The sequence below is a fragment of the Microbacterium sp. genome, from assembly GCF_011620715.1.
In the GTDB taxonomy this organism is placed as follows: domain Bacteria; phylum Actinomycetota; class Actinomycetes; order Actinomycetales; family Microbacteriaceae; genus Microbacterium.
Map to the genome: position 1 here is coordinate 1 of NZ_WOYP01000074.1, position 44578 is coordinate 44578.

General features: G+C 69.1%; 41 protein-coding genes and 1 rRNA gene. 7 read left to right on the forward strand and 35 right to left on the reverse strand.

Translation table 11 applies throughout. From position 1 onward, the window contains the following. Window positions 1–584 (reverse strand): 16S ribosomal RNA (locus tag QZV84_RS07135); the annotation flags it as partial. 737 nt (window positions 585–1321) lie between these two features. On the opposite strand from QZV84_RS07135, the gene QZV84_RS07140 reads away from it, so the two are divergent. Beyond that, window positions 1322–2686: a CoA transferase gene (locus QZV84_RS07140; RefSeq protein WP_292827465.1), complete on the forward strand. Its 1365-nt coding sequence runs from the start codon at window positions 1322–1324 to the stop codon at window positions 2684–2686. Here QZV84_RS07140 and QZV84_RS07145 read toward each other — a convergent pair. The 3 genes from QZV84_RS07145 to QZV84_RS07155 form a co-directional block, all read right to left on the reverse strand. Continuing rightward, window positions 2640–3500, reverse strand: a complete 861-nt coding sequence (locus QZV84_RS07145) for a DUF4184 family protein (protein ID WP_292827468.1) — start codon at window positions 3498–3500, stop codon at window positions 2640–2642. The genes QZV84_RS07140 and QZV84_RS07145 overlap by 47 nt on opposite strands. 11 nt (window positions 3501–3511) lie before the next feature. Beyond that, window positions 3512–4816: a tyrosine--tRNA ligase gene (tyrS, locus tag QZV84_RS07150; RefSeq protein WP_292827471.1), complete on the reverse strand. Its 1305-nt coding sequence runs from the start codon at window positions 4814–4816 to the stop codon at window positions 3512–3514. 154 nt (window positions 4817–4970) lie between these two features. Further along, window positions 4971–5246 (reverse strand): hypothetical protein, encoded by a 276-nt coding sequence (locus tag QZV84_RS07155; RefSeq protein WP_292827474.1) that lies wholly within the window; start codon window positions 5244–5246, stop codon window positions 4971–4973. Window positions 5247–5412: 166 nt separating this feature from the next. On the opposite strand from QZV84_RS07155, the gene QZV84_RS07160 reads away from it, so the two are divergent. Next, the gene (locus QZV84_RS07160) at window positions 5413–6285 is read left to right on the forward strand and encodes a CHAD domain-containing protein (RefSeq protein ID WP_292827477.1); all 873 of its coding nucleotides are present in this window, start codon (window positions 5413–5415) and stop codon (window positions 6283–6285) included. Window positions 6286–6288: 3 nt separating this feature from the next. Here QZV84_RS07160 and argH read toward each other — a convergent pair whose 3' ends face one another. From argH to infC, 17 genes are all read right to left on the reverse strand, one after another. Then, window positions 6289–7719 (reverse strand): argininosuccinate lyase, encoded by a 1431-nt coding sequence (argH, locus tag QZV84_RS07165; RefSeq protein ID WP_292827481.1) that lies wholly within the window; start codon window positions 7717–7719, stop codon window positions 6289–6291. Window positions 7720–7728: 9 nt separating this feature from the next. Beyond that, window positions 7729–8838 (reverse strand): heparan-alpha-glucosaminide N-acetyltransferase domain-containing protein, encoded by a 1110-nt coding sequence (locus QZV84_RS07170; protein ID WP_292827484.1) that lies wholly within the window; start codon window positions 8836–8838, stop codon window positions 7729–7731. Window positions 8839–8854: 16 nt separating this feature from the next. Next, window positions 8855–9778, reverse strand: coding sequence for an ornithine carbamoyltransferase (argF, locus tag QZV84_RS07175; RefSeq protein WP_292827487.1), 924 nt, complete (start codon window positions 9776–9778; stop codon window positions 8855–8857). Continuing rightward, on the reverse strand, window positions 9775–10992 hold the full coding sequence (locus QZV84_RS07180) for an acetylornithine transaminase (RefSeq protein WP_292827490.1): 1218 nt from the start codon (window positions 10990–10992) through the stop codon (window positions 9775–9777). The genes argF and QZV84_RS07180 overlap by 4 nt, the downstream gene beginning before the upstream one ends. Continuing rightward, window positions 10989–11894 carry an acetylglutamate kinase gene (gene argB, locus QZV84_RS07185; protein WP_292827493.1) on the reverse strand — a complete coding sequence of 302 codons (906 nt, stop codon included), beginning with the start codon at window positions 11892–11894 and terminating at the stop codon, window positions 10989–10991. Before argB ends, QZV84_RS07180 begins: the two co-directional genes overlap by 4 nt. Beyond that, a complete protein-coding gene (argJ, locus tag QZV84_RS07190) occupies window positions 11891–13048 on the reverse strand; it encodes a bifunctional glutamate N-acetyltransferase/amino-acid acetyltransferase ArgJ (protein ID WP_292827496.1) in 1158 nt (385 codons plus the stop codon). The genes argB and argJ overlap by 4 nt, the downstream gene beginning before the upstream one ends. A 55-nt stretch (window positions 13049–13103) precedes the next feature. Beyond that, entirely contained in the window at window positions 13104–14228 is a 1125-nt protein-coding gene (locus QZV84_RS07195; protein WP_292827499.1) for an NAGSA dehydrogenase family protein, read from the reverse strand. 218 nt (window positions 14229–14446) lie between these two features. Next, window positions 14447–16975 (reverse strand): phenylalanine--tRNA ligase subunit beta, encoded by a 2529-nt coding sequence (gene pheT, locus QZV84_RS07200; RefSeq protein WP_292827502.1) that lies wholly within the window; start codon window positions 16973–16975, stop codon window positions 14447–14449. Next, window positions 16975–18030 carry a phenylalanine--tRNA ligase subunit alpha gene (gene pheS, locus QZV84_RS07205; RefSeq protein WP_292827505.1) on the reverse strand — a complete coding sequence of 352 codons (1056 nt, stop codon included), beginning with the start codon at window positions 18028–18030 and terminating at the stop codon, window positions 16975–16977. The genes pheT and pheS overlap by 1 nt, the downstream gene beginning before the upstream one ends. Before the next feature lie 41 nt (window positions 18031–18071). Next, complete coding sequence (locus QZV84_RS07210; protein WP_292827508.1) at window positions 18072–19058, reverse strand: amino acid ABC transporter permease; 987 nt, start codon at window positions 19056–19058, stop codon at window positions 18072–18074. Continuing rightward, the gene (locus QZV84_RS07215; protein ID WP_292827511.1) at window positions 19055–19702 is read right to left on the reverse strand and encodes an amino acid ABC transporter permease; all 648 of its coding nucleotides are present in this window, start codon (window positions 19700–19702) and stop codon (window positions 19055–19057) included. Before QZV84_RS07215 ends, QZV84_RS07210 begins: the two co-directional genes overlap by 4 nt. 80 nt (window positions 19703–19782) lie before the next feature. After that, entirely contained in the window at window positions 19783–20652 is an 870-nt protein-coding gene (locus QZV84_RS07220; protein ID WP_292827514.1) for a glutamate ABC transporter substrate-binding protein, read from the reverse strand. Window positions 20653–20730: 78 nt separating this feature from the next. Next, window positions 20731–21528, reverse strand: coding sequence for an amino acid ABC transporter ATP-binding protein (locus QZV84_RS07225; RefSeq protein WP_292827517.1), 798 nt, complete (start codon window positions 21526–21528; stop codon window positions 20731–20733). A gap of 54 nt (window positions 21529–21582) precedes the next feature. Continuing rightward, window positions 21583–22395: an RNA methyltransferase gene (locus QZV84_RS07230; RefSeq protein ID WP_292827520.1), complete on the reverse strand. Its 813-nt coding sequence runs from the start codon at window positions 22393–22395 to the stop codon at window positions 21583–21585. 98 nt (window positions 22396–22493) lie between these two features. Beyond that, window positions 22494–22877, reverse strand: coding sequence for a 50S ribosomal protein L20 (rplT, locus tag QZV84_RS07235; protein WP_292827523.1), 384 nt, complete (start codon window positions 22875–22877; stop codon window positions 22494–22496). 33 nt (window positions 22878–22910) lie between these two features. Beyond that, on the reverse strand, window positions 22911–23105 hold the full coding sequence (rpmI, locus tag QZV84_RS07240) for a 50S ribosomal protein L35 (protein WP_091491544.1): 195 nt from the start codon (window positions 23103–23105) through the stop codon (window positions 22911–22913). A gap of 69 nt (window positions 23106–23174) precedes the next feature. Further along, the gene (gene infC, locus QZV84_RS07245; RefSeq protein ID WP_292827672.1) at window positions 23175–23795 is read right to left on the reverse strand and encodes a translation initiation factor IF-3; all 621 of its coding nucleotides are present in this window, start codon (window positions 23793–23795) and stop codon (window positions 23175–23177) included. Window positions 23796–24081: 286 nt separating this feature from the next. Between infC and QZV84_RS07250 the strand changes: the two genes are divergently transcribed. Continuing rightward, window positions 24082–24501: a DUF1844 domain-containing protein gene (locus QZV84_RS07250; RefSeq protein WP_292827536.1), complete on the forward strand. Its 420-nt coding sequence runs from the start codon at window positions 24082–24084 to the stop codon at window positions 24499–24501. 105 nt (window positions 24502–24606) lie between these two features. Here QZV84_RS07250 and QZV84_RS07255 read toward each other — a convergent pair whose 3' ends face one another. The 6 genes from QZV84_RS07255 to QZV84_RS07280 are packed head-to-tail and all read right to left on the reverse strand — an operon-like array spanning window position 24607 to window position 28948. Beyond that, window positions 24607–25389: an SseB family protein gene (locus tag QZV84_RS07255; RefSeq protein WP_292827539.1), complete on the reverse strand. Its 783-nt coding sequence runs from the start codon at window positions 25387–25389 to the stop codon at window positions 24607–24609. Next, window positions 25373–26119 carry a bifunctional 1-(5-phosphoribosyl)-5-((5-phosphoribosylamino)methylideneamino)imidazole-4-carboxamide isomerase/phosphoribosylanthranilate isomerase PriA gene (gene priA, locus QZV84_RS07260; RefSeq protein WP_292827542.1) on the reverse strand — a complete coding sequence of 249 codons (747 nt, stop codon included), beginning with the start codon at window positions 26117–26119 and terminating at the stop codon, window positions 25373–25375. Before priA ends, QZV84_RS07255 begins: the two co-directional genes overlap by 17 nt. A gap of 55 nt (window positions 26120–26174) precedes the next feature. Continuing rightward, entirely contained in the window at window positions 26175–26825 is a 651-nt protein-coding gene (gene hisH, locus QZV84_RS07265; RefSeq protein WP_292827545.1) for an imidazole glycerol phosphate synthase subunit HisH, read from the reverse strand. 23 nt (window positions 26826–26848) lie between these two features. Then, on the reverse strand, window positions 26849–27463 hold the full coding sequence (hisB, locus tag QZV84_RS07270) for an imidazoleglycerol-phosphate dehydratase HisB (RefSeq protein ID WP_292827548.1): 615 nt from the start codon (window positions 27461–27463) through the stop codon (window positions 26849–26851). After that, window positions 27460–28551, reverse strand: coding sequence for a histidinol-phosphate transaminase (locus tag QZV84_RS07275; protein ID WP_292827551.1), 1092 nt, complete (start codon window positions 28549–28551; stop codon window positions 27460–27462). Before QZV84_RS07275 ends, hisB begins: the two co-directional genes overlap by 4 nt. Window positions 28552–28600: 49 nt before the next feature. Continuing rightward, window positions 28601–28948: a LysM peptidoglycan-binding domain-containing protein gene (locus QZV84_RS07280; protein WP_292827554.1), complete on the reverse strand. Its 348-nt coding sequence runs from the start codon at window positions 28946–28948 to the stop codon at window positions 28601–28603. Window positions 28949–29209: 261 nt separating this feature from the next. On the opposite strand from QZV84_RS07280, the gene lexA reads away from it, so the two are divergent. Together lexA and QZV84_RS07290 are read left to right on the forward strand one after the other, a co-directional pair. After that, a complete protein-coding gene (gene lexA / locus QZV84_RS07285; RefSeq protein ID WP_292827557.1) occupies window positions 29210–29890 on the forward strand; it encodes a transcriptional repressor LexA in 681 nt (226 codons plus the stop codon). Window positions 29891–29987: 97 nt separating this feature from the next. Next, window positions 29988–31421 carry a hypothetical protein gene (locus QZV84_RS07290; protein WP_292827560.1) on the forward strand — a complete coding sequence of 478 codons (1434 nt, stop codon included), beginning with the start codon at window positions 29988–29990 and terminating at the stop codon, window positions 31419–31421. Here the strand turns inward: QZV84_RS07290 and metE are convergent. Together metE and QZV84_RS07300 are read right to left on the reverse strand one after the other, a co-directional pair. Further along, window positions 31411–33747: a 5-methyltetrahydropteroyltriglutamate--homocysteine S-methyltransferase gene (metE, locus tag QZV84_RS07295; protein ID WP_292827563.1), complete on the reverse strand. Its 2337-nt coding sequence runs from the start codon at window positions 33745–33747 to the stop codon at window positions 31411–31413. The genes QZV84_RS07290 and metE overlap by 11 nt on opposite strands. After that, entirely contained in the window at window positions 33744–34676 is a 933-nt protein-coding gene (locus QZV84_RS07300) for a methylenetetrahydrofolate reductase (RefSeq protein ID WP_292827566.1), read from the reverse strand. Before QZV84_RS07300 ends, metE begins: the two co-directional genes overlap by 4 nt. 326 nt (window positions 34677–35002) lie before the next feature. Between QZV84_RS07300 and QZV84_RS07305 the strand changes: the two genes are divergently transcribed. Next, window positions 35003–36910, forward strand: a complete 1908-nt coding sequence (locus QZV84_RS07305) for a prolyl oligopeptidase family serine peptidase (RefSeq protein WP_292827569.1) — start codon at window positions 35003–35005, stop codon at window positions 36908–36910. Window positions 36911–36918: 8 nt separating this feature from the next. Here QZV84_RS07305 and hflX read toward each other — a convergent pair whose 3' ends face one another. After that, window positions 36919–38448, reverse strand: coding sequence for a GTPase HflX (gene hflX, locus QZV84_RS07310; protein WP_292827572.1), 1530 nt, complete (start codon window positions 38446–38448; stop codon window positions 36919–36921). A 119-nt stretch (window positions 38449–38567) separates the two neighbouring features. Here hflX and QZV84_RS07315 point away from each other — a divergent pair, with 119 nt between their 5' ends. After that, window positions 38568–39212, forward strand: a complete 645-nt coding sequence (locus tag QZV84_RS07315; RefSeq protein ID WP_292827575.1) for a methyltransferase — start codon at window positions 38568–38570, stop codon at window positions 39210–39212. On the opposite strand, the gene dapF is transcribed toward QZV84_RS07315, so the two are convergent. The 5 genes from dapF to QZV84_RS07340 form a co-directional block, all read right to left on the reverse strand. Continuing rightward, entirely contained in the window at window positions 39185–40054 is an 870-nt protein-coding gene (dapF, locus tag QZV84_RS07320; protein ID WP_292827578.1) for a diaminopimelate epimerase, read from the reverse strand. The genes QZV84_RS07315 and dapF overlap by 28 nt on opposite strands. Before the next feature lie 96 nt (window positions 40055–40150). Continuing rightward, entirely contained in the window at window positions 40151–41077 is a 927-nt protein-coding gene (gene miaA / locus QZV84_RS07325) for a tRNA (adenosine(37)-N6)-dimethylallyltransferase MiaA (protein ID WP_292827581.1), read from the reverse strand. After that, a complete protein-coding gene (gene miaB / locus QZV84_RS07330; protein ID WP_292827583.1) occupies window positions 41074–42615 on the reverse strand; it encodes a tRNA (N6-isopentenyl adenosine(37)-C2)-methylthiotransferase MiaB in 1542 nt (513 codons plus the stop codon). Before miaB ends, miaA begins: the two co-directional genes overlap by 4 nt. A 48-nt stretch (window positions 42616–42663) precedes the next feature. After that, window positions 42664–43542: an ABC transporter permease gene (locus tag QZV84_RS07335; protein WP_292827586.1), complete on the reverse strand. Its 879-nt coding sequence runs from the start codon at window positions 43540–43542 to the stop codon at window positions 42664–42666. Next, on the reverse strand, window positions 43539–44459 hold the full coding sequence (locus QZV84_RS07340; RefSeq protein WP_292827589.1) for an ABC transporter ATP-binding protein: 921 nt from the start codon (window positions 44457–44459) through the stop codon (window positions 43539–43541). Before QZV84_RS07340 ends, QZV84_RS07335 begins: the two co-directional genes overlap by 4 nt. Window positions 44460–44578 lie beyond the last annotated feature (119 nt).

Here is a 44578-nt window from a genome sequence, read left to right on the forward strand (position 1 = left end):
TTCACAGCAGACGCGACAAACCGCCTACGAGCTCTTTACGCCCAATAATTCCGGATAACGCTTGCACCCTACGTATTACCGCGGCTGCTGGCACGTAGTTAGCCGGTGCTTTTTCTGCAGGTACCGTCACTTTCGCTTCTTCCCTGCTAAAAGAGGTTTACAACCCGAAGGCCGTCGTCCCTCACGCGGCGTTGCTGCATCAGGCTTGCGCCCATTGTGCAATATTCCCCACTGCTGCCTCCCGTAGGAGTCTGGGCCGTGTCTCAGTCCCAGTGTGGCCGGTCACCCTCTCAGGCCGGCTACCCGTCGTCGCCTTGGTGAGCCATTACCTCACCAACTAGCTGATAGGCCGCGAGCTCATCCTTGACCGAAGTTCTTTCCCGACGCTGAAGATGCCTTCGCGTCGCGTATCCGGTATTAGACGTCGTTTCCAACGCTTATCCCAGAGTCAGGGGCAGATTGCTCACGTGTTACTCACCCGTTCGCCACTGATCCAGAGAGCAAGCTCTCCTTCACCGTTCGACTTGCATGTGTTAAGCACGCCGCCAGCGTTCATCCTGAGCCAGGATCAAACTCTCCGTAAAAGAATTTTGCGCGACAAGACCGGAATGGGTCGAGCCGTGCGAGTTTGATCTGACGATCGGATGTCATTGCTGACATCTCGTTTAATCTCAAAAGAATCTCATCGGCCAGACAAGCTGACCGCGAGGTTTTTTGGCATTTGACAAGTGCACGCTGTTGAGTTCTCAAGGATCGGATGCTCCTGCCTCCGGCCTCTCGGCCTTCCTGCAGGGCAACTTCTCTATCTTACGCTTCGCGATCCGCGTGTCAAATCAGCGATCCGCGACTCGAAGTCGGGAGCAGCTGTCTGTGACGACACCTCACGAAGCTAGATCTGCGGCCCTGGGTCTCGGCGATTCAGCCGGCCCGCTGGGCAACTTCTCTATCTTATCCCCCTCCGTCCGCATGTCAAATCGGCCGACCGTGACGCTTGGAGCGTCTACGAGCAGCACTCTTCGGCAGCTGAGAGGAGTGGGAACCTCCATCTTAGACCCGGAGGTCGCAACACTCAATGAGTGTCGATTCAGATAGAGGTGGTTCTCCGCTTGAGGGGGGTAAGGCTCTCGGCCTCTCCGCTTCCCTGTGGGGCGAACAAGTAATAAGTTACGTGGGTTCGGCAAGTGTGGCAAATCCGGCCCGCAGCCCGGGCGTGTCGTGCGCCGGATGCCCGGAAAGACGCGGTTTCGACCAAGGGTTACGCCCCTCCCCTGGCGTGCGCTTCGTGTGCGGCGTAGCCTCCCTGCATGGAGCCACGACGGGTATGACGCCGGGGGCATCGACCGGCCGGGAGATGCTGGAACAGGTCTGGTCGTGCCTCGGCGCCGAGCCGACCCGTGTCCAGGTGGTGCAGGAGCCCCCGCCCGAAGTACCGCTCTCCGCGCATCTCGACGTCGCCTCGCTGGCGTGGGCGAGCGTAGCCGCCGCATCACTCTCCGCTGCCGAGCTCGTCGGCGGCCGAGAGATCACGCCCGACGCCGACCGCATCGCCGTCGCATACGCGAGCGAACGGCACCTCCGCGTGGGCGGCGAAGCGCCCACGGTATGGGCACCCCTGTCTGGATTCTTCCGGTCATCCGACGGGTGGGTGCGCACGCACGGCAACTATCCGCACCACGCTGCGGCGCTTCGTCGCGGACTGGGCCTTCCCGCCGATGCCGGAAAGCATGAGGTCGCCGCATCCCTGCGCGGCCTGCCGGCGGCAGTGGCCGCGGAGGCCGTCACCGGTGCGGGAGGACTCTGTGTGCCCGTCGCGCACGAGAACGCGCCTGTCGACGCAGAGTTGCGCGACACCCCGATCATCGACGTCGCGCGGGCGGGTGATGCGCTCCCCCACCGCCGCGCGGGGGGACCGCCCGAAGCGCCGTTGCGCGGCATCCGTGTGCTCGATCTCACGCGCGTGATCGCCGGGCCCGTCGCCACGCGCACGCTCGCACTGCTCGGCGCCGACGTCCTGCGGATCGACCCGCCGCGCCTGCCGGAGCCGGAATGGCAGCACTTCGACACCGGTCACGGCAAGCGTTCGACGATCCTCGACCTCGGGGCCTCTGCGGACCGCGAGCGCTTCGAGCGCCTCCTCGCGACCGCGGACGTCGTGGTGACCGGGTACCGCGCCCGTGCGCTCGAGCGACTCGGGCTTGCACCCGCATCCCTCATCTCCCGGCATCCTTCGCTCGTCGCCGCGCGCCTCACCGCGTGGGGCGCGGACGACTCGGCGGCCGACCGACGCGGGTTCGACAGCCTGGTGCAGGCGGCGAGCGGCATCGCGTGGATCGAGTCGGACGACGGCGAATCGCCGGGCGCGCTTCCCGTCCAGGCACTCGACCACAGCGCCGGCTACCTGCTGGCCGCCGGCATTCTCCGCGCCCTCGCACGCCGGAATGTCGAGGGCGCTGGGTGGATCGTGGAGACCTCACTCCGTCGAATCGCCGCCGAGCTGCTCGGGATGCCGCGCACCCGCGACCCGCAGCCGGCTGATCGTTCCTTCGACCCCGCGCGGCACGTGCAGGAGTTCGACGTCGGAGGGCTCGGCGTGATCACGGCAGCACCCGCCCTCGCCTACGACGGGGGTCCGACCGGGTTCAGTCCGCCGCGGCGTTGGGGTCGCGACGCGGCCGAATGGCGCTGACTCGTCCGTCCGCGCGACGGGTTCTCGCACGGAGCACCTGAACCCCGATCGATAGCGCAACCGACAGCGCACCCCACACCGCGCATGCCGGGGGCAGCATGCGGTACGCCAGATGCTCGACCCGCCACTGTCCGGTGAGGGGTCCGTAGATGAGAAGGCCGATGCCCCACGCCGCGAGCAGGATCACCGGAAGCGACAGCCACCACGCCCACCGCACCGCATCGGGCACGAGCCGCGCCACGGCCACCGGGCGCCGGCGACGCAGCCACAGTATGGCCCACACCGCCAGGACCACGAGACCGATCAGCGATGAGCCGTGCTGCAGCCACTTGAACCCGGTGAGGGGTCCCCACAGCTCATCGAGCGCGGGAACCGCCTGCACGCCCCAGCGCCCTTCGTGCGTGAAGAGATCCCACACTACGTGGCTGACGATGCCGATCGCCAGCGAAGTCAGCAGGAGGAGGATGCCCCGCCAGGACACACGCGGCGGCGAGCCGGTGATCGCGAACGTCTCGCGCAGAGACACCGCGGCCCCGGCATCCCATCCTGAGGGGAGACGCTCGGCGAGGAGGGAGGGCGACAGCTCACGGACGACCGGGCGCAGCGCACACCGCCACATCAGCAGGAGGCCGAGGGCGACCAGGATCGTGAGCGGAAGCCACTCCAGGCTGTGGGTCCGTCCGTAGTGCAGCGGCATCCCGCGGAGGAAGAGGGGAAGGTCCGGCGCCATCGCGCCCACCGCGATCGCGGCGGGAACGAGCGGTGTGCGCAGGAACGGCAGCGCGACGACCGCGTGACTCGGTGTGAAGGGCATGCGCCGCCGGACTACCCTCGCACGAAGACGCCCGCGAGCGTCTTCTTGCCGCGTCGCAGCACCGACACACCACCGGGGAGCGCGCCGTGGACGACGGCAGAGTCGTCGTCGATCTTCACCCCGTCGACCGTGACGCCACCCTGGGCGATCGCACGCCGCGCCTCGCTGAGGCTCGTGACCAGTCCGGTGTCGACGAGCGCCTGCACCACCGGAGTCCCCGACGGCAGCTCCGCGTTCGGCAGCTCGCGCAGCGCACTCGCCAGCGTGACCGCGTCGAGCGCCGTGAGGTCGCCCTGCCCGAACAGGGCATCGGATGCCGCGATGGCCGCGGCGGCGGCATTCTCACCGTGCACCAGACTCGTGACCTCGAGGGCCACGCGCTTCTGCCCGATGCGGCGGAACGGCTCGGCCTCGTGTGCTGCCACCACGTCCTCGATCTCGGCACGCGTGAGGAACGTGAAGACCTTGAGCCTGTCGGCGACGTCGGCATCGTCGGTGTTGAGCCAGAACTGGTACATCGCGTACGGGCTCGTGAGCTTCGCGTCGAGCCAGATCGCATTGCCCTCGCTCTTGCCGAACTTGCGGCCGTCACTGTTCGTGATGAGCGGCGTGCCGATCGCGTGCACGCTCTTGCCCTCGGCGCGGTGGATCAGGTCCACACCGCTCGTGAGGTTCCCCCACTGGTCGCTGCCTCCCGTCTGCAGCACGCAGCCGTACTGCAGGAAGAGCTCGCGGTAGTCGAGGCCCTGCAGGATCTGGTAGCTGAACTCGGTGTAGCTGATGCCTTCATCCGAATTGAGGCGTGCGCTGACGGCATCCTTCTTCAGCATCGTGCCCACGCGGTAGTGCTTGCCGATGTCGCGGAGGAAATCGATCGCGCTCAGCGGGGCGGTCCAGTCGAGGTTGTTGACCATGCGGGCGGCGTTCTCGCCCTCGAAGCTCAGAAAGCGCTCGATCTGCGAGCGCAGGTAGCCGACCCATTCGGCGACCGTCTCCTTGGTGTTGAGCGCGCGCTCGGCCGACGGCCTCGGGTCGCCGACGAGGCCGGTCGAACCTCCGACGAGGCCGAGTGGCTTGTGACCGGCGAGCTGCAGCCTTCGCATCAGGAGCAGCTGCACCAGGTTGCCCAGGTGCAGGCTCGGAGCAGTGGGATCGAACCCGCAGTAGTACGTGATCGGGGGCCCGGCGAGCAGCGTGCGCAGGGCACCCTCGTCGGTCGACACGTGGACGAGTCCGCGCCAGACGAGTTCGTCCCAGACGTTCTCGAACGTCGGATCGATCGCAGGCGCTCTCGAGATCAGAGCGGGGGAAGACACGCGTTCGAGGCTATCAGCGGGCGGACGGATGCTTCGGCCGAGCTGTCCGCCTCGACCTCGCAGGGCGAAGAAGCCCTCGATCACGGCACCCGCCCCGGCGCTTGCGAGCGCTCGGGAGACCGCGGGTTGAGTGATCCCCTCGGCGCCCGCAAGTTCACGCTGTGTGACCCGAAGGCACCGTCCATACGCGAAGGCGACGTGTGCGCTCGCTCATTCCACCCACGACTTCGTCGCGTGCCAGCAGGTAGGCGTTGGCCACAGAGACGGTGGACTGCATGAGGGCATCCTCTCCTGGCGCCGCGGCAACCCAGGTGCGCGCCCGCGGCGCGGCGCGCTGCTGCTTGCGGTGCACCGTGTCGATCGCCTCACGCGCGGCCCACCATCCCGGTCCCTCGTCGATCGCACCGCCGGACGCTTCGATGGTGCGCACCGGACCCACTCCGAGCCCGAGCGACACTGGAGGTCGTCGGGCAGCGCGAGCTGCAGCAGCAGCGGCAGCAGCGACGCGAGCGCGTCCTGGAGGTTCTCATACGTGCCCTGCTCTTCGTCTCCCACCGTGATCCGCAGCGGCCGGGTCGTCATGCCAGACTGACCGCATGCCAGCTGGTACGACTGCGGCCCGTCCTGACGCCCCTGCCGCCACGATCGGCGCGCTCGTCCAGGCGTATGTCGGGGCACAGTGCGACGTCATCCTCGATTGCCGCGCGGCCCTCGCCGCGCAGGACGAGAGCGTGGTGCATCGTGTGCGGGTCGCGATCCGTCGGCTGCGTGCGACCCTGCGCACCTTTCCAGACGTGTATCAGCGCGTCGAGCGCGAGAGCCTCGCGAAGGAGCTGAAATGGGCGGGGATGCTGCTCGGCGAGGTGCGGGACCTCCAGGTGCTGGCCGAACGCTTCGCAGACCCGTCGCAGACTCTCGCGGTGCGACGGGTCATCGACGAGGACATCGCAACGCGACGCATCGAGGCCTGGCGGGCGGCGACCGAAGCACTTGGCGGTGCCCGCGGCGTCGCACTCTTCGCGCAGCTCGAACGCTGGAGGGAGGATGCACCGTTCGGGGCCGAGGCCGGCCGACCCGCCGCGCGCGCTCGTCACCGCGTCGAGAAAGCGGACGCGGAGGTGCGCGAAGGACTGCGCCGCACGCGCGCGGCGGCGGCTGCCGGAGACGCTCATGTCGGCGGGCTGCTGCACGACGCCCGCAAGGCGGCCAAACGCCACCGATACGCGGTCGAACTCGCCCAGCCGGTCCTGGGCTCCGAGGCGGACAAGACGATCGAGGCCCGTCAGGCGCTGCAGGACGCCCTCGGCGCGCATCAGGACGCCGTGGTCGCCCTCGCGTTCCTGCGCGCCATCGATCTCTCGGCGCAGAGCCCAGAGACAGCGCGGGATCTCCGCGCGCTCATCTCGAGCACGAGGGACGCCGCAGACGATGTCGCGGGCGCTCTGCGGGCGGCTCAGCACACGAACTGACGATCATAGACCGAGGGCGTGCGCGACCGACTGGGCCCGCGAGACGAGCTCGGCGCGCTGCTCGGTGACCCGCTCGGGAGCCGTGCCCCCCACCCCGTTGCGGCTCGCGACCGAACCCTCGATCGTGAGCACCTCGCGCACATCGGGCGACAGGTCCATCGACACGGAGGCGAGCATCGCATCGGTGACCTCCGAGAGTTCGATCCCCCGTTCCTCGCAGAGGCGCACGAGCGCGCCAGATGCCTCGTGGGCGTCACGGAAGGGCACGCCGCGGCGCACCAGCCAGTCGGCGACATCCGTCGCGAGGGAGAAGCCCTGAGGTGCCAGGTCGGACATGCGGGCAGTGTCGAAGCGGAGCGTCGCCACCATGCCCGCAAACGCGGGAAGCAGCACCTCGAGTGTTGCGATCGAGTCGAAGACCGGTTCTTTGTCTTCCTGGAGGTCGCGGTTGTAAGCAAGCGGCAGGCCCTTGAGCGTCGTGAGCAATCCGGTGAGGTTGCCCACGAGCCTTCCGGCCTTGCCACGCGCGAGCTCGGCGATGTCGGGGTTCTTCTTCTGCGGCATGATGCTCGAGCCCGTCGAGAAGCCGTCGTCGAGGGTCACGAAGCCGAACTCGCGCGTGTTCCACAAGATGATGTCCTCGGCGAAGCGCGAGACGTCGATTCCGAGCTGAGCAGTGATGTACGCGAACTCGGCGACGACGTCGCGCGCCGATGTGCCATCCAGCGAGTTCTCGGCAGGGCGGGAGAGGCCGAGCTCCTGAGCGACCAATGCCGGGTCCAGACCGAGCGATGAGCCTGCCAGCGCTCCCCCGCCGTACGGCGACACCGACGCACGGCCTGACCAGTCGCGGAGGCGCTCGAGATCACGCACAAGTGGCCAGGCGTGTGCTTGCAGGTGGTGGGCGAGCAGGATCGGCTGAGCGTGCTGAAGGTGCGTGCGACCCGGCATGATCGCGGTCGGATTCCCCTCCGCCTGCGCGACGATCGCATCGATGAGACGGAGGATGTCGCGCGCGATCGTTCGGGAGTGGTCGAGCAGATACATCCGCACGAGCGTGGCGATCTGGTCGTTGCGGCTGCGTCCTGCGCGGAGTCTTCCGCCGAGCTCGGCGCCGACCGTGTCGATCAGCGCGGACTCGAGGGCACCGTGCACATCCTCGTCGTCGGGGTCCGGCCGCAGGCTTCCGTCGACGATGCCGGCCGCGAGGGTGTCGAGCCCCGCGTGCATGCGTCGCTCCTGGTCGGCATCGAGGTATCCGGCGGCGGCGAGCGCCTTCGCATGTGCGTGGGAGCCGGCGATGTCATAGAGCGCGAGGTCCCAGTCGAAGTGCGTCGAACGGCTCAATGCGGCGAGCTCGGGTGAGGGACCCGTCGCGAATCGGGCGCCCCAGAGTGCGCCCTCGTTCGTGCCTTCGCCCTTGGTTTCGCTCATCCGCTCAGCCTATCGACGCCGCACCGTCGGTCGTGCGATGCGGTCCACGACCCACTCCAGCGGCCCGCGACCGATCAGCAGCGCCCACGCGGTGCAAGCGAGAATGAGGGTCATCGTCATCGGCCAGAACGGCTCGAGGTCGCGAAAGCCGCGCAGATCGCCGGGGTCGCCGAGCACCGTCGCGGCCACGATCGCCCAGACGAGCAGCTGCACGGTATATGCGGTGAGCGGCATCGCTCCGACGGCACGCAGCGGAAGCACGACCCACGTGAGGAAGGTGCGGCACGCCAGGAGGCAGAGCCCGATCACGGCGAGCGCGAACCCACCTGACCCGATGACTTCGAGCAGACCGGTGGAGTGCGGATCCGCCGTCCAGACGGCACTGCTGAAGGAGACGGCGCCGGATGCCGCATCCGCCCCACTGAGACCGTCCAGGCCGTAGCCCGCCAGCGCGAGCGCCGCACCCGCGCCGACCATCCACAGCTGCACGCGTGTGCGCGTGATGCCGGCCCGGGCCACGCCGAGTCCGGCGGTCACGAAGGCGATCCAGACCGGAAACGGGTAGTGCCAGCCGGTCGCGACCGAGGCCAGCTGCCCCCACGGGGTCGACCAGAACGGCAGCGCATCCAGCAGCGCCTGCAGCAACGGCGTGACCAGGGCGAGGGCGCCGGCGAGGAGGAACAGGGTGCGCGCCCGCAGTGAGACCAGCAGCAGCGCGATCAGGAACAGAATCGCGTATGCCGGAAGGATCACGTAGACGGGCACACCGGTCGCGATCAGGCCGATCCCGATGAGCCAGAGGACGGCAGCCCGCACGGCCAGATGTTCCCGTGCGAGCCGCATCTCTGCCCCGGCGAGCGGTGTGCGGCCGCCGGTCACCAGTCCGATCGACACGCCTGCGAGGGTGGCGAACAGAATCGAGGAGCGCCCCTCGACCACGGCGACCCAGGTGGCGGTGTCCGCGAAGTCGAAGTCGTCGATCCAGAGCAGGTGCGCGGCGACCATGCCGATCACCGCGAGTCCGCGGGCGAGATCGACACCGCCCACGCGCTGCGGACCGTTCAGCCGGCTCCAGCGGGTGGAGAGCCAGAGCCGATACTTCTCGCTTCGTTCGCTCAACGACCGGGGATACCCATCACTGCTGACGAAGCAGCCACACCAGCAGCGCCTTCTGCGCGTGCAGTCGGTTCTCGGCTTCGTCCCACACGACGCTCTGCGGCCCGTCGATGACCTCGGCCTCGACCTCGTAGCCGCGATCGGCGGGAAGGCAGTGGATGAAGATCGCGTCGGGCTTGGCGAGGGTCATCAGCTCGCGCGTGACCTTGTACTCTCCCAGGTCGCGCAGGCGTGCCAGCTTCTCCTCCTCCTTGCCCATCGACACCCAGGTGTCGGTGACGATCACGTCCGCTCCGGCCGCCGCCTCATTCGCATCGGTGTAGAGGGTCAGCGAGCCGCCCGTCTCACCGGCGCGACGGTCGGCATCCGCGACGACGTCCTCGCGGGGCGCGTAGCTCTCCGGCGAGGCGACCCGCACGTGCATGCCCGCGGTGACACCGGCGAGCATGTACGAGTGGGCCATGTTCGAGCGGCCGTCGCCGAAGAACGCGAGCGTCAGCCCCCGCAGCTCGCCTTTGTGCTCCTGGATCGTGAGCAGGTCGGCCAGCAGCTGGCACGGGTGGAAGTCGTCGCTCAGCGCATTCACGACGGGCACGGTGGTGCCGGCCGCCATCTCTTCCAATCCCGCCTGCGCGTACGTGCGCCACACGATCGCGGCGACCTGTCGCTCGAGCACGCGCGCCGTGTCTGACGGCGTCTCCTTGCCGCCCAGCTGGCTGTTGGCGGTCGAGATGATCAGGGGCGAACCTCCGAGATCGGCGATTCCGACCGCGAACGAGACCCGCGTGCGTGTGGAGGACTTGTCGAAGATGACCGCGACCGTCTGCGGGCCGGCGAGCGGCTTGAGCTTCCAGCGGTCCTTCTTCACGGCGACGGCAAGGTCGAGGATCTCGGACTGCTCCGCGGCGGTCAGATCGTCGTCACGCAGGAGGTGCCGGGTCATGCCCCCGCCTCCCGAGGCGCCGCGTCGAGGACGAGGGCGTCCTCGACGGTGCGCAGCGACGCGCCGAACAGCTGGAGGAACTCGTCAACCTCGGCATCGCCGATGTTCAGCGCAGGCACCAGCCGGATCGTCTCATCGTTCGGCGCGTTGATGATCAGCCCGTGCTCCTGCGCGGCGGCGACGATCGCCTTGGCGACGGGATGCCGCAGCCCGACACCGATCAGCAGGCCCCGGCCGCGGCATCCGGCGACCAGTGGCGAGTCGAGCGCGACGATCGACTCGCGCAGCTGCTGCCCGCGCTCGGCGGCGTTGCGCACCAGCCCCTCGTCTTCGATCTCGCCGAGCACGGCGGACGAGACGGCGGTTCCCAGGGCGTTGCCGCCGAAGGTCGAGCCGTGGGTACCTGGGTAGAACAGGTCGCTCGCGTGCCCGAAGGTGATGAGCGCCCCGATCGGGAAGCCGCCGCCGATGCCTTTGGCGACGGTGATCGCGTCAGGGGTGATGCCGGCGTGCTGGAACGCGAACCACTCCCCTGTGCGGCCGGCGCCGGTCTGGATCTCGTCGATGATCAGCAGCGCCCCGTGAGCCTCGGTCAGCGCACGCGCGGCCTGCAGGAACCCCTCGGGCAGCTCGACGACGCCGGCCTCGCCCTTGATCGGCTCGACGAAGAGGGCGGCCACCCGGTCATCGAGCGCAGCCTCGAGGGCTTCGATCGTCGAGTCGATGAACTCGACGCCGGGAGTCATCGGCAGGAAAGGCGCCTGCATGTAGGGCTTGCCGGTCAGGGCGAGCGTTCCCATCGTGCGGCCGTGGAAGGCATCGGTCAGGGCGAGGATGCGCGGCTTGTCGGCACCGCCATGCAGTCGGGCGAGCTTGAACGCGGCCTCGTTGGCCTCGGCTCCCGAGTTGCCGAAGTAGACGCGCCCCGAATCGCCCGTTCCTGCGAGGCGCTTCAGCCGGGCGGCGAGCTCGAGCTGGGGCGGCGTGGCGAAGTAGTTCGACACGTGCGCCAGGGTCGCCGCCTGCCGGGCGATCGCCTGGACGAAGACGGGGTGGGCGTGCCCGAGCGAGTTCACCGCGATCCCGGCGAGGAAGTCGAGGTAACGCCGGTCGTCGGCATCCCACAGGTAGGCGCCTTCGCCGCGGACGAACAGCGCCATCCGGTCGCCGAAGCTGCGCACCAGGTCGCGTCCTGCGTCATCCTGCCAACTCATCCGAGCACCACTTCCGTTCCGATTCCCTTGCTGGTGAAGATCTCGACGAGCACCGAGTGGGGCACACGGCCGTCGATGATCGCGGCCGTCTCGACGCCGCCCTCGACCGCGTCCAGGCACGCCTGCATCTTCGGGATCATGCCCGATTCGAGCGTCGGCAGCATCGTTCGCAGCTCCGCGGCGGTCAGGTGCGAGACGAGGGAGTCGCGGTTGGGCCAGTCGGCGTAGAGCCCGGGCACATCGGTCAGCACGACGAGCTTGGCCGCGCCCAGGGCGATCGCGAGGGCCGCGGCTGCGGCATCCGCGTTCACGTTGAGCGAGTGGCCGGCGTGGTCGAGGTCGGGCGCGATGCTCGAGACGACCGGGATGCGACCGGCGGCGAGCTGGTCGTGCACGGGCTGCGGGTCGACCTCGACGACATCGCCGACGCGACCGAGATCGTGCTCGACGCCGTCGACGATGACCCCGCGCCGCCGCCCGCCGAACAGCCCCGCGTCCTCGCCTGAGAGGCCGGTCGCGTGCGGGCCGTGCGCGTTGATCTTCGCGACCAGCTGCGGGTTGATCTGGCCGGTGAGCACCATGCGCACGACGCTGATCGCCTCGGTGCTGGTGACACGGTAGCCGCCCTTGAACTCACTCGGGATGGCGAGCCGGTCGAGCATCGACGAGATCTGCGGTCCGCCGCCGTGCACGACGACGGGTTTGACCCCGACGTAGCGAAGGTAGGCGACGTCGGCTGCGAACGCGTCCTGCAGCTCGTCGCTGACCATGGCGTTGCCGCCGTATTTGATCACGATGACCTGGTCGCTGAAGCGCCGCAGCCACGGCAGCGACTCGATCAGGGTCGCGGCTTTGGCGCTCGCCTCGGCGGGATCGGTGTCTTGCAGATCGATATCGGTCATGTCGCGTATGCGCTGTTCTCATGGACGTAGTCGTGCGTGAGGTCGTTCGTGAGGATGGTGGCTGTGGCCTCGCCGACGCGGAGGTCGATGAGCAGATCGGTCGCGCGGGGCGTGAGGTCGACGTCCTCGCGTGAGGCGTCGGGCGCGCCCTGGCTGCACACGCGAACGCCGTTCATCCACACATCCACGTCGTACGGGTCGAATTCGGCGGCCGTCGTGCCGATCGCGGCGAGCACCCGGCCCCAGTTCGGGTCGTTGCCGAAGATCGCGGCCTTGAAGAGGTTGTTGCGGGCGACCGAGCGGCCGACCTCGACCGCGTCGGATTCGGATGCCGCATGCACGACCCGGATCGTGATGTCGTGGCTCGCGCCCTCCGCGTCGCCCTGCAGCTGCTGCGCCAGGTCGAGGCACACCTCGGTGAGGGCCGCCGCGAAGTCCGCAGGCTCGGGGCGGATGCCGCTGGCCCCGCTCACCAGGAGCGTGACCTGGTCGTTTGTGGACATGCAGCCGTCGGAGTCGAGGCGGTCGAAGGTGATGCCCGTCGCGCGGCGCAGCGCCGAATCCGCCTCGGCTGCCTCGAGCACCGCGTCGGTGGTGATCACCACGAGCATCGTCGCGAGCCCTGGTGCCAGCATCCCGGCGCCCTTCGCCATGCCGCCGATCGACCAGCCTTCGCTGGCGACGACCGAGCGTTTCGGCTTCGAGTCGGTCGTCATGATCGCCAGGGATGCCGCTTCGCCGCCGTCGGCGCTGAGCTGGGCGATGCCCTGCTCGGTGCCGTCGAGGACCTTGGCGCGGAAGACCTCGTCACCGGTGCCGATGAGGCCCGTCGAGCAGATCAGGACGTCACCCGCACTGATGCCGAGCAGCTCAGCCGCCTTCTCGGCGGTCTGGTGTGTCGTCTGGAACCCGAAGGAGCCCGTGAAGCAGTTCGCTCCCCCGGAGTTGAGCACGATCGCCTCGACGACGCCGTCCTGGATCACCTGCTGCGACCAGATGATCGGGTTGGCCTTCGCGCGGTTGCTCGTGAACACCGCCGCTCCGAGCTTGAGCGGTCCACGGTTGACGACGACGGCGACATCGGGCCCGCCGCTGGACTTGAGACCGACCGCGACGCCGGCCGCTTCGAATCCCTCGGGTGCGGTGACGCTCACGGCGTTGTTCCTTTCACGGCTCGTGCGCCGGCGTCATCCGCGACAGTCGCGGCGTTCACGGGGCGGTCCCATTCACGGTGAGGGCCGTCGCCTCGGGAAGGCCCAGCGCGATGTTCATGGACTGGATGGCCGCGCCGGCGGTGCCCTTGACGAGATTGTCGAGTGCAGCGACCACGACGACCCGGTTGGCGGGCCGGTCGATCGCGAGGCCGATGAGCGCGGTGTTGGCGCCGAGGACGTCGGCGGCGCGCGGGAACTGACCCGCCGGAAGAAGCTGCACGAACGTCTCGTCGCCGTACGCGGCCTCCCACGCGGCACGGATATCGGCATCCGTCGCACCCTTCGCGATCGGCGCGGTGCTCGTGGCGAGGATGCCGCGTGACATCGGTACCAGGACCGGGGTGAACGAGATCCGAATGCCGTCGTCGGCGTGCCCTCGGTCGGAGAATCCGCCGTGCGTCGGATGATCGTCGCCGAATCCTCCGACATCGGCGCGATCTTCCGACGCACGTGCGGCTGCGAGCGCCTGGCGGATCTCGGGGATGTGCCGATGCGTGCCGCCGACCGCGTACGGGTTGGCGCTGCCGAGGATCTCGCTGGCGAGCAGGTTGGTCTTCAGGCTCCTGCCCGCGCCGCTCGGCCCGACCGCGAGCACGCTGACGATGTCGGACGGATCGATGACTCCGGCCGCGACGCCCGGGGCGAGGCTCAGGCTCACGGCGCTCGCGTTGCAGCCCGGCGCGGCGATGCGCGTGGCTCCGGCGAGGTGCTCGCGCTGCTTGCGGCCGCCGACGAGCAGTTCGGGCACCCCGTAGGTCCACGGGTCGTGGAAGTCGCCGCCGTAGAACCGGTCCCAGTCCGCGACCGACTCGAGACGGTGATCCGCTCCGGCGTCGATCACCAGGGGCGTGTCCGCCAGGGCGTCGGTGAAGCTCCCCGACTGGCCGTGCGGCAGGGCCAGGAACACGATGTCGTGCCCCGCGAGCACCTCGGGGGTCGACGGCTGCAGAGAAAAGTGCGCGAGCGAGCGGAGGTGCGGCTGGTGCTGGATGAGGGGCTGCCCCGCGTTCGAGTGCGCGGTGACGGTGCGGATCTGGACGTCGGGATGTGCGGCGAGGATCCGGAGGATCTCACCGCCCGCATAGCCGGATGCGCCGGAGACGGCGACCGAGTATGTCATGGATTCCACCTTAGAGTCTGGGGTCGTGGGCTTCAGACGGCGACGCCCACAGCTCCCCTGATCCGAGGTGCGTTGCGTCGCCTAGAATCGGCGTCCGGCCAGACGTCGGCGCGCGGGAGCGACGCTCGGAACGAGCGTGGCGGAGAAGTGCGCAGCCGAAGGCATGGGCCGACGATAGCCTCTGCGGCGTCGGCACCGCAAATCACGCGGGTGCGGCCCTACTCACGCAGTGCCGCCCCGAAGCGCTCGGCGGCGACACCGACGCCTGCGAGCTTCGCCGCGGTCGCCTCGGCGGCCGTGAGCGTGCGGTCCGGCGCACGGAAGCGCAGCGCGAACGTGAGGCTCTTCGCACCGTCGGGCACACCCGCGCCGCGGTAGTCGTCGACGAGGCGCAACGACTCCAGGAGAGCGCCGGCGCCGTCGACGAGAGCAGCCCGAACATCGGCGGCCGGCACGTCGTCGCCCACGACGAGCGACACGTCCTGGGTCGCCGCCGGGTAGCCGGAAAGCGACGCGGCGACGACCTTCTCCCCCGCGAGCGAGAGCACGCGGTCAAGATCGAGTTCGGCGACGGTCACCCGGCCGGGGAGGTCCGCGGCCTCCGCCACGGCTGGCAGGAGCTCGCCGACGTACCCGACCTCGGTCGTGCCGACCGAGAGCACCCCGGTGCGTCCGGGGTGAAGCGCAGCGCGCTCACCCTGGGCGACGTCGATCGTCACTCCTGCGGCGGACGCGATCGTGCGGACCGCATCGAGGGCGTCGGCGAGACCCGCGGCGGCGGCGGCCGCGCCGGGCTGCTTCGGGGCGATCCAGCCGGTGAGCAGGACGGCGACGTGCCGGTGCTGCGGCGGGATCGACGCGTCCAAAACGGCGAGGGTCGCGGCATCCGGTCGCACCGCGAGAGGTGGCACGAACTCGGTGCCGTACGTCACGCCGGGCTGCGGAAGGAATACCGTGCCGATCTCGAAGACCGCGAGATCGGTGAGCCCGCGTGCGACGTTGCGGTGTGCGACCCGCAGCATCGCCGGGACGAGGCTGCGGCGCAGGAACGGCGCCTGTCCGTCGAGCGGGTTCGCGAGCTTGACGCTCGGCAGGTGCCCGCCCGACGCCGAGCCGTGCAGGTCGTTCTCGTCCTCGGTGGTGAACGGGAACGACGGGGTCTCGACGTACCCGGCGGCGGCGAGCGCATTGCCGACGCGGCGGCGCCCCTGCTGCGCAGCGGTCAGGCCGTGACCGGACGGGGGCGTGGGCAGGATCGAGGGGATGCGGTCGTACCCCTCGATCCGCGCGACCTCTTCGGCCAGCGTCCACTTGTCGGTCAGGTCCGGCCGCCACGACGGCGGGAAAACGACGAAGTCGCCCTCGCGCTCGCGGACGGCGGCGCCGATCATCTCGAGCGCCCCGACCACTTCATCGCGCGTGTAGTCGACGCCGATCAGTCCCTCGACGAATCCGAAAGGAAGCTCGATCCCGGGGAACTCGTAGCCGGTCAGCAGCGCGCCGCCCTCCCGGTCGTCGGTGCCGCCCGCGTAGGCGACCATGAGGTCCACCGCGCGCTGGGCAGCGACGAACGGGACGTTCGGGTCCACTCCGCGCTCGAAGCGGCGCGAGGCCTCGGACGGCAGCTTGTGCCGGCGCGCGGTGCGGGCGATAGTGACGGGATCGAACGTCGCCGCCTCGATCAGCACGTTCCGGGTCGACTGCGTCATCTCGGTCGTGCCGCCGCCCATCACTCCGGCCAGGCCGATCGGCCCGGACTCGTCGGTGATCAGCAGGTCCTCGACGTGGAGGTCGCGGACCTTGCCGTCGAGGGTCTGCAACTTCTCCCCCGCGCTCGCACGCCGCACGGTGATGCCGCCGGTGAGCGTGTCGAGGTCGTAGCCGTGCAGCGGCTGACCGAGTTCGAGCATCACGTAGTTGGTGATGTCGATCAGGATGCCGAGCGAGCGGATCCCGGCGAGCGTGAGGCGCGCGACCATCCACGACGGCGTCGGCCGCGTCGGGTCGACGTCCCGCACGATGCGGGTCACGAACTCGGACGCGCCGACCCGGCCCCGGATCGGCGCGCCGTCGGCCACGACCGACGTGAACGCGTCGGTGGTGTGCGACACGTCGGCCCACGCGCGCACGCCGGGATCGCGGAAGTCCGCACCGGTGGCGTGCGAGTACTCGCGGGCGACGCCGCGGATCGACAGCGCGTAGCCGCGGTCGGGCGTGACATTGATCTCGACGGCCACGTCGTCCAAGCCGAGGAGCGAGATCGCATCCGTGCCGATGGGAGCGTCGATGCCCAGCTCGACGAGGCGCAGGATGCCGCTGTGCTCCTCGCCGAGTCCGAGTTCCTTGGCCGAGGCGATCATGCCGTCGGAGACGTGCCCGTAGGTCTTGCGGGCTGCGATCGGGAACGGACCGGGAAGGACCGATCCCGGGAGCGTCACGGCGACCTTGTCGCCGACGAAGAAGTTGCGCGCGCCGCAGACGATGCCGTGCACGGCCGGTCCGCCGTCCGCAGCGGTCTCGCCCTCGGGCGCGACCTGGACCTGGCACCAGCGGATCGTCTTGCCGTTGGACTGCGGCTCCTCGACGAACTCGAGCACCTGACCGACGACGATCGGGCCCTGCAGCTCGAAGCGGTGCACGTCCTCCTCTTCGAAGCCGACGCGCACGAGTGCGGCCAGCACGTCCTCGGGGGCGGCATCCGCCGGCACATCGACGTACTCACGCAACCACGAAAGCGGGACGCGCATCAGACCACCATTCCGAACTGCTCGCTGAAGCGCACATCGCCCTCGGCCATGTCGCGCATGTCCTGCACGTCGCTGCGGAACATGAGCGTCCGTTCGATGCCCATCCCGAACGCGAAGCCGGAGTACTGGTCGGGATCGATGCCCGCCGCGCGCAGCACGTTGGGGTTGATCATGCCGCAGCCGCCCCACTCGATCCAGCGCGCGCCGCCCTTGAAGGTGGGGTGCCAGAGATCGAGCTCGGCGGAAGGCTCGGTGAAGGGGAAGAAGTTGGCGCGGAAACGCGTCTTCGCCTCCGGCCCGAACAGCACCCGCGCGGCGTGATCGAGGGTTCCCTTCAGGTGCGCCATGGTGATGCCCTTGTCGACGACGAGTCCTTCGAACTGAGTGAAGACCGGAAGGTGAGTGGCGTCGAACTCGTCGGTGCGGTACACGCGACCGGGACACAGCACGTAGATCGGCAGGTCGCGCTCGAGCATCGAGCGCACCTGGACGGGGCTCGTGTGCGTGCGCATCACGAGATGGCGGTCCACCGGATCGACGAAGAACGTGTCCTGCATCTGACGAGCCGGGTGGTCGGCGTCGAAATTCAGCGCATCGAAGTTGAACCACTCGTGCTCGAGTTCGGGACCCTCGGCGATCTCCCACCCCATGCCGACGAAGATGTCCGCGACCTGCTCCTGAAGGAGCGAGATCGGATGCCGCGCCCCGACGCGTGCGCGTGCGGGCAGCGCGGTCACGTCGATGCGCTCGGACTCCAGCCGCGCCGCTGTCTCGGCCAGCGCGACCTGCGACTCACGGGCGGCCAGCGCCTGCGCCACCCGGCTTCGGGCTTGACCGACGAGCTTGCCGAACTCGGCCTTGCGCTCGGGTGCGACCTCGCGCAGGCGGGCGTTCAGTTTCGCCAACGGCGACCCTTCCGCGGTGTGGGCGGAGCGGGCGGCCTTCAGGGCGACACTGTCGGATGCGGCACCGATGGCGTCGAGGGCGGCATGGACGGCGGCATCCACCGCCTCCGGCGTGATCTCGGCGGGCGCGTTGTCGGGTGAGTCAGACACGAGAGTCGAGTCTACCGACGGCGGGCCATCGGCCCGCCGTGTCAGCGATCGGCGCCGCCGGCGCCCTCGCCGCCGTAGAACCCACCGGCCGTTGCGTCGTACTGGCCGAGCCCCTTGTTCGCCGCGATGCGGTCGGCATTGCGCGCGCTCAGCTCGAGGATCGTCTGGGTCGGATCGATCGCGGTCTTGTCCCCGCGTCCCCGCGTGCCGCCGCTCGCCGTGCGGCGAGACAGCCAGCGAGCGAACCAGGACAGGGTCAGGTTGAGCGCCAGGTAGATCGCCAGGGTGACCAGGAACAGCGAGAAGATGTACCGGTTGCCGTAGAAGCTGCCCAGGTTGTTCATGTTGTTGCGGATGATCTCGTTGTACCCGACGATGTAGCCGAGCGAGGTGTCCTTCAGCAGCACCACCAGCTGAGCGACGATGATCGGCAGCATCTGGCGGAACGCCTGCGGGAATTCGACCAGCATCTTCGACTGGAATTCCCGCATCCCGATGCTCAGTGCCGCCTCGCGCTGCCCGCGTGGGAGCGCGACAAGGCCGGCCCGAAGCGCCTCGCCGATCAGGGTGCCGTTGTAGAGGACGAGCGCGATCACGACCGCCCAGAACGCTCCGGTCGAGGCGACCAGGAGGATGAACAGCATCATCAGCAGCACCGGCATGCCGCGCAGGAACTCGATGAGCCACCCGGTAGGAATCCGCAGCCAGGCGATCGACGAGCTGCGCATGAGCGAGAGCAGGACACCCAGCGCGATCGCTCCGACGGCGGCGACCGCGGCGGCCTGCAGCGTGGCCACGATGCCGCGCCCGATCGAGCCCCACAGCTGGGTGTCGAGGAAGATGCTCCACCGGGTCGAATCGAACATGCCGGGGAGGGTGATGCCGCCGGACTCGCGCGGGGCGGCGAGGGTGATGATGATCCAGGCGAGTCCCGCGAGGATCACGATCAGCGAGAGCACCGAGGCGATCCGCGAGTTGCGCTTCGCCTTGGGTCCCGGCGCGTCGAACAAGACGCTGGTGCCGCTCATCGGCGCACGACCCATCGCTTCTCGAGCTGCCCCGCGGCAAGCCCCAGGGGGACCGTGACCACCAGGTACAGCGCAGCGGCGGTGAAGAGGATGGGCAGCACGATGTTGCCGTTGTCATTGGCCAGCTGCCGGGTCGTGGCGAACAGCTCGACGACGAAGAAGCCGCCGGCGACCGAAGTGTTCTTGGTGAGGGCTATGAAGACGTTGATCAGGGGCGGCACAGTCATGCGGAACGCCTGCGGCAGCACGACGAGCGACACCGTCTGGCCGAAGCCGAGTCCGATGCTGCGGGCGGCCTCGGCCTGCCCGAGCGGGACGCCGTTGATGCCGGAGCGGAGGGCCTCGGCCACGAAGGGCGACGTGTAGTACGTGAGAGCGATGAACGCCAGCAGCACGTACGGCAGACGCACGCCCAGCATGGGCATCACGAACGCGGTGAAGAAGAAGATCAGGGTGAGCGGCGTGTTCCGCGCGATCTCGGTCCAGAACGCGGCCAGCCCGCGCAGGGCGGCGACCGGCGAGATGCGCATCGCGGCGATGAGCGTCCCCAGGATCAGGGCGAGCACACCGGAGACTGCAAGCAGGAGGAGGGTCACGCGGAAGCCCTCCCAGAACTCGGGCAGCAGTGAGATCAGCTGTTCCATGGCCCTCCTCTCGGGTCGTGCGGCGGTCAGGAGCGGATGCCCCGGGTCGGCGTGTCGGCCGACCTGGGGCATCCGATCGATCAGTAGCGGTCGACCGCCGGCGGCTCGACGAACGGCAGGACCGTTCCCGCCGTGGCGTTCCAGGCGGCTTCGTAGCTGCCGTCCTCGTACGAGGCCTCCAGCACGTCGTTGATCCACATGCGGAACTCCGTGTCATCCAGCGCGAGCCCGATTCCGTAGGGCTCCTCGGTGAACGGCTCGCCCACGACCTTGAACTCGCCCTCGTTCTGGGCCGCGAGGCCCGCGAGGATCACGTTGTCGGTCGAGACCGCCACGACGGTGCCGTCACGCAGGGGACCGAGGCAGTTGCTGTACGTGTCGGTCAGCAGCACCTCCGCGCCGAGCGCCTCGAGGTTGGCGGCAGGCGTCGAGCCCGTCACCGAGCAGACCGGCTGACCCACCAGGTCGTCCTCGGTCTTGATGTCCTCGTTGTCGGCGAGCACCAGGATCGACTGCCCGGCCATGTAGTACGGGCCCGCGAACGAGACGACTTCCTTTCGCGTGTCGTTGATCGTGTACGTCGCGACCACGATGTCGACTTCGCCGTTCTGGATGAACGGCTCGCGGTTGGCCGAGACGGACTCGACCCACTCGATGTCTTCTTCGCCGATTCCGAGCTGCGCGGCGATGATCTTGCCGATCTCGACGTCGAAGCCCTCCGGCGTGCCCGACGGTCCCATCAGTCCGAACAGCGGCTGGTCGAACTTCGTGCCGATCGTGATCGTTCCCGCGTCGGCGAGCGCGGCCATCGTGCTGCCCTCTGCGAAGGTCGGTGCCGGTGCGGGCGTCGCAGTGGTCTCGCCACCCGCATCGGTTCCGGATGCACACGCCGAGAGCGCGAGGGCGCTGGCCGCGGCCAGCGCGATGAGGGGAATTCTCGTTCGTTTCATGTCTTCGTCCTTTGCTGTGTACGGCCGCGCGTCGCGACCTCCTCGGTTCCAGACCGTTCCTAGCGGTCGGGTCTCGCATCAGTGCTCGAGGATCTTGGACAGGAAATCCTGGGCCCTCTCGCTCTGCGGGTTGGTGAAGAACTGCTCGGGAGTGGCCTCCTCGATGATCGCCCCGCCGTCCATGAAGAGCACCCGGTCGGCTGCCTTGCGGGCGAAGCCCATCTCGTGGGTGACGACGATCATCGTCATTCCGTCGGCCGCGAGGCCGATCATGACGTCGAGCACTTCGTTGATCATCTCGGGATCTAGCGCACTGGTCGGCTCGTCCATGAGGATCAGCTTGGGATCCATCGCCAGCGACCGTGCGATCGCGACGCGCTGCTGCTGGCCGCCCGAGAGCTGGCTGGGCATCTTCGAGGCCTGATCGGCCACCCCGACGCGATCGAGAAGCTGCATCGCCTTCGCATCTGCATCCTTGCGCGACATCTTCCGCACCCTGATCGGGCCGAGCGTCACATTCTCGAGCACGGTCTTGTGGGCGAACAGATTGAACGACTGGAACACCATTCCGACATCCGCCCGAAGCCTGGCCAACCCTGCCCCCTCCTCCGGCAGCGGGATGCCGTCGATCGAGATCGATCCGGCGTCGATGGTCTCGAGCCGGTTGATCGCGCGACACAGGGTCGACTTGCCCGATCCGGACGGCCCGATCACCACGACGACCTCGCCGCGATTCACGACGGTGTCGATGTCCCTGAGCACATGCAGGTCGCCGAAGTGCTTGTCGACGTGCTCGATCACAACGAGCGGTTCGCCGCGGCGGACGTTGATGTTGGACGTCTTGGGCGCAGCTGCGGTTTCATCCGGTGTCGCCATACGCCCCACCCTATGCGCGGGCTCTGCAGGGTTACGAGGGCATGGCGGCGAGCTTTACCGGACCGTAACCGGATTGGAACGCTGTGCGAACGCCGTTTCGTATAAGCACACGCTGGCCGCGGTCGCCAGATTGAGCGACTCCGCACTGCCGTAGATGGGCAGTCGGAGCGACAGGTCGGCCAGAGCCAGCGCCGCATCGTCGAGCCCGCGCGCCTCGTTGCCGAACAGCCACGCTGTGGGCTCGGCCAGCAGTGCCCGCGCGGCCAGGAAGTCGCCGCCGCCGACGTCTGCGGCGACCACGCGCACCCCCGCGGCGTGGGCGCGTTCGACCGCAGCCGCCAGGTCGACGCCGACCGCGATGGGCAGGTGGAACAGCGATCCCGTGGTGGCACGGACGACCTTCGGGTTGTAGGGGTCGACGGTGCGGCCGGTGAGGATGACGGCATCCGCACCCGCAGCATCGGCTGCCCTGATGATCGTGCCGAGATTGCCGGGATCGCGCACTTCCTCGCAGATCGCGACGAGACGAGGGGATGCCGCGAAGATGTCGCGCACCGAGGTCGGTGTCTGGCGTGCGACGGCGACGATCCCCTGCGGCGTGACGGTGTCGGCCATCACATCGAGCACGGCCTCCGTCGTGAAGACGACCTCGATGCCTACCTCGCGCGCGGCATCCTTCAGCTCGGGGTGCCGTTCGAGCGCGGTGGGTGTAGCGAACATCTCCACGACGGTGTCAGGGCGATGCGCGAGCACCTCCCGCGCGGCCTGGGGACCCTCGAGCAGGAACAGCCCGGTCTCCTCCCGCGCGCTGCGTTTGGTCAGTTTGGCGACGGCGCGAACGCGGGGCGAGCGCGGGTTCTCGAGCACGTGCTCAGCATACGGCCCGCCCCACCGGCGCACCCGCAAGCCGCACGCGAAAGGGCGCCCCCCGGAAGGAGGACGCCCTGAACACGGATGCAGGTGGGTTACGCGCTCCTGGGCGCGTTGACGTTCTCAGGCAGCGCGGCCTTGGCGGTGGCGACGAGCGAAGCGAAGGCCGCCGGCTCGTTCACCGCCAGTTCGGCGAGCATGCGGCGGTCGACCTGGACGCCCGCAAGGCCGAGGCCCTGGATGAGGCGGTTGTACGTGAGGCCGTTCTGGCGGCTCGCGGCGTTGATGCGCTGGATCCACAGCCGGCGGAAGTCGCCCTTGCGCTTGCGACGGTCGCGGTACGCGTAGACGAGCGAGTGGGTGACCTGCTCCTTCGCCTTGCGGTACAGGCGTGAACGCTGACCCCGGTAACCGGAGGCGCGCTCGAGGGTGACGCGACGCTTCTTGTGGGCGTTTACTGCCCGCTTGACTCTAGCCATTTCTCATATTCCCTAACGTGATCAGGCGCGCGCTCAGCGGCCGAGAAGCTTCTTGGCCTGCTTGGTGTCAGCCTTGGACAGGACCTGGTCCTGATTCAGGCGTCGCGTGCGCTTGCTGGCCTTGCCCTCCAAGTTGTGGCGCATACCGGCCTGCTGCTTCATCAGCTTTCCGCTGCCGGTGATCTTGAACCGCTTCTTGGCGCCCGAATGGGTCTTCTGCTTCGGCATCTCTTGTTCCTTCGTGTGTCGCCCTGGCGGGCTTCGTGGTGTTTCCCGCGTGGCGGGAGTGCGTGGGACCTACTCGGCGGGCGCCGGGGCCGGTTCTGTGGCGGGACCGCCGTGGGCCGCCGAGCGAGCGGCTTCCTTGTTCGCAGCGCGCTGCGCATTCTGCTCGGTCTTCACTTCGGACTTGTTCTTGTGCGGGGCGACCACCATGACCATGTTGCGCCCGTCGATCGTGGGGTTGGACTCGACGGTTCCGAATTCGGCCACATCCTCCGCGAACTTGCGCAGGAGTCGCACACCCTGCTCGGGGCGCGACTGCTCGCGGCCGCGGAAAAGGATCATGGCCTTGACCTTGTCGCCCGCCTTGAGGAAGCCCTCGGCGCGCTTGAGTTTGGTCGTATAGTCGTGTGCCTCGATCTTGAGACGGAAGCGGACCTCTTTGAGGATCGTGTTCGCTTGATTGCGCCGGGCCTCCTTGGCCTTCTGCGCTGCTTCGTATTTGAACTTCCCGTAGTCCATGATCTTGACGACCGGCGGCTTCGAGTTGGGAGCCACCTCGACAAGGTCGAGATCGGCATCCTGCGCCAGACGCAAGGCAACCTCGATGCGTACGACGCCGACCTGCTCTCCGTTCGGGCCCACGAGGCGGACCTCGGGCACGCGGATGCGGTCATTGGTGCGGGGATCGCTGATGCGGAACTCCTCTTGTAGCGGATGTCGGCCACCGCGAAGCAGGATGCATCGCGGGCGAAAGAGGGACTCGATTCCACCCGCACGACGCAGGAGCGTCGGCTTCCGCACCCGATACCCACTGCCAGGCTGTCTGGACCTGCTGCCGTAGGACGACCTCGTCCTGATCGGACGAAGCGGAGTGCATGACCCGGTAGCCTGGAACGGCAAGCGCGGGTGGGATCTGGATCCTCTTTCGTTCCGGAGCGAGACGCTCCGGAGCCTGTTCAAGTTTAGCAGAAAGTGACACGTGGATACGATTCGGGACGCCGACGACGATCTTGAGGCCGGCCGCAAGGCGCAGGATGCCGAACGCCAGGCTCGCTGGGAAGCGCAGGAGCGTGCCGCTTCGGCCGCGACGCGCGACATCGCAGACGTCCCCGCGGTCGAGGTGATCACGACCGCCTCCGTGCACCTGATGAGCGCCGCCGCAGTCAAAGTCGGCCTCGCGGACGACCCGTCGGCCCAGACCGACCTCGATGAGGCCCGCAAGCTCATCAATGCCCTGGCAGGTCTCATCACTGCCGGCGCGCCGGAGATCAGCGACATGCACGCTCGGTCGCTGCGCGACGGTCTGCGCTCGCTGCAGCTCGCCTTCCGCGAAGCATCCGTGATTCCCGACGCCCTCGGCAAGGGACCTGGCGAGAAGTGGACCGGTCCGGTCAACTAGTTCCGGATGCCGGCAGTTCCGGATGCCGGCAGCCGCTGTTGATCGCGTCACCCCCCTGCGATCATTCGCAGGTCGCAGCCTCGCCCGCGAGAGTGCCCACGCGCTTCAGGCGCGGGCGAGCTTGACGGTCAGCGAGTCGACGAGAACGGCGATTCGATGATCCGCCGCCCAACGCTTTGCGAGGCGACCCAGCACGGCGTCGAGCTCGGACTGCTCGAGTCCGTGGATGAGATCCAGACGCACGACGAGCTCGGGGCCCCTCAGCCGGCCGGTCGGGTCCCCGGCCTCCACGGCGAGATCGATCACGGCCAGCTCTCCCTGCACGCTCTCCTGCAGCCCGGCGAACACCTCCGGCGAGGCGAAGCTCGGCTCCCAGGCGATACCCTGTGCGATCGCCCACACTGCCGGGCGCCGGAGCACGAACTCGGTCTCGGAACCCGGGTCGATCACGATCAGATCCGTGTCGTCGGCCGATGCGGCAACCGCGGTGCGCACGCCGTCAGCCGGCACCGGCCGAGCGGCGGCATCCCAACGGCTCATCGCCGCGACGGAGCTGAAGACCGGCAGCACGCTGCGGCCGTCGGGGGCTGCCACCGTGACGATCGACAGCTCCTGCGTCTTGTCCACGACCAGCCCGTGCGGGCCGACGCCCTCGTCGCCCTTCTGAGCGATGAGCGGGATCAGCACGCGCGCGGCGCGGTACGCGTCCACCACGGCAACGGGGTCGCCGCCACCGTCGCGAAATGCCGCGAGCGCCGCGAGCAGGCCGGGATCGGCCGACCCGTCGTCGCTCGCGTGGGGATTGGGTTCGAAGCGGCGCCCCTCCCAGGGCACACCCGCGGAATCCCCAGCGCGAAGATGGTCGTGCGATTCAGTGCCCTGCGACATCCAGCGCCTCGGCGAGTGTGAACGCACCCGCGTAGAGGGCCTTTCCCACGATCGCGCCCTCTACGCCGATCGGCACGAGGTCGCGCAGGGCGGCGATATCATCCAGGCTCGAGACGCCACCCGATGCGATCACCGGCCTGGTGGTGCGCGCCGTGATCTCGCGGAGCAGTTCGATGTTGGGACCTTTGAGCGTTCCGTCCTTGGTGACGTCCGTCACCACGTACCGGCTGCAGCCCGCCTCTTCGAGCCGCTCCAGGACGGTCCAGAGGTCGCCGCCCTCCCGCGTCCAGCCGCGCGCCGCGAGTGTGGTCCCCCGCACATCGAGCCCGACCGCGATCGCATCGCCGTAGCGGCCGATGACATCCGCCGCCCACTCCGGGTTCTCCAGCGCCGCCGTCCCCAGGTTGATGCGCGAGGCGCCGCTCTCCAGCGCCGCCTCCAGACTGCGGTCGTCGCGAATGCCGCCCGAGACCTCGACCTGCACGCCGCGCACCTGCTTGATCACCCTGCGGATGATCGCAGCGTTGCTGCCGCGCCCGAAAGCGGCATCGAGGTCGACGAGGTGGATCCAGACGGCGCCCTGCCTGGCCCACTCCAGGGCCGCGCCGAGCGGGTCGCCGTAGTCGGTCTCGGTGCCGGCCTCGCCCTGGGTGAGGCGGACCGCCTTGCCGTCGGCGACATCGACAGCCGGCAGCAGGGTCAGCGCGGGTATAGAGGCGAAATCGTTCATGGCTCCTCGTGCGGGGACGACGCGAGAGCCTTGCGCTTTCGCAGATGACACGAGTTCAGAGGGTAGCCCTGCCGAGCCCGTCGATCCAATTGGCGAGAAGCCGGATGCCGGCATCGCCCGATTTCTCGGGGTGGAACTGGGTCGCCGACAGCGGCCCGTTCTCGACGGCGGCCAGGAACGGCTGCCCATAGGTGCACCAGGTCACCGCCGGCTCGGGGAACGGCGGCTGCACGTCCAGCAGCCACTGCTGCGCGGCGAAAGAGTGCACGAAGTAGAACCGCTCGTGCTCGATCCCGCGGAACAGACGCGAGCCCGCGCCCGCCTCGACGGTGTTCCAGCCCATGTGCGGCAGCACCGGCGCGTCGAGTTCGGTGACGGCGCCGGGCCACTCGCCCATGCCCTCGGTGTCGACGCCGCGCTCGACGCCACGCTCGAACAGCACCTGCATGCCGACGCAGATGCCCAGCACCGGCCGGCCGCCTGCGAGCCGCCGGTCGATGATCTCATCGCCCCGGCTCGCCCGCAGCGCCTGCATCACGGCTTGGAAGGCACCGACGCCGGGCACCACGAGACCGTGCGCATCGTCGATGAGACCGCGGTCGGCCGTCAGCCGGGCATCGGCTCCCGCAGCGGCGAGGGCCTTCACCGCGGAGTGGACGTTGCCCGAGCCGTAGTCCAAGACCGCGACCAGCGGCTTCTCGCTCACAGCGCCCGTCTCGCGCCCTGCACTCACAGGGCACCCTTCGTGCTCGGCACGCCCTCCACCAGCGGGTCCAGTGCCTTCGCCTGCCGGAACGCGCGGGCGAACGCCTTGTACTCGGCCTCGGCGATGTGATGGGGGTCGCGCCCGGCGAGCACGGCCACGTGCACGGTCAGCCCGGCGTGGAAAGCGATCGCTTCGAAGCTGTGCCGCACCAGCGATCCGGTGAAGTGGCCGCCGATGAGGTGCAGCTCGAAACCGGCCGGCTCGCCACTGTGGACCAGGTAGGGCCGGCCACTGATATCGACCACGGCCTGGGCGAGGGCCTCGTCGAGCGGCACGAGGGCGTCGCCGTATCGCGAGATGCCGGTCTTGTCGCCGAGGGCCGCACGGATCGCCTGGCCCAGCACGATCGCCACATCCTCCACCGTGTGGTGCGCGTCGATGTCGGTGTCGCCCGAGGCGCGCACGGTCAGGTCGGTGAGCGAGTGCTTCGCGAACGCGGTCAGCAGGTGATCGAAGAACGGCACGGTGGTGTCGATGTGACTGCGACCGGGTCCGTCGAGGTCGATCTCGAGTTCGACGGTCGACTCGCTCGTTGAACGGCGCAGCGCTGCGGTGCGGGTTGCTCCGGGGCGGGTCATGACGCTGAGTCTAACGAGGCCAGGGCCTCCAGGAACGCGGTCGTCTCCGGCTCGGTGCCGGCCGTCACACGCAGGTGCTGAGGGATGCCGACATCGCGGATCAGGACGCCCTTGTCGTACAGCCCCTGCCAGGTGGCGGCCGCGTCGTGCAAGCCGCCGAACAGCACGAAGTTGGTCCAGGACTCGTAGGGCTTGTACCCGATCGCCGCGAGGGTGGCCGAGATGCGGTCGCGCTGGGCGACGATCTCATCGACCATTCCGAGCATCGTCGGCGCGTGGCGCAGGGCGGCGTTGGCGGCAGCCTGCGTCAGCGAACTCAAGTGGTAGGGCAGCCGCACCAGGCGCAGGGCATCGACGACGGCGGCATCCGCGGCGAGGTAGCCGACACGGGCACCGGCGAAGGCGAAGGCCTTGCTCATCGTCCGCGACACCACCAGTCGCTCGCGACCGGGCAGCAGGGCGAGCGCGGACCCGGAATCCCGCGGCGCGAACTCCTGATACGCCTCGTCGACCACGACGATCCCCTCGGTGGCGTCGTAGACGGCTTCGATCACCTCGAGCGTCATCGGCGTACCGGTGGGATTGTTCGGCGCGCACAGGAAGACGACGTCGGGCTGCGCCTCGGCGACCTGCGCCGCCGCGCTGCCGGCATCGACCGAGAAGTCCGCCGCACGCGTTCCGGCGACCCAGGAAGCTCCGGTCGCGCGGGTCAGGAGCGGATACATCGAGTACGTCGGGGCGAATCCGAAAGCGGTGCGGTCCGGGCCGCCGAAGGCTTGGAGGATGTGCTGCAGCACCTCGTTCGAGCCGTTCGCCGCCCAGATCTGCTCGCGCGTGAGCCCGTAGCCGAGGTACTCGGCGAAGCCCTCGCGCAACGCAGCGAATTCGCGATCGGGGTACCGGTTCACATCCCGCAGCGCCATGGCGACAGCATCCAGGATGTCACCGGCGACTTCCTCAGGAACGGGATGCGTGTTCTCGTTGACGTTCAGCGCCACCGGCAGCGCCACCTGCGGCGCGCCGTATGGCGTCATGCCGCGGAGGTGGTCGCGGAGGGGCAGATCGTCGAGACGGGTCACCCCTCCCATCGTAGAGGGCCAGGCCCGCCGCGGGCGGCCCCGATTGCAGCGCTGCGGCTCAGGGGCTGGGCGTGTACTCGGCGGGAATGGAGAGCTGCTGACCAGCCGAGAGCGTGACTCCATCAAGTGCGTTCAGGCGCACGATCGCATCCACGACGTCGCGCGGGTCCGCCCCCGGCGCGACCTGCTCGGCGATGGACCAGAGCGAGTCTCCGGGTGTCACCGTGAGCGTCGCGAACGACCCACTCGGCGCGCCGGTGTCGCGGGAGGCGAGGGCGCTGCCGCCGCCGAACACGGCCAGGCTCAGGGCGACCGCCGCAGGCAGCGCGGCGAGCGCGGCGACGATGCGTCGACCGCGCACGGTGAGACGCATTCTCGTCGCACCGGGAATGCTGATCACTGTCATGTCTTCCTCCTGCTGAAAGAGAAGAGATTCGCATCCGCGGCTCGGCCGGGAGCCGCGCATGCGAACTTCTCTTCCGAAGCTAGCTTCGATATTGTCAGATGTCAACCGGCGCCCCGTGGCCTCGTCCTTCGAACGCGACACGCGGACGTGATGCGGCTCAGACGGGCCGGAACCGGATACGGTTTCGATGGGAACACCCCACCACGGGCCTCCGACATTCGAAGACCGATGCCCCGATCGGGCGAGACAGGAGCAGGAACCATGAGCGAGGCGAATGGACGCGAGAAGCCGCAGACGCGCCGACGCAAGAGCCTGAGCGACAAGCAGCTCGCCATCCTCGAGGTGATCCAGCGCTCCATCGCGCGGTATGGCTATCCGCCGAGCATGCGAGAGATCGGCGACGCCGTCGGGCTGAAGTCGCTGTCGAGCGTGACGCACCAGCTGAACCAGCTCGAGCTCAGCGGCTACCTGCGCCGGGATGCCGGCAAGACCCGCGCCATGGAGGTCCTCATCGACCTGCCCGGCATGTCGACCGAGAACCCGGCAGACAACGCGCCGAGCGTCGGCGATGCGGCCATGGTGCCGCTGGTCGGAAGGATCGCTGCCGGCGTGCCGATCACCGCGGAGCAGCAGGTGGAGGAGATCTTCCCGCTCCCCCGGCAGCTCGTCGGCAAGGGCGATCTGTTCATGCTCAAGGTCTCGGGCGAGTCCATGATCGACGCCGCGATCTGCGACGGCGACTGGGTCGTCGTGCGCCAGCAGCAGACGGCGGAGAACGGCGACATCGTCGCGGCCATGCTCAACGAAGAGGCGACGGTCAAGACGTTCCGCCAGCGCGACGGCCACACGTGGCTGCTCCCGCGCAACTCGGCGTTCGAGCCGATCCTCGGCGACGACGCAGTCGTGCTCGGCAAGATCGTGGCGGTTCTGCGCGCCGTCTGAGCGAGCCTCACCGGCACGCCGCAGAATCACCCGATCCGGGTGGGACGCCGACGGGGCAGTTGCGCCATGATGAGGTCATCCGCACCGAGGAGGCCACATGTCCGATACAGCTGCCGACGATCTGCAGGCGCAGATCGACGCGCTTCGCACCGAGAACGAGAAGCTGCGCGCGCAGACGCTGGTCTTGGAAGACGAGACAGCCGTGCCCGCGCGTCGGGCGAGCGGCCGCTGGCGGGCCGTGGTGTCCGCGATCTGCATCGTCATCGCGGCGATCCTCGTGCCGGTCTCGATCGTCAGCGCGTGGGCGCGCGTGCAACTGGTCGACGAGGACGCGTTCGTCAACACCCTCGCTCCCCTCGTCGACGACCCGGCCGTACAGGCGCTGATCGTCGACGAGACCATGTCGGCCATCACCGCAGAGGTGGACTTCAACCAGATCACCGCGAACGTCTTCGACGGCATCGCCGGACTCGGGCTGCCGCCGCGCGCCGTCCAGGCGCTCGACCTGCTGCAGGCACCTGCCGCAGACGGCCTCGAAAGCCTCGTGACCCAGACCGTCACGCGCGTCGTCGAATCCGATGCCTTCGCCGATGTCTGGGCGACCGCCACCCGCGCAGCCCATCGCGCGCTGACGACCGCGGCCACGTCGGACGGCGGCGGCCTCGTCGTCGAGACGCCCGACGGCGTCGGCATCCAACTCGGCGCCGTCGTCGAACGCGTCAAGCAGAACCTCGTCGATCGTGGCCTCGGCGCCGCAGAGCTCATCCCGACCGTCGACAGGGTGGTGATCATCGGCGAGGGCGACACCCTCGCCGCGATCCGCACCGGGTACGCGATCGTCGCCACGATGGGATGGTGGTTGCCGGTCATCACGCTCGCCCTGTTCGGGCTCGGCATCCTGCTCGCGCGCCGGCGCAGCACCGCGATCCTCGGCACAGGTCTCGGCCTCGCGATCGGGGCGGCGACGCTCACGGCAGGCCTGTCGATCGGCAGCATTGCCATGGGCATCGTCGCCGGCGATCTCGATCTGTCCCCCACGGCACTCGAGGCGATATACCAGCAGCTCGTCGGAGCCATGACGCAGACCGCCCTGGTGATCATGCTGCTGGGCGTGCTGGTGGCCGTGGTCGGATGGCTCATGGGCGGCTCACGGCCTGCGCGCAGTGTGCGCTCGGCGACCGCGAGCCTCAATGGCTCGGCCCGGAAGCAACTCTCGGAGCACGGGCTCGACACCGGCGCTTTCGGCTCGTGGCTCGGGCGCTACCGAGTGCTCGTGCGGATCCTCATCGCCGCTCTGGCCGTACTCTGGCTTTTCGCGATGCGCCCGCTGTCGGTGGGCGAGATCATCCTGGTCATCGTTGTCGCCCTCCTCGTCGGGTGGATCCTCGAGCTGCTGCAGCGTCGCGATGACGCACCGGTGCCGGATGCCGCGGACGCCGGAGCAGACGCCGGACCCATGGATGCCGGACCCATGGATGCCGCCGCCGCGTCGGCCGCGGCATCCACACCGGAACAGACGCCTAAGCGATGACCGTCGGGCGGTCGCGCACACGCCGGGTCGCCTCGACCAGGTTCCGCAGCGCGGCCACCGTCTCGGGATAGCCCCGGGTCTTCAGACCGCAGTCGGGGTTGACCCACACCTGATGCAGGGGCAGTTCGTCGGCGGTGCGCTCGAGCAGGTCGACGATCTCGGCGACGGACGGCACGCGCGGCGAGTGAATGTCATAGACTCCCGGTCCGATGCCGTGCGCGAAGTCCGAGCGGGCGATGTCGCCGATCACCTCGCCGCGGCTGCGGGCCGCCTCGATGGAGGTGACATCGGCGTCCAGGCCGGCGATGGCGTCGATCACGACGTCGAACTCTGAATAGCACAGGTGCGTGTGCAGCTGCGTCATGTCGGCCGCGCCCGCCGTGGCGAGACGGAATGACCTCACCGACCAGTTCAGGTAGGCGGGCTGTGCGGCGCATTTCAACGGCAGCAGCTCGCGGAGGGCCGGTTCGTCCACCTGGATGATCCGGATGCCGGCCGCCTCGAGGTCGGTGATCTCGTCGCGCAGCGAGAGCGCCACTTGGTTCGCCGTCTCGGAGAGCGGCTGATCGTCGCGGACGAACGACCAGGCCAGTATCGTCACCGGACCGGTGAGCATCCCCTTGACGGGTCTGTCGGTCAGCGACTGCGCGAAGGCCGACCAGCCGACCGTGATGGGCGCCGGACGCGAGACGTCTCCCCAGAGGATCGACGGCCGCGTCGCACGCGAACCGTACGACTGCACCCAGCCGTTGGCCGTCACGGCGAACCCGTCGAGGTTCTCGGCGAAGTACTGCACCATGTCGTTGCGCTCGGGCTCACCGTGCACGAGCACGTCGATGTCGAGCTCCTCCTGCAGGCCGATGACCGCCCTGATCTCCAAGCGGAGGAACTCCTCGTACTCGTCGGCGCTCAGCTGGCCACGGGCGTGCTGTGCGCGCGCGCGGCGGATGTCGGGCGTCTGCGGGAACGATCCGATCGTGGTGGTGGGCAGGATCGGCAGCGCCAATGCGTCGTCCTGCACCGCCCGCCGCGTCTGGTAATCACCCCGGTCGAAATCGGCGGCGACCAGGGCAGCTGTGCGCGCACGCACGGCACCGTCGCGGACGCCGGGCGCAGAGCGCCGGTCCTCCAGCGCCGCGGCCGCCGCCGCGATGTCTTCCTCGATCGCGGACCGGCCCTCCACCAGACCCCGCGCAAGCGCGGTGACCTGGCCGACCTTCTGGTCGGCGAATGCCAGCCACGACACCAGCCGCCGGTCGAGCGCGGGCTCGTCTGCGACGTCGTGCGGCACGTGCTGGAGCGAGGTGGAGGTGCCGGCCGCCACCGAGGCGGCACCGAGACCACGAAGCTGCGCGAGCGTCGACCAGGCACCCGCGAGGTCGCCGCGCCAGATGTTGCGACCGTCGACGACGCCGCCGACGAGGGTCTTCGTCTCGAGGCCCGGGACCGCGGACGGCACGGCGCCGCGGGTGAGATCGATCGAGAGCGCCTCGACCGGTGCGGCCGCCAGTGCGGTCCAGGCCTCGGGCGCGAGCTGCGCGTAGGGGGCGGCGACGAGGATCGCCGGGCGGTCGGGCACCGAACCCAGGACGGCGTAGGCATGCGCGGCGGCATCCGCGAGCTCCGCCGGGGTCGCCGGAAGGCTCTCGCTCACCAGCGCGGGCTCGTCCAGCTGCACCCAGTCCGCACCGGCCGCACGGAGCTCACCCAGCAGCGTCGCGTAAACCGGCAGCAGGTCCGCGAGCCGGTCCAGTGGACGGTAGCCCCGGGGTGCGGCATCCGTCGCCTTGGCCAGGGCGAGCAGCGTCACCGGACCAACGATCACCGGACGAACGGTGAACCCATCGGCTCGCGCCTCGGCGACGTGACGCGCGAACCGATCGCTCGACGGGGCGAACGCGGTCTCGGGGCCGATCTCGGGCACGAGGTAGTGGTAGTTCGTGTCGAACCACTTCGTCATCTCGAGAGGGGCATCGAATCCCGCACCGCGTGCGGCGGTGAAGTACGCCGCGAGCCCGATCGACCCGTCGGCGTCGCGCAGCTCGGCGAACCGCTCGGGAAGCGCGCCCACCGCGGCGGCGGCATCGAGCACCTGGTCGTAGTAGGAGAAAGTCTCGGGGATCGACGAGTCGGAGCGCCCGAGGCCGAGCTCGGCCAGACGCTCACGCGTGGCGCGGCGCAGGTCCGCTGCCGTCGCCTCGAGCTCGGCTTCGTCGATCGCGCCGGACCAGTGGGCTTCGACTGCTCGCTTGAGCTCGCGCCGCGCTCCGATGCGGGGGTAGCCCAGGATCGTTCCGGCGGGGAAATTGCAGCTGATATCGGTCATCGGGGGGCATTCCTCTGGAGCGAGTGGGTGGGGATGCCGGCCTCGCGGAGCACCGCGAGCACCGTGTCATGCTCGTTGAAGGCGTACAGGTGTATACCGGGGGCGCCACCGGCCAGCACCGCCTGCGCGAGGTCAGCCGCATGCGCGATCCCGACCTCCGCCTGGCCTTCCGCCGTCGATTCGGTCTCGAGTGCGAACGCGAGCGCGCGGGGCAGCTCCTCGCCGGTGAGTTCGAGCACCCGACGCAGACGGCCCGGCGAGGTGATCGGCATGATCCCCGGCAGAATCGGCATCATCACCCCCGCTTCGCGCGAACGGGCCACGAAGCTCAGGTAGTCGTCGGCATGGAAGAACAGCTGCGTGATCGCGAGGGTCGCTCCGGCGGCCTCCTTGGCCAGGAGCGCATCGATGTGCTCGTTCGGATGCCGCGAGCGCGGGTGTCCATTGGGGAAGGCGGCCACCGCGATCTCGGCCCGCAGACGTCGCTGGACCTGTGCGGCGCCGGGAAGCCCGGGAACCCCTGCCTCGGTGTAGGGGGCCTGCGCAGCCTGCACCCGATCGATGAGCTGCACCAGCTCGGCGGCGCTCTGCAGATCGCCGAGGAAGGAATCGCCCTCGTCGGCGCCCTCAGGTGGATCGCCGCGCAGCGCGAGGAAGTTCAGGATGCCGGCATCCAGGAACTCGCGGATGAGCCCGGTCGCAGCCGCATAGGTGTTGCCGACGCACGTGATGTGCGCCAACGGCTCGACAGCGGTCTCGTCACGGATGAAGCGGAGCACGTCCAGAGAGCGACCGCCGACCGAACCGCCGGCACCGAAAGTGACCGAGATGAACTGCGGGCCCGCGGCGGCGAGATGTCGGATCGTCTCGTGAAGAGCGGCCTCGCGCGCCGCCGAGCGCGGCGGGTACACCTCGAACGAGAGCGGCACACCAACGGTCGGCCGTGGGTGGAGTCGGGAGGGCGATGCACTCGAGTCGGTGCGCATGACGGGCTCTTCGGTTCGAGGACGGAGGCCGGACGGCCGCGGACAGCGCACGATGTGCGCGATGTCTTCGCGGGCGGATGCCGGGCTCGGCTGTCGCTCCTGCCTGGATTGCTCCAGGCGACATAAGTTCAAGTTAGCCGATCTCGGGTACTGGCTCGAGTCTGTTTCGCACTGTGTCGAGATCCGCGCACGGCTGCGCACGCCGGACTCGACTGCAGAGGACCGGCATCCGGCCTCCACGATCGGCGCGTGCGCAATACGGTTGATGCATGACGGAGACGCGTGCTTTCGGCTCGTGGCAGTCGCCTCTGACCGCGCGGGCCGTGACGGCCGCAACGCCCCGGATCGAAGGTGCCCGCTTCGTCGGCGCAGACGTGTGGTGGGGCGAGAGCGTGGCCGAACAGGCGGGTCGCACCGCCGTCCGGCGGCGCACGGCGGACGGCGATGTCCTCGACGTGCTCCCCCCTCCGTGGAATGCCCGCTCACGCGTCCACGAGTACGGCGGCGGCGCCTGGACCGCCACGGATGACGGCATCCTGCTTTTCGTCGAGAAGTCCGACCAGTGCGTCTGGGCGCTCGAACCCGGCGAGGAGCCCCGCGTGCTCACCCCGGCCGACCACGGCATGCGCTTCGGAGGACTCACCTGGCAGAGCGGGCAACTGCTCGCGATCCGCGAGACGCACAGCGGTGCGGCTGTTCCGCACCGCGACATCGTGCGGATCGCGCTGGACGGTTCGGGCGTGACTTCGCTCGTCGACGACAGCGACTTCCTCGCGCATCCGGCGCTTTCCCCGACCGGTCACCACCTCGCGTGGATCGCGTGGAATCACCCCGACATGCCGTGGGACCGCGCCGAAGTGCGCGTCGGCCGGCTCGAGGACGGGATCGTCGCCGAGTGGACGACGATCGCCGGTGAAGACAGCTCTCCCCTGCAGCCGACATGGGCCGACGATGACCACCTGCTCTACGCGGACGACTCCACAGGTCGGTGGAACCTCTGGTGCGAGCACCTGTCCGCCGGCCTCGAGCGCCACCCGGTCGCGCCGGCCGATGCCGACACGGGTGGCCCGCTGTGGGTGCTCGGCACGCGCTGGTTCGCGCGCCTGCACGACGGCCGCATCGTCGCGGTGCGCACGAACGGCGACGACGAGTTCGTGCTGATCCACGAGAACGGCGCGGTCGAGCCGTTGCCCGTGCCCGTGTCTGCCGAGATCTGCGTAGAAGACGTGCGCGGATCACGCGTGCTCCTCTCCGGCGCTTCCGCCGACTCCCCCGCAGGCCTGTGGCTGGTCGACGTCGATCGACCGGCGGACAGCGTGCTCGTCCACGGCGGGCCGCCGCCGTGGGGACCCGGCTGGATGCCGAACCCCCGCGCGGTGACGTTCGACGGCCCGAGCGGCCCGGTGCACGCGTTCGATTTCCCGCCCACCAATCCGGACTTCGAAGGCCCCGACGACGAACGTCCGCCGTACCTCGTCTACGTCCACGGCGGACCGACCGCACACCGCGGGGGCGCGGCATCCGGACGGATCGCCTACTTCACCAGTCGCGGGATCGGCGTCCTCGAGGTCAACTACAGCGGATCGAGCGGGTACGGCAGGGCCTACCGCGAGCGCCTTCGCGGGCAGTGGGGTGTGATCGACGTCGAAGACGTCGCGGCTGCGGCGACGGCGTTCGCAGGCGCGGGGGCTGCCGACCCCGCGCGTCTGGCTATCGCCGGCGGGTCCGCGGGCGGTTGGACGGTGCTCGCAGCGCTGGTGAACACGGATGCCTTCGCCGCCGGCATCTCGCGCTACGGCGTCAGCGATGCCCGCGCCCTGGCCGCAGACACGCACGACTTCGAGGCGCGTTACCTCGATGGGCTCATCGGGCCGCTGCCCGAGGCCGAGCCGCTCTACCTCGATCGGTCACCGCTGTCGCATCCGCAGCGGTTCCGGGTTCCGCTGCTGCTCCTGCAGGGCGCGGAGGACCCCGTGGTGCCTCCGGCGCAGTCGGAGGCGATCCGCGATGCGCTCGCCGAACGCGGCATCCCGCATGCGTATGTCGTATACGAAGGCGAAGGGCACGGGTTCCGACGTGCGGAAAACGTCGTGAACGCGATCGAGAGCGAGCTGGCGTTCCTCGGCGCAGTGTTCGGCTTCGACACTCCCGGGGTGGCGCCCCTCACCCTGAGCTGACGCGAGCGTCAGACCGCGAAGGGTGCGAGCTCCGCCGCGAGGCGGTCAGACACGTGCGCGTGCAGCACGGTGCCGCCGGCTTCGTGGGATTGCGAGACGATGTGGCCGGACTCATGGGCGGCCGAGACGAGGTCGCCGCGGTCGTACGGCACGAGCGCGCGGATCTCGACGGCGGGCAGCGGCAGGGCCGCTTCGATCGCCGCGCGCAGCTCGTCGATCCCTTCGCCGCTGCGCGAAGACGCGAACAGCGCACGCGCCTCGAGGCCCCGCAATACCATGCGCGTGTCGTCATCGACGAGATCGGCCTTGTTGAACACGACGATCTCGGTGATGTCGCGCGCGCCGACATCGCCGATCACATCGCGCACGGTCTGCAGCTGCGCGGCGGGATCCGGGTGCGCGGCGTCCACGACGTGCACGATGACATCGGCATCGCCGACCTCCTCGAGCGTCGAGCGGAACGCCTCCACCAGCTGATGCGGAAGGTTGCGGACGAAACCGACCGTGTCGGTCAACGTGTACACGCGGCCGTCGGATGCCTCGGCGCGGCGCACCGTCGAGTCCAGGGTCGCGAACAGGGCGTTCTCGACGAGCACACCGGCGCTGGTGAGCCGGTTCAGCAGACTCGATTTGCCGGCGTTCGTGTACCCGGCGATCGCGACCGAGGGGATCGTGTTGCGCTTGCGCTCGGCGCGCTTGGCGTCGCGAGCCGGCGCGAAGTCCCGGATCTGGCGGCGCAGGAGAGCCATCTTCGTGCGGATGCGGCGCCGGTCCAGTTCGATCTTGGTCTCACCGGGACCGCGCGAGCCCATTCCCGCACCGCCGGCACCGACCTGCCCACCGGCCTGACGGCTCATCGAGTCACCCCAGCCGCGCAGGCGCGGCAGGAGGTATTCGAGCTGCGCGAGCTCCACCTGCGCCTTACCCTCGCGGCTCTTGGCGTGCTGGCTGAAGATGTCCAGGATCACGGTGGTGCGGTCGATCACCTTCACCTTGACGACGTCTTCGAGCGCGCGCCGCTGGCTCGGTGCGAGCTCGGTGTCGGCGATCACCGTGTCGGCGCCGAGTGCGGCGACGAGATCGTGCAGCTCCTGGGCCTTGCCTCGGCCGAGGTAGGTGGCCGGATCCGGGTGGGGCCGGCGCTGCATCACACCGTCGAGGACGACGGCGCCGGCGGTCTCGGCGAGGGCCGCGAGTTCGCGCAGCGAGTTCTCCGCATCCGCCTGCTCGCCCTGCGGGTGCACGCCGACCAGGATCACGTTCTCCAGGCGAAGCTGGCGGTACTCGACCTCGGTGACGTCTTCGAGTTCGGTGGACAGACCCGGCACTCGCCGCAGCGCGGCGCGCTCCTCGCGGTCCCACTGCTCCCCATCGGTTTCCGAACGGGAGTTGGTGGACTCATCCTGCAGCGCCTGGGCGGCCCCGAAGACGCGAACGCTCGAATGCGCGCTCGCACGCTCGAGCACGCGGGCGACTGGATCGGTCGTTGCGTCGGTCTGCGTGCGCTCCGCGCTCGCCGGGGTTGTCGTATCCGTCATGGTTTCCTTCCGTGATGCCCGTAAACTCTAGCTTTCCTTGGTGGGACCGGGCCCGAACAAGCCGTACAGACTGAAGCAGCGCTCCCGCACCGAGCCGCTCCTCCGCTACGCTCGCAAGCATGTCGGGGGACCACTACTTCAGCGCGTCACCGGCCAGCGCTGAGAATCTTCGGACCATTCGTGTGACGCTCGCCGGCTCCGAGGTCGAAGTGACGACCGCGGGCGGCGTCTTCAGCCCGGACCGCATCGATTCGGGAACCGCTGTGCTTCTGGCCCACATGCCTCCTGCGCCGCCGGGTGGGCACCTGCTCGATCTGGGCAGCGGATGGGGGCCGATCGCACTCACGCTGGCGATCGAAGCGCCCCACTCTACGGTGTGGGCCGTCGACGTCAACGAGCGGGCGCTCGATCTCGTTCGACGCAACGCCGACAGTCTCAACCTCACCAATGTCAACGCCGTGCGGCCCGATGATGTTCCCGATGACGTGAGCTTCCGCACGATCCGCTCGAACCCGCCCATCCGGGTGGGCAAGCACGAGCTGCACGGCCTGCTCGAGAGGTGGATCCCGCGGCTGGACGAACGCTCCGACGCCTGGCTGGTCGTGCAGCGCAATCTCGGGTCCGATTCGCTGCAGCGCTGGCTCGCAGCATCCTTCACCCCGGGCTACAGCGTGCACCGCACCGCGACCGGACGCGGCTTCCGCGTGCTCAAGGTGCGCCGGCACGGTCGGCCGGTTCAGGCCAGCGCGACCTCGCCGGAGTAGACGAGGGTCGCCGGTCCGGACAGCAGGACGTGCAGGTCACCGCGCACGCGCAGCATCCGCACCCCGAGCATGCCGCCCGGCACCTCGACGCTCCACCGATCGGGTGCGGCCTGACCGGCCCAGTGCCGCACGGCGAGGGCGGCCGCGGCCACCCCGGTTCCGCAGCTGAGGGTCTCGCCCACACCGCGTTCGAACACGCGCATCCGGATGGAGCCGATGCCCTCGCGCACGAGCGGGTCGCTCGGCACGACGAACTCGATGTTCGCGCCGCGCGCCGGCTCGGGCTGGAGCTGCGGACGACCGGTCAGATCCAGCGCATCCAGCTCGTCGGCGTTGGAGAGCGCGACCACGATGTGCGGGTTGCCGACATCTATGCCCAGGCCCGGCCGGGGCACGCCCAGGCCGCGCGCGCGCACCAGGATGTCGTCGGGCTCGACGCGCCAGGTTCCCAGGTCCGCCTCGAATCCGAGGTCGCTGCGGGTCACGGACTTCACGCCGGCGCGGGTGCCGATCAGCACCGGGGCGTCCTCGACGACGGCTAAACCGGTGTCGGCCAGGTAGCGGGCGAAGACCCGGATGCCGTTGCCGCACATCTCGGCCTTCGAGCCGTCCGCGTTGCGGTAGTCCATGAACCACTCGGCACCGGCGGATGCATCCGGTCCCTCGTCGATGGCACTGGATCGCACGACGCGGAGGATGCCGTCCGCGCCGATTCCGAAGCGCCGGTCGCACAGAACGGCGACCTGGTCGTCGGTGAGGTCGAGCAGGCCGTCGGCGTCGGCGATCACGACGAAGTCGTTGCCGGTGCCGTGACCTTTCGTGAAGGCGACGGTCTGCGGCATCGTCCCAGCTTAGGCGAGCGCGACCGGGTCAGGCCGGCGCTCGCCAGACGGCGATGACGGATTCGGTGTGTCGGAGGGTGAACGCGCCGATCGTGGTCACGCGCCCAGTATCCGCCGGAGTACGACATCCTCCCCGGAATGTGTCCATGCCACATCGGGATACCTTTTGAACCAGGACACCTGCCGGCGCGCATACCGGCGGGTGAGCGCCTGGGTCTGGGCGATCGCATCCGCCTGAGTCGCCGTGCCGGTCAGCTGTGCGAGGGCCTGCGCGTAGCCGATCGCGCGACGCGCGGTCACGCCGCGCTCCAGCCCCCTGGCGCGGAGCTCCTCCACTTCGGGCAGAAGCCCGTCTGCCCACATGCTCTCCACGCGCGCGTCCAGTCGTGCGACCAGTTCGTCCCTCGGACTGGTCAGGCCGATGATCATCGACGACCGCCAAAGGACCGGCTCCTCCGGAAGCGCCGCGCCGTGGGTCGCCTTTCCCTGCGCGAGCACCTCGAGCGCGCGCACGACGCGGCGGCCGTTGCGCGGGTCGACTCGCTCGGCCGTCGCCGGGTCGGCGACGCGCAGGCGCTCGTAGAGCACCCCCGGGCCGAGCCGTTCGAGGTCGGCTTCGAGCTCGGCGCGACGGGCCTCATCGCGCGGGGGGAAGCGGAAGTCGAACAGCACGCTCGAGACATACAGCCCCGAGCCTCCGACCAGGATCGCATGCGACCCACGCGCCAGGATCCCCTCGATCGCGGCTCGGGCGGCCATCTGGTACCAGGCCACTGCCGCATCATCGGTGACCTCGAGCACGTCGAGCAGATGATGGGGGATGCCGCGCCGCTCGGCGACCGGCAGCTTGGCGGTTCCGATGTCCATGCCGCGGTACAGCTGCATCGCATCGGCGTTGACGATCTCGGCGGGACGCCCGTGCAGGGCGAGCCCGTCGGCGAGGCGAAGGGACAGGTCAGACTTGCCGGTTCCCGTCGCGCCGACCACGGCGTACAGCCGGGCGGAATCGACCTCCGCGCTCACACTCCTGCGCGCAGGGCGGGCAGTCCGAGCGAAACGGCTCGCGGTGCACCGTCGCCGGGCGCGGGAAGCGCGCAGGACTCCGCCTGCGTGCGATCCCACGCGTCACCGGCACGCGTGCGGCGGATGCGCAGGGGTGCACCGTCGGAGTCGGCGAGCAGATGGAACGGGGCCGCGTGGGTGATCGTGACCGAGACGATGTCACCCGGTCGGGGGATCTCGCTGCCCGGAGCCACCTCGAAGTGCACGAGGCGGTTGTCTTCGGCGCGTCCGGTCAGCCGGTGGGTCTCGGCATCCTTCTTGCCCTCGCCCATCGAGACGAGCACCTCGACCCGACGGCCGAGCTGAGCATGGTTCTCCTCGAGCGAGATGCGCTCCTGCAGGGCGATCAGCCGGTCGTAGCGCTCCTGGACGACTGCCTTCGGCACCTGATCGGCCATCGTCGCAGCGGGTGTGCCCTCGCGCACCGAGTACTGGAAGGTGAAGGCGCTGGAGAAGCGGGCACGCTCGACGACGCGCATCGTGTCTTCGAAGTCCTCGTCGGTCTCGCCGGGAAACCCTACGATGATGTCGGTCGTGATCGCCGCGTTCGGGATGCGGTCGCGCACCCGATCGAGGATGCCGAGGAACTTCTCGCTGCGATACGAGCGGCGCATGGCCTTCAGCACTCGATCGCTGCCGGACTGCAGCGGCATGTGCAGCTGGGGCATGACCGCAGGCGTCTGTGCCATCGCGTCGATCACGTCGTCGGTGAAGGCGGCCGGGTGCGGGCTCGTGAAGCGGATGCGCTCGAGCCCCTCGACCTCGCCGGCGGCCCGCAGCAGCTTGCCGAACGCGTGGCGGTCGCCGAATTCCACGCCGTACGAGTTGACGTTCTGCCCGAGGAGCGTGACCTCGATCGCGCCGTCGTCGACCAGCAGCCGGATCTCGTTCAGGATGTCGCCGGGACGCCGGTCTTTCTCCTTGCCGCGCAGGCTCGGGACGATGCAGAACGTGCAGGTGTTGTTGCAGCCGACCGAGATCGATACCCAGCCGCTGTACACGCTGTCGCGCTTGGTCGGCAGGGTGGATGGGAAGATCTCGAGCGACTCGAGGATCTCGAGCTCAGCCTCGCCATTGTGGCGCGCGCGCTCAAGCAGGCCTGGCAGCGATCCCATGTTGTGAGTGCCGAAGACGACATCCACCCACGGGGCCTTCTCGAGCACGGCCTGCTTGTCCATCTGCGCCATGCAGCCGCCTACCGCGATCTGCATGCCGTCCTTGCGGCGCTTCACGGAGGCGAGATGGCCGAGGGTGCCATACAGCTTGCCGGCCGCGTTGTCGCGGACCGCGCACGTGTTGATGATGACGACGTCCGCCTCCTCGCCGAGGCCGGCCGCGACATAGCCGGCGCTCTCGAGCGAGCCGGAGAGTCGCTCGGAATCGTGGACGTTCATCTGGCAGCCGAACGTGCGCACTTCGTAGGTGCGGGCGCGACCGTCGGCGGCGAACGCCGCGGGCGACGGCGCGATCGTCGTCGGCGATGAGGACGGATTGGTCATGATGCCCTCCATTCTACGAGCCGGGGCGCGCAGCACGGTCGCGCGGCCTCACCGGATGCGGCGACGGATGCGCACGGCGGACAGGATCGTGCACACCAGTGTGATCGCCACCAGGACGCCGATGACGAACCACGCCGGCACCGCCCAGTCGCCGATGGTCAGATCGAGCCCGTAGAACGCGCGCAGCGGCACCTCTGCTCCCGGCGCATCGGCGGTGATCGTGGCGAGCGTTCCCTCCGAGAATTCGCGACGCAACAGCATCCCGGCCTGCGCGAACGGAAGCGCCGCGACGACGGACGCGACCGTCTCGGGGAACGCGCCGATCGGAATGTACGCGGCGGCGATGAAGCCCAGGACCGTGCCGACGATCGTGGCGAGGCCGGAGAACGCCCCGTTGGTGCGCACGAACGAAACGATGAGTGCGGAGAACGCCGTGAAGGCGACGCACGAGAGGACCACGATCATGAGGCTCCGCACGATCGCCGCCGGGCTGAGCCACGTCCCGCGGAGGACTCCGAGATACACGACGCTGAGGATGAGCACGACGACCGACAGGATGACGGCCACGGCGGCAGCGGACAGCAGATACCCCAGGACGAGCTGACCGCGGCGCAGCGGCGCGACGAGGAAGTCGCGGAATCGACCGGACTGATCGTCGTCTACGAGGACGGCGAGTCCTCCGAGCCCCGTCGTCACGGTTGTGATGAGGACGATTCCCGCGAACATCCAGCTGTCGACGAACGCCTGCACCTCCCCGGTGGTGGCGCCGGGCAGCGAGTCCGCCAGATCGGCGATCTGCAGATTGCCCAGGAAGAGAGTGTAGAGCCCGAAGAGGATGACGGCGCCCAGCAGCGAGAAGAAGACGTTGAGTCGGTCACGGAAGAAGATCTGCAGATTGCGGCGCACGATCGCCAGCACCACGCTCACGATCTCTGCACCTCCTCCGCCGGGCGCCCGGTCAGGGCGAGGAACACATCGTCCATGCGTCCGTGGCGGAACTCGAAGTCCCGCATGTCGTCGCCGAGCGCCGTCAGCAGACGGCGGGCGACCTCCGCTCCCTCGACTGCGACGACGACGACGTCGCCGTCGCGAGCGGGATCGGCGCCGACTTCCCGCGCGAGCGCCACGAACTTCTCAGGATCGTCGGTCGTCACCGTCAGGAGGCTGCGGCTGTGCAGCGCTCGCAGCCGGGAGGGGGTGTCATCCGCGATGATCCGCCCCTCGTCGATGATGCATACGCGGGCGGCTTCTTCGGTCTCCTCGAGGTAGTGCGTGGTCAGGAAGACCGTCAGCTCGCCACCGGTGCTGAGCTCGTGCAGCGTGCTCCACACCATCGCGCGGCTCGCCGGATCGAGCCCGGCCGTCGGCTCGTCGAGGAACAGCACCGCGGGTTCGTGCAGGAGTGCCCGTGCGATGTCGACGCGCCGGCGCTGCCCGCCCGAGAGCGTGCCATAGCGCCTGTCGAGGAACTCGTCGAGGCCGATCAGCCTCGACACCTCGGCGATCTTCGTCGCCAGTGCGGGCCGCGCAACGCGGGAAAGGCGTCCCCTGAGCCGAAGGTTCTCCCTCACGGTCAGCAGCGGGTCCAGCAGCGAATCCTGGAAGACGACCCCGATCTGCTCACGGACGCGCTCACCCTCGCGGCGCACGTCGAACCCCCTGACCCGGACTTCGCCCTCGTCGAACGGAAGCACGGTGGTCAGGCACCCGATCGTCGTGGATTTTCCCGCCCCGTTCGTTCCGACGAACGCGAAGACACCACCGTCGGCAACCGAGAACGAAATGTCGTCGACTGCGACATGCTCGCGATATCGCTTCGTCAGCCCCGTGACATCGACCGCCATCTCGCTCCCCTCGGACCCTCCACCGACAACCGTAGCCCGGGTGTCCCGCTCGGCCTCAGGCAAGTTCCGGCGTGGTGACCGGGGCGGACCGCTGATATGCTCCGCACGTGATGCCGACG

Bases quoted from the DNA above. Each gene is read 5' to 3' on its own strand.
- QZV84_RS07225 (WP_292827517.1), bottom strand. From the start codon at position 21,528: ATGGCGACACCGGATGAAACCGCAGCTGCGCCCAAGACGTCCAACATC.
- QZV84_RS07160 (WP_292827477.1), top strand. From the start codon at position 5,413: ATGCCAGCTGGTACGACTGCGGCCCGTCCTGACGCCCCTGCCGCCACG.
- rplT (WP_292827523.1), bottom strand. From the start codon at position 22,877: ATGGCTAGAGTCAAGCGGGCAGTAAACGCCCACAAGAAGCGTCGCGTC.
- QZV84_RS07140 (WP_292827465.1), top strand. From the start codon at position 1,322: ATGACGCCGGGGGCATCGACCGGCCGGGAGATGCTGGAACAGGTCTGG.
- QZV84_RS07220 (WP_292827514.1), bottom strand. From the start codon at position 20,652: ATGAAACGAACGAGAATTCCCCTCATCGCGCTGGCCGCGGCCAGCGCC.
- priA (WP_292827542.1), bottom strand. From the start codon at position 26,119: ATGAACGATTTCGCCTCTATACCCGCGCTGACCCTGCTGCCGGCTGTC.
- QZV84_RS07215 (WP_292827511.1), bottom strand. From the start codon at position 19,702: ATGGAACAGCTGATCTCACTGCTGCCCGAGTTCTGGGAGGGCTTCCGC.
- argF (WP_292827487.1), bottom strand. From the start codon at position 9,778: ATGACCCGGCACCTCCTGCGTGACGACGATCTGACCGCCGCGGAGCAG.
- QZV84_RS07180 (WP_292827490.1), bottom strand. From the start codon at position 10,992: ATGAGTTGGCAGGATGACGCAGGACGCGACCTGGTGCGCAGCTTCGGC.
- pheT (WP_292827502.1), bottom strand. From the start codon at position 16,975: ATGCGCGTCCCGCTTTCGTGGTTGCGTGAGTACGTCGATGTGCCGGCG.
- argH (WP_292827481.1), bottom strand. From the start codon at position 7,719: ATGAGCGAAACCAAGGGCGAAGGCACGAACGAGGGCGCACTCTGGGGC.
- QZV84_RS07280 (WP_292827554.1), bottom strand. From the start codon at position 28,948: ATGACAGTGATCAGCATTCCCGGTGCGACGAGAATGCGTCTCACCGTG.
- metE (WP_292827563.1), bottom strand. From the start codon at position 33,747: ATGACCGATATCAGCTGCAATTTCCCCGCCGGAACGATCCTGGGCTAC.
- miaB (WP_292827583.1), bottom strand. From the start codon at position 42,615: ATGACCAATCCGTCCTCATCGCCGACGACGATCGCGCCGTCGCCCGCG.
- argB (WP_292827493.1), bottom strand. From the start codon at position 11,894: ATGACCGATATCGATCTGCAAGACACCGATCCCGCCGAGGCGAGCGCC.
- QZV84_RS07255 (WP_292827539.1), bottom strand. From the start codon at position 25,389: ATGTCGCAGGGCACTGAATCGCACGACCATCTTCGCGCTGGGGATTCC.
- hflX (WP_292827572.1), bottom strand. From the start codon at position 38,448: ATGACGGATACGACAACCCCGGCGAGCGCGGAGCGCACGCAGACCGAC.
- QZV84_RS07340 (WP_292827589.1), bottom strand. From the start codon at position 44,459: ATGGCGGTCGATGTCACGGGGCTGACGAAGCGATATCGCGAGCATGTC.
- QZV84_RS07210 (WP_292827508.1), bottom strand. From the start codon at position 19,058: ATGAGCGGCACCAGCGTCTTGTTCGACGCGCCGGGACCCAAGGCGAAG.
- QZV84_RS07145 (WP_292827468.1), bottom strand. From the start codon at position 3,500: ATGCCCTTCACACCGAGTCACGCGGTCGTCGCGCTGCCGTTCCTGCGC.
- QZV84_RS07315 (WP_292827575.1), top strand. From the start codon at position 38,568: ATGTCGGGGGACCACTACTTCAGCGCGTCACCGGCCAGCGCTGAGAAT.
- hisB (WP_292827548.1), bottom strand. From the start codon at position 27,463: ATGACCCGCCCCGGAGCAACCCGCACCGCAGCGCTGCGCCGTTCAACG.
- QZV84_RS07275 (WP_292827551.1), bottom strand. From the start codon at position 28,551: ATGGGAGGGGTGACCCGTCTCGACGATCTGCCCCTCCGCGACCACCTC.
- QZV84_RS07290 (WP_292827560.1), top strand. From the start codon at position 29,988: ATGTCCGATACAGCTGCCGACGATCTGCAGGCGCAGATCGACGCGCTT.
- dapF (WP_292827578.1), bottom strand. From the start codon at position 40,054: ATGCCGCAGACCGTCGCCTTCACGAAAGGTCACGGCACCGGCAACGAC.
- QZV84_RS07195 (WP_292827499.1), bottom strand. From the start codon at position 14,228: ATGACATACTCGGTCGCCGTCTCCGGCGCATCCGGCTATGCGGGCGGT.
- rpmI (WP_091491544.1), bottom strand. From the start codon at position 23,105: ATGCCGAAGCAGAAGACCCATTCGGGCGCCAAGAAGCGGTTCAAGATC.
- lexA (WP_292827557.1), top strand. From the start codon at position 29,210: ATGAGCGAGGCGAATGGACGCGAGAAGCCGCAGACGCGCCGACGCAAG.
- QZV84_RS07305 (WP_292827569.1), top strand. From the start codon at position 35,003: ATGACGGAGACGCGTGCTTTCGGCTCGTGGCAGTCGCCTCTGACCGCG.